Origin of the sequence: Deinococcus radiopugnans ATCC 19172, assembly GCF_006335125.1 — a bacterium.
GTDB lineage: Bacteria > Deinococcota > Deinococci > Deinococcales > Deinococcaceae > Deinococcus > Deinococcus radiopugnans.
This window is the reverse complement of record NZ_VDMO01000017.1, coordinates 1-53,304: the sequence shown is the minus strand read 5'-3', so window position 1 is coordinate 53,304 and position 53,304 is coordinate 1. Positions and strand designations below refer to the sequence as shown.

Sequence of the window (53,304 nt, the reverse complement as noted above, 5' to 3'; positions counted from 1 at the left end):
TACCGCGCCGCGCTGGAGGCCGCGAGTCCGGCGAAGCTGCTGGCCCCGCACCTGGGGGGCGAGAAGCCCGACTTCATCCTGGCGTTCGGCAAGGCGGCGCTGCCGATGGCCCGTGCGGCGCTGGAAGCCTTTCCTGGCGTGGAGACCCTGGTGATTGCGCCCAATGGCACCGAGAATCTGGAACTCCCGGCAGAGGCCACGCTGATGCTGTCCAGCCATCCGGTGCCCGACGCCTCCAGCGTGGCGGCGGCGGAAGCGGCGCTGGAACGGCTGGGCGCGTTGAACGAGGGGCAGCGGGCGCTGGTGCTGGTGTCGGGCGGCGGCAGCGCCCTGATGGCCGCCCCGGACGGCGTGACGCTGGAGCAGAAGGGGGCGCTGACCCGCGAATTGCTGCGCGCGGGGGCCGACATCGGCGAGATCAACACCGTCCGCAAGCACCTGTCGCGCACAAAGGGCGGACGGCTGGCGGCGGCCACGCGGGCGAAAGTCACGGCGCTGCTGATCTCGGATGTGGTGGGCGACGATCCCTCGGTGATTGCCAGCGGCCCCACCGTGCCAGACCCCACGACGTTCGCGGAGGCTCTGGCCGTGCTGGAGCGTTACGGCATCGCGGCCCCGGAAGCCCGCCAGCACCTTCAGGCCGGCGTGGACGGTCACGTGCCCGAAACGCCGAACCGCCTGCCGCACGTCACCAACACCGTGATCGGCTCCAACCGCCATCTGCTGGAAGCGGCACAGGCGTCCATCGAGGGCCAGGGGGTGCGGGCGGTCATTCTCTCGGACAGCTTCGAGGGCGAGGCCAGCGAACTGGCGCGGGCGCACGCGGCGATGGCGCGCAGCGTGGAGAAATACGGCGATCCGGTACAGGCCCCAGTGGTGCTGCTGTCGGGCGGAGAAGCCACCGTGACCCTGCGCGGCGACGGTGTGGGCGGGCGCAACCTGGAATTTGCGCTGGCGCTGCTGCTGGCGCTGGGCGAGGACGGCTTCTACGCCCTCTCGGCCGGTTCGGACGGCGTGGACGGCTCCAGCCCGGCGGCCGGAGCGTTCCTGACCCCCGACAGTCTGAAACGGGCGCGGGAAGCCGACCTGGATGGACGCGAGTCTCTGGAGCGCAACGATTCCGGCTCGTTCTTCGCGGCGCTGGGCGACACCCTGGTTACCGGCCCCAGCGGGCATAACCTCAACGACTTGCGGTTGATCGCGGTGGGCTTGCCGGAAGACTGACCTTTCTCGCCAAAACGACAAATAGCACCGAATCCAACAAACGGATTCGGTGTTTTTTCTTGCAATCCAATCCAGAATTTAATCGGCTCACAGACTGTACGGCGAGGTACGTCTCTTTTGAGAAGGGCCATTTAGGATGCGTCATCAAAGAGAGCGCAGGATATTCAATTGTGAATGGTTCTCTTCGACTGTTCCGGTCATTTTTTGAAAGTACGCCATCACACTTCAGGAGGAACAACCATGAAAAAGATGCTTCTTTGCACCACCCTGCTGTTCACCGGTGTCGCCTTTGCCGGCGGCGGTAGCTCCATGCCCTCAGGCAACACCATCGCTGCCATCGTGTCGAACGATCCCAACTTCAGCACCCTGCTGGCCGCCGTGAAGGCCGCCGGACTCGTGGAAACCCTGAGCAGCCCCGGCCCCTTCACGGTGTTCGCGCCCACCAACGCCGCCTTCGCCAAGATTCCGCAGGCGGATCTGAACGCCCTGCTGAATGACCCGGCTGCGCTGAAGTCCGTGCTGCTGTACCACGTGGTGCCCGGCAAGGTCACCGCCTCGCAGGTCACCGGATTGACCAGCGCCACCACCGTCAACGGCGCAGACCTCAACATCTCCACCAGCGGCGGCATGGTCATGATCAACGACGCCACCGTGACCAAGGCCGACATCATGGCCAGCAACGGCGTGATTCACGTCATCGATACCGTGTTGATGCCCTGAGCGAAAACAGTTGGAACACCATGGGGAGAGACGCTTACGGGCCTCTCCCCATTCACCGTTCGCACCGCACGAAAAGGGAACGCATCCTATGACCGCATTCAAAGTTCTGCTGATCTCCTCGGGCCTCGCGGGGCTGGGCGTTCTGCTGGCCGGCTGCGGCCCCGCCGAGGCCGTGACGCAGGCGCAGGCGGCGCCGGTTGTGGCTGCCGTTGCCCCGCCGCCTTCGGCACCCACGGCACCCCAGACGGTTGCGGCCTCCGCCCGCGCCGCGCCGGAGCCTGATCGCCCGCAGGCGATGGAGCTGCGCTGGACGGCGCCCGAGCCGCGTCTGGTGGGCAACCGGGTGGAACGTCCGCTGCTCAACAAGTCAGCCAGTCTTGGGTTGACGCCCGAACAGGCCGCGCAGATCCGGCAGAGCGGCACGCTGGAACCAGTTCGGCAGGCCCTGGACGGCATCTATGCGGGCATCGAAGCCCGGCAGCCCCGCGACATCCGCTTTCGCCAGATCGGCCAGGACTGGATCGGTGAGGCCCGCACCGGCTGGAAGGTAGACCGCGAGGCCAGCGAGGCGGCGCTGCTGGGGGCGATCCGGGACGGTCAGCCGCGCAGCGCTCTGAAGCTTGTGCTGGAGGCTCCGGCCCGCAGCGTGCGCTGGGCCGCCGAGAAGAAACTGGGCCATCTGGCCAGCGGCCAGTCGAGCTTCGCGGGCAGTCCCGACTTCCGGGTGCACAACATCCGCACGGGCGCGGGGCGGGTGCAGGGCGCGTGGGTGGCGCCGGGGCAGACCTTCAGCTTCAATGCGCTGATCGGGCCGATCACTTCGGCCACCGGCTTTCAGGGCGGCTACGTGATTGTGGGAGACACGCTGTCCACCGAGGACGGCGGCGGCATCTGTCAGGTCAGCACCACGGTGTTCCGGGCCGCCTTCAACGCCGGGTTGCCCATCACCGAGCGCCACGAACACTCGTATCTGGTGGGCTACTACGAGGAACCGGGCCTGGACGCCGCCGTCTACGCGCCGGGCAAGGATCTGCGCTGGACGAACGACACCGCCGCGCCGCTGCTGGTGCAGGCCGACTGGGATCTGAAGGCCGAGACACTGACGGTCAGCCTGTTCGGCGCAGATGACGGACGGACGATCCGCATTTCCGAGCCGGCCATCAGTGCCCGCAGGCCCGCACCCGATCCGACGTTCATGGTGGATCGCGCCTTGAAGAAGGGCGAGGCAAGACGAGTGGACATGCCCGCTGCCGGAATGAAAGCGGTGATCACGCGCACGGTGACACTACCTTCTGGTCAACAGAAGAAACAGGATTTTGTCAGCCGTTACCGGGCGTGGGGCGGCGTGTTCGCGGTGGCTCCGGGGGATGAGCGGCTCCGGTAGGGCCGGGCAGGCTGGACCTTTCGCGGCTGGCCGGCTCTCGGCCCTGTAGCCTGAGCAGCGTGAGCGCCCGCCTGCCCCTGCCCCATCTCCGTCTTCCCGACACGCCGCCCGCAGCGGACGAGCAGCCGCTGGGCCACTTGCCGCTGACCGTGGTGGTGGGCGTGACCGGGGTGGGCAAAAGCACAGCGCTGAGCGCGCTGCAGAACCTGGGGAGGCAGAAGGTCTTGCCCAACCGCCGCGAGGTGGCCGACGCCGTGATGATCTGGCCGCAGGCGGGCCGCGCCGTGACCGACCGTGAGGAACGCTTTGCCCTGACCGCGCAGTACCGCGCCGGGCACCCTGGCGGCATGGCCCAGGCGCTGGGCTCGCTGCTGGCCGACACCCGCCACTGGGGGGCGGCCCCGCTGTTCGACGGTCTGCGCGGGCTGGATGAGGTCCGTTACGCTGCCCAGCACTTTCCGGCGTGGCGTTTCGTGGCGCTGGGGGCTCCCGACACGGTGCGGGTGCGCCGCCTGCTGGGGCGGGCGGACGGCTTCGATCAGGTGACCGGAACCAGCGCGACGGACGGCAACCTGCGGAGCGAACTGGCCGCCCTGTCCGGCGGATCTGCGGTGTTCAGCCCCGAAGACCTGGACAGTCTGGCCGCGCTGGAAGGTCCGGCATGCCCCGCCGCCGAACTTCTCGCGAAGGTGCGGATCGTGCTGAGCGAGCGCCGCCAGTACGATCCCGCCGCCGCCGAGACCTACCTGCGGACCCTGCCGCCCCAGCGGGCGCTGATTCTGGACACCGTGGCGCTGTCTCCAGCGCAGGTGGCCCAGGCGGTGCAGGCATGGGCATGAGCACAGAACCCCCCCAGACCGGCGTCACGGTCCAGCGGATCGAGGCCATTCCCTACCGCCTGCCGCTGACCTCCGCGCTGGCGTGGGGGGCGCATTCGGCGATGAACGCTGCCGAACATGTGCTGGTGCGCGTGACCCTCTCTGACGGCACGGTGGGACAGGCCGAGGCCACGCCGCGCCCCACCATCTACGGCGAGACGCCCGCCAGCGTGGTGGCGATCCTGGCTTACCTCTCCCCCGCGCTGAACGGGCTGGACATCGCCGACGAGGCCGGACTGAACCGGGTGCGGAACAGCGTGGCAAACAACCACACCGCGCGTGGGGCGCTGGACATGGCGCTGCACGACGCCCGTGCCCGCGCGGCGGGGCAGACGCTGTTCAGCACGATGCTGGGGCCGAATCCACGCGTGCGCGTCAGCTTCATCCTGGGGCTGGGCACCCCCGCCGAGATGCTGGCCGAGGCGGAACGGGTGGTGGCGGCGGGCGTGCGCTGCCTGAAGGTCAAGGTGGGCCGGGACCACGCCCGCGACCTGACGGTCATCGCCGAGCTGCGCCGCACGTTCGGGACCGGGGTGCTGCTGTATGCCGACAGCAACGAGACCCTGACCCCGGATACTGCTCTGGCCGCCCTGAACGCCATGCGGGAGGCCGGGCTGCTGTACGTCGAGGAGCCGTTGCCGGTGCGCGAGGTGCGGGCACGGGCCGAGCTGCACGCTCAGACGCCGCTGCCCATCGTGGCCGACGACAGCTGCTTCACGCCCGCCGACCTGAGCCGTGAGCTGGACTTCGACACCTTCGACGTGCTGAACGTCAAGACCGCCCGCAACGGCTTTACTGGCGGCGCGTGGATGCTGCGCGAGGCCGCCCGGCACGGCAAGCGCGGCATGGTGGGATCGCAGGCCAGCAGCGGGCTGGGCACGTTGCACGCCGCCCTGCTGTCCACCCGCGCCGAGGTCACCGAGCCGTGCGAACTGAGCTTCGTGCTGAAGCTGCAAGACGACCTGCTGAACCTGCCGATCCGCTTTCAGGACGGCTGGCTGGACGTAAGCGGGCTGACGGATCACGCCGTGGACCCCCGCAAGCTGGAGCGCTACCGCCTGTAACCTCCGGCCCGTTCTCGGCCTCGCTGGCCGGCGCAGTCAGGAGAGGCAGCTTCGTGACATCGGCCACGTTTTTTGCCGTCCTGCAAGAATTCTATGCAGGTGACAGACCTGTCAGAAAACAGGCCGGATAATATGAGGCATGGATCAAGGAATACTGAATGCCCTCGTGCTGCCGCTGCTGTTCAGCATCTGCGGCGGGCTGTACCTGTACGTGCGTTTCCCCGAGCGTCGTCCGCGCGCCCTGCTGGTCATGACGCTGTTTCAACTGGTGGGGGCCTACGGCTACGCCACCTCCCCCGACGACGGTCTGTTTGGCCTGCTGGTCCTGCACGCGGCAGTGGTCTTTATCCTGCTGGTGCGTCATCTGCAAGCCCCCACGATGCTGCCGGGCAACACGAGCCAGTAACGGGCAGGCCAGAGGCCCGCAACAGTATTCCAAGAACGCGAATCCAGAACAGAGCGCGGCGATCCCAGCGGGCAGGGATCGCCGTTATTCCTGGCCCTGAAGCCGGCCCCCGAACCCCTTCAGGCCAGACCCCGGCACCTACGGCAGGGCGGCGCGCACGGCGGCGGCAGCGTCCAGCAGCGGCAGCCCGCCCGCCCGGTTGACGCTGCCCCGCAGCAGGGCGCGGGTCTGCGCCGCGCTGAGGCTGGGATTGGCGCCGCGCATCAGGGCCACCACGCCGCTGACCACCGGGGCCGAGAAGCTGGTGCCGGCCTCCAGCCTGTACTGCTTGCCGTCCCCGCCGGAGGCCAGTACAGGAAGGTCCAGTTCTGCCCTGAAGCCGGGGCATCCCCGGCCCACCCCGCCCGGCGCGACAATGTCCAGGGCGCGGGGGTGTTCGGCGTCGGGGCGGGCGCTGTAGCAGGCCAGCTCCGTGTCACGGCTGCCCACCGCCCCCACCGCGATCACGTCCGGGTGGCTGGCCGGGTAATACACTCCCTCGTCCGGAGTGTTGCCCGCCGCCGCCACCACCACCGCCACCTGCGTCGCCCTGGTCAGCGCGGCGTCCAGCACCGCGTCGCCCTGAATATCCGGGGCGCCCAGGCTGATGTTGATCACCCGCGCACCCTGCTGAACGGCGTAATTCAGGCCTGCGGCCAGATCTGCCGTGCTGCCCAGACCGTTGCGGTCCAGGACCTCGGCGCCCAGCAGCGGGCCGCTCCAGACCACGCCCGCCACGCCCGCCCCGTTGTTGGTGTTCGCCGCGATCACGCCCGTGACCTCGGTGCCGTGGTCGCTGGCGCTCAGCTCGTCCCCATCGGGATCCGGCAGCAGACACGACACGGCGGCGCTCAGCCGGCCCTGCAATTCGGTGTGATTGCGGTCAGCCGCCGAATCCAGCACGGCCACCGTGGCGCCCTGCGGCGCCTTGCCCGCCGCCTTCAGCGCGTCCCACGCCTCCGGGACCCGGCTGCGCGTCAGGTAGGTCTGGAAGGCGTTGACCGTGGCCGTGTTCACCTTGATTTTCAGGCCCGCATTTCCTGGAAAGGCCGGATCGTTCGGCAGCCCCAGCGCGCGGTAGACGTAGTTGGGCTGGACCCGCAGGCCCGCCGCGCGCAGGCGCTGCGCGAAGGCGCGGTCCGCCTCGCCCGCCGGGGTCCGGGCCAGCCGCACCCCCGGCCCCACCGCCTGCAGGTGAACGCCCGACAGGGCCGCGAGGGCCTGGGCGCTGAGCCCCTCCGCCGCCCTGTCGGCCAGAACCAGCACCTGCCCCGGCACACGCGCGGCGTTCCAGTCGGCGGTGAAGGGCGGCCAGCTCACGGGGGCCGTTTCCAGCGCGGCCACGCTCCGGGAACGGCAGGCCAGCGGCTCCACCGGGTCTGGCTCCGGCGCGGGACTCTGGCCCGGACAGGCCGTGAGCAGCAGCGGCAACAGCAGAACAGGCAACAGCACACGGCGCGGCATAGTCCAGGGTACAGGCCGCGAACCTGAGACGCGTGGGGGCCAGCCGAAGCCGCCCCCAGTCCTCATTCCGTTTCCTTGCCCCGCCCCCCGGACACCGCCCGCGCCGTCCAGCCGCTGACCACCCGTTCCACGTTGTGTAGCACAGGATCACGGCAGTCGAGCTCCAGATCGTAAGGGACAAAAGTATGCACCGTCTGCGCGTCCCGGCGGGCGTCGCCAGGCCGGCGATCCCCGCGCGCGGCCTCCCGCCGCTCCAGTTCCTCGACTGGGCAGTGCAGGCCCACCAGAGTCACGTCGTACGGAGCAAGCAGCTCCCGCAGCTGATCCCATTGCGCCGAGTTCTCAAGAATCAGGTCCACCACCAGGTTGTTGCCTGCGCCCAGCAACGCGGGCAGGCAGCGGTAAAAGCCGCCAAAGACCTGCGGGCGGATGCGGCTCCACTCGCGGATCCGGCCCTGGGGCGTGCGCGGCAGCACGTCGGCATCGAACATGAAGAAGTCCAGCGAGAAATGCAGGAACGGCCCCGCCAGGGTGTCCGGCAACGCGTCGCGCAGCGCGCGGCACAGCGTGGTCTTGCCGGCGCTGGACGCACCGTTGATCAGGATGATCTGGCCGGGTGGCGGGGGCATGGCCGCAGTCTCTCACACGCGGTAATGCCGCGGTAATGCTCTCAGAAGAGGCTGCGGTCCGGTCCGTCCGGTTCGCCCACCCCCTCACGCCAGCCCCCCAGACCTGCCAGGAGGTTTTGCCCATGTCTGATCAGAACGCGGCCCAGACCGCAGCCACCCCGTCCCCGTCCCCCGCGCCGCTGCGGGTGGCCGACGCCATGCACCCCCGCGCCGTGAGCATCGACGCCCACGAAACGCTGGCGGGGGCCGTGGTCGCCCTGCAGGAACTGAAGGTCAAGCGGCTGCCGGTGCTGCAAGGCGGCAAGGTCATCGGCATCCTGACCGACGGCGAGGTGCGGCGAAACCTGCCGCCTCTCAAGGAAGGCCTGACCCCCTGGGCGTTCGCGGCCCGCGTCGGACGGGTGCGGGTGCGCGAGATCATGCGCCAGCCCGCGCACACGGTCACGCCCGAAACCCCGCTGGCGACGGCCATCCACACCATGCTGGAGCGGCACATCGGCGGGTTGCCGGTGGTGGACGAGGGCGGCGCGCTGCAGGGCATGCTGACCCTGACCGACGTGCTGCGCGCCGAGGCGAAAACCCCGCGGCTGCGCTGGGGCGCGGTGGAGCAGCACATGACGGCGGGCGTGGTGACCACCCCTGCGGGCGCCCCGGCCCACGAGGCGGCGGCCAAACTGAAGATCTCGCGCCTGCGGGTGCTGCCGGTGCTGGAAGGCGACGTGCTGGTGGGCCTGCTGCACGAATCGGATCTGGCAGAGGCCCTGGACCGCGCCAGCGCCGACCACGGCGACACGGTGATGGGCGGCCAGTTCTTCTTGCAGGGCCAGGTGGCCCGTGACCTGATGCGCCCGCCCACCGGACACCTGCGCGGCGGCGCTCCCATGCGCGACGCCCTGAGCCAGATGCTGACGCTGGACGTCCACGGCCTGCCGGTGGTGGACGACGACGGCCAGCTGCTGGGCGTGGTGACCATCAGCGACGTGTTGAAGACCGTGCTAGGCCAGCAGCCGGGCTGACGCGGAGGCCGACTCAGCCCCCGCCGCGCCACCCCGTAACCTCTCCCCCCCTCCTGCGCCGCCGTCTGCTCCAGACTGGCGGCGTGTCGGTGCCCGCTCCCTTCCCCCATGCCTTCCGGGCATATTCGCCCGCCGATTTTCACTTTCCGCTGCCGGAGGGCCACCGTTTCCCGTACTACAAGTACGCCGGGGTGCGCGACGTGCTGCGCCCACACCTGCCCGTGCTGGACCCGCCCGCGCTGAGCTGGACCGACGCGGCGCGGGTGCATGACCCGCAGTGGTTGCGGCGCTGGCGGCGCGGCGAGGTGGACCGCGCCGAGGAACGCGCGCTGGGCCTGCCGTGGTCCCCGGACATGGTGGAGCGCTCGCGCCGCGCGGCGGGCGGTTCGCTGGCAGCCCTGCGCGACGCCGTGCAGACCGGCTGGGGCGCGAATCTGGCGGGCGGCACGCACCACTCGTTTGCGGACCGCGCCGAGGGCTTCTGCCTGCTCAACGACGCGGCGCTGCTGACACGGGTGGCGCTGGACGAGGGGCTGGCCTCGCGGGTGGCGGTCATCGATCTGGACGTGCACCAGGGCAACGGCACGGCGGCCATGCTGGGACCAGAGGCGCGGGCCTTTACCCTGAGCGTCCACGGCGAGCGCAATTACCCGTTCCGCAAGGAGCGCAGTTCGCTGGACCTCGGGCTGGGCGACGGCGTGACTGACCGCGAGTATCTGGACGTGCTGCGCCGACAGGCGCTGCCCGCGGTAGAAGCGTTCCGGCCTGATCTGCTGCTGTTTCTGGCGGGAGCCGACGTGCTGGCCGGGGACCGCTTCGGCCGCTTCGCCCTGAGTCTGGACGGCCTGCGCGAACGCAACCGCGCGGTGCTGGGCTGGGCGAAATCGGCGGCCATTCCCGTCGTCACCATGCTGGCCGGCGGCTACAACCGGGACCACGCTTTAACCATTCAGGCGCATGCCAGCGTGGTGCTGGACGGCCTGGACGTCTTGCGCTGACCCTGCCGCGCGACTCCTCAAAAGCGTTGACATTTGGGGTGTCTTCACACTGTGCGCTCCGAACGTTCCAGGTTTGTTCAAGGCTTGTACACTCTCTGTACGAAAGGCTGTTCAGAAGGAGGCGTCGGGTCCGGCGCTCAGGTTCGACTCGGGTGAGCGGAACTTCTTTTTTCTGAAATGCCCCTTGTCCCCACAGGAGCGATCATGACCTACGCAGCCCCGTCCGCCACCAGCCCCAGCGCCCACGCCGATCTCTCCGCCCGCCAGGTCCGGCGTGGCCAGACGCTGTACTACGCTGGCGACTCCTCGCCCAGCCTGTACCGCCTGGAAAGCGGCCTGATGCGAGCCGTGCGCCTGACCCCACAGGGCCGCAACCTGACGGTGCGCCACATCCATCCCGGCGACATCTTCGGCGAGGAAACGCTGCACGGGCAGTCCCGTGCCCATCAGGTGGTGGCGCTGACCGACGCCGCGCTGACCCCGATCCACCCCGAGCACCTGTCCGCCGCCGAGCTGTGGGACCTGACCCGCAGCCTCAGCGCCCAGCTGCAGCGCATGATGACCGATGGCGTGCATATTCAGGACGGCGACCTGCGCGAGCGCATCGCCCGCTACCTGCTGAACCTCGCCGACAGCACCCTGGGCGGCCAGCACGCCGACGGAGCGCGCTACGTCCGCGCCACACACGAGCTGATCGCCGAGGGCACCGGGGCCACCCGCGAGAGCGTGAGCAAGCTGATCGGCGAGATGCGTGACGACGGTCTGCTGCTGCCCGCCTACCGCTGCCTGACCCTGATCGACGAGGCCCGGTTGCGCGATCTGAGCGGCTACCACGGCTAAGGCCCACTGCTCCCCCCGACCTTTCCCGCAACGTGGAGAGGTTTTTTGTTTCATACGGATTCCGTTTGTTTCGTGGAGGAACCGGGAGAGCGCCGGTTCCTCCACTCCACGTCCGGAACCCGTTTTTCTCTTTCTCGCTCCGCTCGGATTTCCAGGTGTTTCCAACACCTTTCAATCGGAGTCCGTATCACCACCAGCCGCGCCGCTTGAAGTAGTACGCCAGCAGGCCGCCGATCACGAGGAAGCTGCCCCAGGCCATGACGTAACCCAGCGGCCACTCCAGCTCCGGCATGGCCCGGAAGTTCATGCCCCAGACCCCGGCCAGGAAGGTCAGCGGCAGGAAGATCACGCTGACGGCGGTCAGGGTACGCATCACCTCGTTCATGCGCTGGTTTTGCAGGTTCAGGTGCAGGTCCAGCAGGCTGGTCAGGAAATCGCGCAGGCCGTCCAGGCGACTGCCCGCGCGGCCAAAGCTGTCCTGGGCGTCGCGGTAGCGCACCAGATCGGCGGGTGTGTCGCCCGCGTGGCGGCCCAGCGTCGCGGCGGCCTCGCGGGCGTCCCCGGCCAGGCGGCGGCCCTGCGACAGCAGGTGCTTGACCTCGAAGATGTCGGGCACCGGGTTGTCGCGCAGGTTCCGGAACACCCGTTCCTCCAGCGCGTCGGTGCGCGTTTCCAGGGCGTCGGCCAGCGTGAAGAAGGTGTCGGCAGTATGATCCAGCAGCTCGTAGGTGACCTCCGCCGGAAGGTTGACATTCTCGCGCCCCACCAGTGCCCAGACCTCCCGCAGCGCCAGCGTGCCGTTCGTGCTCAGGGTCAGCGCCGCGTCCGGGAAGCCGAAGATGCTGACCCGCTCGGTGAACTCGTCCTCCTGGGCCGGGTGCGCGAAGGAGCGCACGGTGATGAAGGTGTGTTCGGGGTACTGCTCGGCGCGGCTCCAGTGGCCGTGTTCCAGCGCGTCCTCCAGCGCGAAGTCGTTGAGGGGAAAGGCGGCCTGGAGGCGCCGCAACTCGTCCGGGGAAATGTCCTGGGCATCCACCCAGACGCCCGTGGTTTGCCCGGCCCAGTCGAAGGACTCCCCGGTGGCGAGATACTTGGCGCGGATCATGCGGCTGATGCTACGCGGCGCGGGCGCACAAAGCGTCGCCCCGTCCACGCTCTATCCTGGGCCGCATGACGCCGGCACTGTGGTTCTCGTTGATGCTGGGCGGCGCGCTGGGCGCGGCCTGCCGCCAGGGAGCGGTGCTGGCCCTGGCCCCGCTGGTGGCGCGCACGGGCTTTCCATACAGCGTCTTCATGATCAACGTGCTGGGCTCGTTCCTGCTGGGGCTGACGCTGGCCCTAGCCGGGCGCGGCGCGGTCTCGGAAGGGGTGCGGGTGGCCTTCGGCACCGGCGTGCTGGGCGCGTTCACCACCTTTTCCACCTTCAGCACCGAGCTGGACGCGCTGCTGCTGCGCGGGCAGGCCGTATCGGCGCTGCTGTACGCGCTGGGCAGCGTGGGGCTGGGCCTGACGGCGGCCATATTCGGACGGCTGCTGGGGGCGCGGCTGTGACCCGCAAACGCAAGAAGGCCGAGCCGACGCGCCCGCCCGAGCAGTTTCTGGAACTCTCCGAGGTGCTGGCGTACATCGGGCAGGTGATCGCGCGGGGCATGCCGGGGGCGGTGTGGGTGCGCGCCGAACTGGCCTCGGTGACGGATCGCCGCCATCTGTACCTGGATCTGGTGCAACTGGGCGAGGGGGGCGAGATCGCCAAGTGCCGCGCCACCGTCTGGGCGCGCGAACGCTTCTCGCTGGAGGGCAAGTTCCGGCAGGCGACGGGCGGCACCCTGACGGCAGGATTAAAAGTGCTGCTCTTCTGCCAGCCGGAGTTTCACCCGCAGTACGGCTTCTCGTTGAACGTGCTGGACGTGTCGCCGGAATATACGCTGGGCGACGCGGCGCTGCGCCTGGACACGCTGCGGCAGACGCTGGTGGAAGAGGGTGTGTACGGCCTGAACCGTCTGCTGCCGCCCCCCAGCGACTTCGCGCGGGTGGCGGTGATCGCTCCCAGCGGGGCGGCAGGGCTGGGCGACTTCCGCCGCGAGACGGACGCGCTGGAGGCGGCCGGAGTGGTCGACTTCACGTATCTGGAGGCCACCTTTCAAGGCCGTGAGGCGTCCGCCAGCCTGCTGCGGGCAGCGGAGGCGGCGCGGGAACTGCATGAACAGACCCCGCTGGACGCGCTGGTGGTGATTCGCGGCGGCGGGGCCGTGACCGATCTGGCGTGGCTCAACGATCTGGCCTTCGCCCGCGCCCTGGCGACGTTTCCCGCCCCGGTGATTACAGGTCTGGGCCACGCCCGCGACGACACCCTGCCCGACGAGGTGGCCCAGACCCGCACCGACACGCCCAGCAAGGCCGCCGCGCTGATCGTCCGCACGGTGGCCGGGGCCGCCGCCCAGGCCCAGGAGGACGCCCGCACGGTGCGCGCCGCCGCCGCGTCGGTGCTGGTGGAGGCCCAGGCGGGAGCGCTGTGGGCGCGTGACCGCGTGCTGAACGCCGCCGCCCGCCAGAGCGACGCGGCCCGCGCCGACGTGGACGCCCTGATGCGCCAGGCGCTGGGCCTGACCCCCGAACGCACCCTGGCCCGTGGCTACGCGCTGGTGCGGGATGAAAACGGCCAGCCGGTGACCCGCGCCGCAACGGTAACGGCGGGGCAGCGGCTGACGCTGGAATGGCAGGACGGACGGGTGGGGGCGGTGGCCGGGGACGCCTCCCCTACCTCAGCACCCTGAGCATCGCGATCTCATTGCAATTCTCGAAGAAGGCGCAGCGCTGGCACTCGCTCCAGACCTTGGGGTGCAGGTTGGTCTTGTCGATGCGGACGTAACCGCACTTCTCGAAAAAAACCTGCTGGTACGTCCACGCGAACAGCGCGGGCAAGTCGATCTCGCGCGCCTCCCGCTCGCAGGCCGCCACGAGTTGTTTGCCCAGCCCACGCCCCTGCATGTGGGGATGGATGGCGAGGCCGCGCACCTCGGCCAGATCGGGAGCCAGCAGGTGCAACCCGCAGACGCCCGCCAATCCGCCAGGGTGGCCCTCGTGTTCGGCGGCGAAGATCAGGTGAAAATCGCAGATGGTCTCGGCCAGCAGGGCGCGCGAGCGCACCAGCATCTGCCCGCGCGCCGCCCAGTAGCCGATCAGCTCGTGAATCGCCTCGATGTCCGACAGCCGCGCCTTGCGCCCACTCAGCGGGGCCTGTGGGTGGATATCGGGAATGGCGATGGAGTCGAGGGACAGGGTCATGCGCAGAACCTGGGAGCAGGACGCAGGACGCAGTGCGCGGTGAACGTTTTTTCTGCGTACCGCGCGCTGCGCACCGCCTCCGTGCTTACGCCTTGCCGGCCCCCACGCTCAGATCGCGCATCCAGGTGGTCTCGCCGGGACGTCCGCCGCCGGAGCGGTAGGCCTTGACCTGCGGGGCGTCCGGCACGTCGCCCATGACCAGCGCCATCGGCACCTGGGTAAAGCCGAAGGTGCTCCAGTCGCCGCCCTTGCTGAACATGTAGACCGCCCGGTCTCCCCGGCCCTGGGCGTATTCGATGGCGCTCATGATCAGCCGCCGCCCCAGGCCGCCGCCGCGTGCGTCCGGCATCACGGCCGCCCCGCGCAGCAGCGAGGCCCCGTCGCCGTGTTCCAGGCCAATGGCGCCCACCGGCTGGCCGCCGCGTTCCATCACCCAGTAGGTGGTGCCCGGCGCCATCGCCTCGTCGGTGTCCAGTCCGGCGTCGTGAAACACGCGCACCACGGTGTCCTTGTCGCCCTGCTGGGCCAGCCTGATCTGCACGTTCTGATCGGTCATGGAAAGTTCCTCCGGAAAAGTAAGGGGAGAGAATACGGGCGTCACCGGGCGATCCCGGCGCACTTGAATTGAGAACGTCGGAAGAATAGCGCACGTCCCGCGCCCGCAGACGGCCTTCCGCGTTCATGCCCGCGCCCCCGTGTTCAACTCGCGCTTCCAGGCCTGCTCGCCGTGAATCCAACCCCTGAGCACCCCGCTCCTGACCTGCGGCGTGTCGGGCAGCGCGGCGCTGATCTCCTCGGCATCCACCGGGGAAAAGCCGAAGCGCGCCCAGTAGTCGCCGGCCTCCTGGCTGAACAGGTACACGGCCCGGTCACCGCGCAGGCTGGCATGCGTCAGCGCCGACATGACCAGCGCGCGGCCCAGCCCCTGCGAACGCGCCTGGGGCAACACCGCCGTCGAGCGGATCAGCGACACGCCGTCGCCGTGTTCCAGGCCGATGCAGCCGCCCGGCACACCGTTCAGGTCGGCGATCCAGTACGTGCTGCCTTCTGAGGTGACGCTGGAGGTGTGCAGCCCGCAGCCCTCCAGCAACGCCAGGACAATGGGAAAGTCATGCGGCGCGGCCTGGCGCAGCTTGACGTGCATTTCGGACAGGTTGGACTGGGGGGTGGACATCATGGCAGAACCTCTGGGGTGGGGACGGCGGGAGGAGCGGCGGCCTCGGTTTCCTGTCGTCGCTCGGTGGCCTGCGCCGCCGCCTTCAGGAAAGAGCGCAGCCCCGCCCCCGCCGAGGCGTCGGTGTTCCAGCGCGGAATGACGTGCAGGTGAACGTGCGGAATGTGCGCCCCACCCGCCGGGGAGACGTTCCAGCCCACCGTGTAGCCGTCGGGCTGAACGGTGGCGTCCAGATGGGCGCGGACGTCGGCCAACAGCGCGTGGACGGCGGCAGCTTCAGCCGGAGTCAGATCAAAGACTGTGTCGCAGGGACGTTTGGTGACGATCAGACCGGAATGGGGCAATCCCTCGAAATAGCGGGAGTCCTGGGTATACACGCACAACTCGTTCTCAAGCACCACTTCCCCACCCGCAAACTCTGCCCGCGTGGACAGCGGATTCTCTTCTGGGTGCGCCAGCCAGTGCGCCCATTCCTGCTTCCGCTTTGCCAGTAGGGTTCCGTCCAGCGTGACCGTCACGTCCATTTGCCTACTCCTCCACACCCAGGCCCAACCTGGCCTTCGCCGCGTCCACCGCCTCTCGCACCCGCCTGGGCGCGGTGCCTCCGTAGCTCAGGCGGCTTTTCACGCTCTCCTCCACGGTCAAAGAGGCCGCAACTTCGGCGTTCAGCAGCGGATGGGCGGCCTGCAATTCCTCGTCGGTCAATTCCCATAGTTGCCGCCCCGATCGCGAGGCCACGCCCACCAGCCCGCCCACCACCTCATGCGCCTCGCGGAAGGGGACACCCTGCCGGGCCAGGAAGTCGGCGACGTCGGTGGCGGTGCTGTAGCCGCGCGCCGCCGCCTCGCGGGTTTTCTCGGCGTGCCACTCGCATTTGGGCAGCATGTCGGCGTACAGGCGCAGCACGATAGACAGGGTGTCGTAGCTGTCGAACACCCCCTCCTTGTCCTCCTGCAAGTCCTTGTTGTAGGCCAGCGGCGTCCCTTTGACCACCGTCAGCAGGCCCATCAGGTTGCCGAACACGCGCCCCGCCTTGCCGCGCGCCAGCTCGGACACGTCGGGGTTTTTCTTCTGCGGCATGATCGAGGAGCCGGTGGTGTGCGAATCGGGCAGCGTCAGGAACCCGAACTCGAAGGTGCTGTACAGAATCAGTTCTTCGCTCAGGCGCGACAGGTGGGCAGACAGGATCGCGCAGGCGCTCAGGAATTCCAGCGCGAAGTCGCGGCTGCCCACGCCGTCCAGCGAGTTGGCGGTGGGGCGGGCAAAGCCCAGCGCGACGGCCACCGTATGGCGGTCAATCGGCCACGGCGTCCCGGCCAGCGCCGAGCTGCCCAGCGGCGACTCGTCCATGCGGGCAGCGGCGTCCAGAAACCGCCCCTCGTCTCGCTCCAGCATGGCGGCGTAGGCCATGAACCAGTGCGCCAGCAGGATGGGCTGGGCCACCTGAAGGTGCGTGTAGCCGGGCAGAATGACGCCCGCCTCCAGCGCCCGCTCGGCCTCCGAGACCATGAAGGCGCGCAGGGCGCGGGTCTGGGCGGCCAGATCCAGGGCAGCTTCCTTCGTGAACAGGCGGAAATCGAGGGCCACCTGATCGTTGCGGCTGCGCGCGGTGTGCAGCTTGCCCGCCACCGGGCCGATGCGGTCACGCAGCGCGGCCTCGATGTTCATGTGGACGTCCTCGCGATCCAGACGCCACTCGAAGTTTCCGGCGCGGATGTCGTCCAGCACGGCGTTCAGGCCGTCGGTGATCGCAGTGACTTCCTCGGCGCTCAGGATGTCCACCCGGCCCAGCATGGCGACGTGCGCCAGCGAGCCGCGAATGTCCTGCTCGTACAGGCGCTGATCGAAGGACACGGAAGCGTTGAACAGTTCCACGAGGCTGTCTGTCGCTTCGGCAAAGCGGCCGCCCCAGAGTTTCTTGTCTTTGGTGTTATGGGTCATGGTGTTCCTTTTTTTGCGCTCTGGGTGTGCGGTGCGCAGGGCGCGGGAAAAGCGGTGCTTTCACGGCTTCACTGACTTGAGATTTCCGCAGTTCCCCCGTCCTGCGTCCCGCCTCCCGCGAACCGCGCACCATCTTGACCAGCACCACAGGCACCGGACTCCCCGGACTTGCAAACGCATACCCCTCATTGGCCTGCGCGTAGCCCAGCCGCCCGTAAAACGAAACGACTTCCAGATTGAATTGCGAGACGGCCAGCAGCACCCGCCCGAATCCACGTTCAGCAGCCCGCCTCTCCACCGCCCGCACCAGTGCCGCGCCAATGCCCTGGCCGCGATGCTGGGGCAGAACGGCCAGCCTGTTCAGCGTCAGCGTGTCTGCCCCGTCCGGGCGAAAGCCGACGCAGCCAATGACCTCTCCCCCATTCACGGCCACGAAGCCGCCGGCAGCGGGCGCGAACAGCGACGCTTCCAGACCCTCCAGCGAGGTGCGGTTCCAGCTGGAGCGGGCGTCCATGCCCGCCGCCATCATCACGGTATGGAAGGCGGGAAGGTCTGCGCGGGTGGCGGGACGAATCACGACGGTTCCAGCGTCAGGCGCATCTCGTTGGTGGGCAAGAAACCCAGCCGCTCGTAGGTGGGGCGCCCCGCGTCGGAGGCGTGCAGGCTGACCTGCTCCACCCCACGTGTGCGGCACTCGGCCAGCAGAATCCCCATCAGATAGCGGGCCAGCCCCTGCCCCCGCCCCTCCGGGGCCACGTAGACATTCTGGATGTAGGCCCGCAGCGGGGTGATGGTGCTGGGGCTGGGCGGCAACACCTGCCAGGACACGCCTGCTCCGGCCACCACCTGTGCCCCTGTCTCGATCAGCAGGCCGGAGTACGAGCCGCCGGCCAGCGCAGCGCGCAGCCATGCCAGACTGGGGGCCGAACTCGCCCGCACCCGCGCCACGTCACTGCCCATCTCGGTGAACATGGCGTCGCGCTGGGCCTGGATGGTCTCGGCGTCGGCCACGGTGGCGGGGCGCAGGGTCAGGCCGGGGGGCAGGGTCACGCTCAGACCTGGGCCGTTTCCTTCGCTTCGGCCCGCGCCGCGACACGCGCCTGCACGCGCATCCGCAGGGCGTTCAGTTTGATAAACGCCCCGGCGTCGTGCTGGTTGTAGTCGCCGCCGGCCTCGAAGGACACCAGATCCTTGTCGTACAGGCTACGGGGCGCCTTGCGGCCCACCACGTCGCAGTTGCTCTTGTACAGCTTCAGGCGGGCGGTGCCGGTCACGCTCTGCGCGACGTGATCGATGTAGACCTGCAACGCCTCGCGCTCGGGGGCGAACCAGAAACCGTTGTAGACCAGTTCGGCATACTTGACGCCCAGGGCGTCGCGCTGATGCAGCACTTCCCGGTCCAACGTCAGGCTTTCCACGGCGCGGCGGGCGTGGTACAGCAGCGTGCCGCCGGGCGTCTCGTACACGCCGCGCGACTTCATGCCCACGAAGCGGTTCTCCACCAGATCGATGCGCCCGATGCCGTGCTGGCCGCCGATCTCGTTGGCCTTCTGCAACAGGTCAGCGGGCGAGAGCTTTTCGCCGTCGATGCTCACCGGATCGCCGTTCAGGAACTCGACTTCCACGTACTGCGCCTCGTTGGGGGCGTCTTCGGGGGAAACCGTCAGCTTGAACATGTGCGCGGGCGGCTCGGTCCAGGGGTCTTCCAGAATGCCGCCCTCGTAGCTGATGTGCAGCATGTTGGCGTCGGTGCTCCAGGGGTCTTTCTTGGTGGTGGGGACGGGGATGTTGTGTTCATGCGCGAAGGCTTCCAGATCGGCGCGGCCCTGGAAGTCCCAGTCGCGCCACGGGGCCACGGTCACGATGTCGGGGTTTAGGGCGTAGGCGGTCATCTCGAAACGCACCTGATCGTTGCCCTTGCCCGTCGCGCCGTGCGACACCGCCACCGCACCCTCCTTGGCGGCAATCTCCACCATCTTCTTGGCGATCAGCGGGCGCGCGATGCTGGTGCCCAGCAGGTAATAGCCCTCGTACAGCGCCGAGGATCGGAACATCGGGAACACGTAGTCGCGCACGAATTCCTCGCGCAAGTCCAGCGCGTAGGCCGCCACTGCCCCCGTGTTCAGCGCCTTGACGCGGGCCTCTTCCACCTCGTCACCCTGGCCCAGATCGGCGGTGAAGCACACCACGTCGTAGTTGCGCTCGGTCTGCAGCCACTTGAGGATGATGCTGGTGTCCAGCCCCCCGCTGTAGGCGAGGACGATTTTTTCGCGGCCAGTGCTGGTGTTGGGGTTGGTCATGGGGTGATTGTCTCCTAGAAAGGGTGAGCAACGCAAAATCCCGGCGCAGGCCAACGCCACCTCTCCCCAGATTTCGGGTCAGGCGGTGGGTTTAGCGTCGGGAAAGTGGGTTTGTCATTGAGTGTATTGTTATGCGATTTTTACGCATAGCTATACACAATCTAGCAGGTGTGCCGGAGGGGATCAAGTGGCTTGTGGCACCGACGCGCACTGCCAGAATGTCGGGCTGCGCCTCCACTCCCGAGAATACAATCTGTGAGTCCACCACAGCATAGCGAGACTTTGGACCATTCCACCGTGCCCGGCCACATGGGATGGTCCGCTCTCCGGAGATGTTTTTTAATGCAGTGCGCGCAGGCTTTGATCCACGGTGCGCGTCCGGAGCCAGGATTTGACGCCGCTGGCTGCCGGGGTGTCGTGCACCACAGCCGTTACGACACCTGAGCCGAAGGGGCACACCACCAGCACGCGGTCCCCGAATTCGATCTGCACCGCCTGCATGGGCAGGGCGCCGCCCAAGTGCGTGCTGAGAGACGCCGAGGTGCTGGACAGAAACCCCAGATAGGCGCCGAGTTGCGCGGGCAGTTGCGCCGAACCCGCGATCAGCTCGCCCTGTTCGCCGAACACACACGACGACAGCACGCCGGGCAGCAGGTTGATGCCGCTCACGCAGGTCTGCGCCGCCTGAAAGGTCAGTTCCGGGGCCTGCAGCACCGGGGTGCTGGGCAACACGTCGTCCGGGCCGTCCTCGTCGCCAGCCGACAGGTCCTCCAGTTCCCCACCCAGCCAGCCCCGCAACGACGACAGCAGCACCTCGGAGCGCAGCGGCTTGCGCAGCACCTCCAGCACCCCCAGTTCGTGGGCCTGACGGCGCAAGCTGTCCTCCACGACGCCGCTCATCAGAACCACCGCCAGTTCAGGGCGGCCCTGGCGGAGTTGCCGGGCCAGTTCCAGCCCATCCATGCCCGGCATCTGCACGTCGCTCAGCACCAGCGCGGTCTCGGGGGTCAGCACTTCCAGCGCGGCGCGGGCGCTGCTCGCCATCTGCACGCTGACATGTGGGGAAAGCAGGCGGTGCATGGACAGCAGAACGCCGGGGCTGTCGTCCACGACCAGGACCGAGGGGTGGAGCGAGGAGGCCGTCATAGTGACCAGAGCGTAGGCAGGCGGCTGTGTCGCGCCCCTTACGGCGGTTGCCTCTAAAGATGAGAATTTCACAAGACTTTCTTAAGATGGCGACTACTTCATGCAAACAGGACCGATGGGGGCAGGCGGATCAGGAGTGCCTTCCGGTCAGGGCCGGGCGTCCGGGTCCGGGTGGGCACTGCCGGTGTCCTGCCCCTCGGCGAGCGGAGGGACCGGGCAGGGACGGCCCTCGTCGTCCACGGAGACGAAGACGAACATTCCGGTGGTGGCCAGTTCCTGCTCGCCAGTGGTCATGGTCTCGCGGTACACGTCCACCCGCACGGTCATGCTGGTGCGGCCCACACGCACCACCTGCGCGTCCAGGGCCACCGCGTCCCCCACCCGGATCGGCACGCGGAAGTCCACGCCGTCCATGCGGGCGGTGACCACGTTGCCGCCGCCGTGGCGCACTGCCGCGACGCTGGCGGCCTTGTCCATCAGGGACAGCACCCAGCCCCCGAATGCCGTGCCCAGGTAATTGGTGTCCTTGGGAAACACCAGTTCCAGCATGCGGGCTCGGCTGCGCGGGGCGGGCGTGACAACGGGCGGGACAGCAGGAGGATCACTCATCGGCCCGCAGTGTAGTGCGTGCCCGGCTCCGCCCCGCACCTTTCACCCGCGAACTTCATCAATTGGGGGCCGGGCATTTGACACCCCCGCCCGCCCATGACAGCATGTGTCCCACGCACAACTTGTACTGCGTTCAGCGCGTTTGAGGCACGGCACAGACCCGGCCCACGCGACTGGATCACGGAGGTTCACCCATGAAGACCAGACTGCTGTTCCCTGCCCTCGTTCTGGCCCTCGCCGGGTCTGCGTACGCCGACAAGGTGGTCAACATCGGCTACTCCGGCCCCCTGTCGGGCGGCGCCGCCTTCTACGGCAAGGATGTCCAGAGCGGGATTGAAATGGGCATCGCCGACATCAACAAGGCGGGCGGCGTCACCGTGAACGGCGAGAAGGTCACCTTCAAGCTGGTCAGCCTGGATGACCGTTACCTGCCCAACGAGACGGCCACCAACGTCAAGCGGCTGACCTCGCAGGGCATCGACGTGATCTTCGTGCCGCACGCCGGGGGCATCCTGACCGTGCAGCCGCTGACCACCCGTGACCCGGAATTCCTGCTGGTGGCGTACTCCAGCGAGCCCAAGATCCTGGAGGCCAAGAACCCGCTGACCTTCATGCTGCCGCCGCGCTACGACAACTACCTGCAGCCCTTCGTGAGCACCCAGATCAAGGCCTTCGGCAAGCGGCTGGGCATGGTGGGCACCACCAGCGCCTACGGCAAGCAGTGGGCAGAGGCCGTGACCGACGAGTGGAAGAAGCAGGGCGGCACCGTGGGCGCGAACAACGGCGTGGACTACGGCACCACCGTGGACTACAGCGCCGCCGTCACCAAGGCCCTTTCCGAGAAGCCCGACGTGCTGTTCATCGGCGGCCCCAGCCAGCCCACCGCACTGGTGGTCAAGGCCGCCCGCGAGCAGGGCTTCAAGGGCGGCTTCATCGTGATGGATCAGGCCAAGTTCGAGCAGATGGATCAGGTGGTGCCGGTGTCGTACCTGAACGGCTCGGTGGGGGTCTTGCCCACCAAGGAGTTCGCCGGCACGCAGCTATTCGTCACCCAGTACCAGCGCCTCTACAAGAAGATTCCCACCAGTGAAGCGGCCCTGAACTACATGGGCATCAACGTGATCGCCAAGGCAATGGAACTGGCCGGCACCACCGACGATCCCGCCAAGATCAAGGCCAAGCTGGACGCCGCCGCCAAGGCGCTGCCCCAGAGCAAGACGGTCTTCAAGATGCTGGGGGTGACCCCGGACGGCCACGCCGACGCCGAATTCCTGATTGCCAGTGTCAAGGACGGCAAGTACACCAAGCTGCGCGTCAACAAGGTCTTCAAGTAAGGCGGGTGGGACGGCGCCCAGGTTCTGCCTGGATGCCCCGTCCCGCTGCCCGCGCCCCGACGAGTTGTTGCGGGGCGCGTTTTGATTGCCTGAACCGGCCTGCTGGGGCGGCCTGCACCGGAACAGTGCCTTCCCTTGCCCCCTTTCTCTGGAGGATTCCCGCTTGACCACTTTCTTTCAACAACTGTTCAATGCCATGGCGCTGGGCGGGGTCTACGCCCTGGTGGCGCTGGGCCTCACGCTGGTGTACGGCGTGATGCGCGTGCCGAACTTCGCGCACGGCGGGCTATACATGCTGGGCGCGTACCTGACCTACGCCTCGCTGACCGGACTGGGCATCGGCTACGTGCCGTCGCTGCTGCTGGCCGCCGTGGGGGTGGCGCTGCTGGCCGCGCTGATGGAGCGGGTGATCTTCTACCCGCTGCGCAACGCGCCGCACGTCTCGCCCATGATCGCCGCGATTGGCGTGCTGTTCTTTCTGGAGGCCGCCGTGCAACTGATCTGGGGGCCGGACTTCAAGCAGATTCCCGCGCCCATCAACGGCATCGTGGACATCGGCGGCGTGATCGTGACCTGGCAGCGCCTGATCATCATCGCCGCGAGCGTGGTGGTGGTGGTGGCCCTTAACTACTTCCTGAAGCGCACGCTGACCGGGGCCACCATCGAGGCCATGTCGCAAAACCGCGAGGGCGCGCGGCTGGTGGGCATCAACACCAACCGGGTGGGCGCGCTGACCTTCGCCATTTCCGGCCTGCTGGCGGCGGCGGCGGCGGCCCTGATCGCCCCCACGCTGCTGGTCAGCCCCAGCATGGGCGAGGTCATGAACCTCAAGGTGTTTGCCATCATCATCCTGGGCGGCATGGGCAGCGTGCCGGGGGCGATTGTGGGCGCGTTCCTGCTGGCCTTCGCGGAAACCTTCGGCGGCGCGTACATCAGCCTGGATTTTGCCGACGTGATCGGCTTCGCCATGCTGGTGGTGGTGCTGGCGATCCGGCCCCAGGGCCTGTTCAAGAGGGGCACATGAAAGGCTGGCTGCAACGTGGAGTCTGGGGATGGGTGGCGGTGTTTGTCCTGGCCGCCCTGGTGCCGCTGTTCGGGCCGTCCGGCTACGTACTGGACATCGGCGTGAACATCATGATCTACGCGATTCTGACCTACGGCCTGAACGTGCTGCTGGGCTACACCGGGCAGCTGCCGCTGGCGCACGCCGGGTTCTTCGGCATCGGCGCGTATACAGTCGGGATTCTGACCCTCAAGGTGGGCTGGAGCTTCTGGCTGGCGTGGCCGGTGGCCGTGGCGATCACCGCGCTGGCCGGGCTGCTGCTGGGGTTGGTGGCCTTCCGCACCAAGGGCGATACGTTTGCCATCTTCACCCTGGCCGTGGGCGTGATCATCATGCTGGTGATCAACAAATGGGACGCGCTGACCGGAGGCAACGACGGCCTGAACGGCATTCAGCCTCCCGCCGGACTGGAAGCCCTGGCGAACAGCGTGGGCCTGAAGCTGTCGGGCGGCTTTTACTACCTGGCGCTGATCTCGCTGGCGCTGACGGTAGTCGCCGTGGCGCGGGCGCGGGGCAGCGTGTTCGGGCGCTCGCTGATCGCCATTCGCGGCGGCGACGATCTGGCGCGCAGCGCGGGCATTGACGTGTACTCGCACAAGCTGCGGGCCATGATGCTGTCCACCGCCATCGCAGGCTTCGCGGGCGGACTGTACGCCACGTACCTGGGGTTCCTGGGTTCGGCGGCCACCGGGCCGATCCAGACCTTCACCATCCTGCTGTACCTGCTGGTGGGCGGGCTGGGCACGCTGGCCGGGCCATTGATCGGGCCGGCGCTGATGTACACGCTGGCGCAGAACCTCAAGGGGTTGCAGGATTACCAGTACATCGTGTTCGGGCCGCTGCTGGTGCTGCTGGTCATGTTCGCGCCGCAGGGCCTGGCCGGACTGTGGACGCGCCTGACCGCGCGGCGCACCCCGCCGCCCACCACGCCACCGGGAAAGGAGGTTTCCAGTGCTGGACGTTAAGGGGCTGGGCATCCGTTTCGGCGGCAACCACGCCGTTCAGAACGTGACCGCCAGCATCGAGGCCGGAAAAATTACGGCCATCATCGGGCCGAACGGGGCGGGCAAGAGCACCTTTTTCAACCTGATCTCGGGCTTCTACCAGCCGACTTCGGGGAGCATCGAGTTTCTGGGGCAGGACATCACGCGCCTGCCCACGCATGACGTGGTGGGGCGCGGGATTGCCCGCACCTTCCAGACCACCACCATCTACAAGGAACTCAGCGTGCTGGACAACGCCATGATTGGCCACCGCGTCCGCACGCGCGCCGGGCTGTGGGACGCGCTGCTGCGCACCGGGCGCGAGCGCCGCGACGAGCAGGAAAGCCGCGCCGGAGGCATGGCCGCGCTGGAACGGGTGGGGCTGGCCGCGCAGGCGCACCTCCCCGCCGGGGCGCTGACCCAGGAGGGCCAGAAGCGCGTCGGGATTGCCATGGCCCTGTCCAGCGATCCCAAACTGCTGCTGCTGGACGAACCCGCCGCCGGGATGAACCCCGAAGAGACGGTCAACCTGATGGCCCTGATCCGCGAACTGGTGACCGGGGGGCTGACCGTGGCGCTGGTGGAACACAAGATGAGCCTGGTGATGGGTCTGGCAGACGAGATTCTGGTGATGCACCACGGCCAGAAAATCGCCGAGGGCACGCCCGCGCAGGTCAGCCGCGATCCCGCCGTGATCGAGGCGTACCTGGGCAGCCACGCGCACGGCGGCCAGATGGGCCAGAGCGGCAATGCTGACGCTCCAGAACCTGCCGCCGTTCAAGGGAACAGGGGGGCTGGAGCCGACTCCGTGATTGTCGCGTCAATCCAGGACAACGCCCCTGATCCGGCCACCGTCCCACTGACCAAGGATTCTGACCATGCTTGAAGTCCGCGATCTGAGCGTCAACTACGGCCACTTCACGGCCCTGCACAGCGTTTCGCTGACCGTCGATCCCGGCGAGATCGTGGTGATGCTGGGGGCCAACGGCGCGGGCAAGAGCACGCTGTTCCGCACGCTGTCGGGATTGCAACGCGCCAGCGGCGGCACGGCCAAGTGGAACGGCACGCCGCTGACTGGCGGCAAGCCCGAGTACAACGTGGCGCGCGGCGTCGCGCAGTGCCCCGAGGGCCGTCTGCTGTTTCCCGAACTGAGCGTGGAGAAGAACCTGCGGCTGGGCGCCTTTGTCCACCGCAAGGATGCGGCGGGCACCGCCCGCGAACTGGAGCGCGTCTACACGCTGTTTCCCGACCTGGTGGGCAAGAGACACGCCCCCGCCGGCAGCCTGTCGGGCGGGCAGCAGCAGATGGTGGCGATTGCCCGCTCCTTGATGGCCCGCCCGCAACTGCTGCTGCTGGACGAGCCCAGCCTGGGTCTCGCGCCGCTGGTGGTGGAACAGGTCTTTGCCGCCGTGCAGCGCGTCAACGAGGCCGGGGTTAGCGTGCTGCTGGCCGAGCAGAACGCCTTCGCCGCCCTGAACATCGCGCACCGGGGCTACGTGATGGAAAGCGGCGTGCTGACCCTGCAGGGCACCCAGCAGGAACTGATGACCGATGACCGGGTGCGGAGCGCGTACCTGGGGGTCTAGAGAGCCTGAGATCACAGGGAGGGGGCGGCGCTGGAGGCCGCCCCTTTTCTTTGCACTCTCCAATACTCTGGGCGCGGAAGAGCCGAATCATACGGACTGCCGTTTGTAACGCGACAGAAATCGGGACAGCGCCGATGTCCACACTCCACGTCCGAAGGGCTGTTTTTCTCCTGCTCGCTGTCGTCATGGACAGACGCCCACAAGGACGCTCTTCCTCTGCTAGCGCAGCTCTGCGAGTCTCGCTCGGATTGCCAGGTGTTTTCAACACCTTTCAATCGGAGTCCGAATCAGGTCTGGGCAGGCATGGTCACCGGCTTACCGTCTTTATCCACCAGAACGGTCAGGCCACCGCCTGTCCCGATCCACTGGTACAGATAACAGACACCCGTTTCCTGGTCACAGATGATCCGTGTGACTTCCGTCAGGCTTTTCTCTTCGTGCACCACCCTGAAACGCTTTTCTTTCGCCATCCTGTCAGCATACGCGGTCTCCAATTCTGTCCCGTCGCCTCTTCAGTTTTGCCGTCACGTGTTGACCGGCCTCGGCGGCCCCACTTCAACCCGCTTTGACCTTGTCTTCTTGCTGGCCAGGATGAAGGCCCCATGCAGCGGGCGCACGCGGGCGATCAGCACCACCCTCAGCGTCTCGCCGGTCGCCAGTGGCCCGGACAGCTGGCCCGCACCCTGCGGCGAGACGCTGGACGGGGCAAACATCGAGACGCTGGGGTAGCCACCCCCAGGCCCAGCGCGGATATGGACAGCAGGAGACGCCTCGCCGCCCGGCAGACTGGCACGGTAGACATCCCCCCGCCCGCTACAATGCCCCGGTTATGTCGCGCGTCTTTTCAGGAATTCAGCCCACCGGCGAACCCCACATCGGCAACTACTTCGGGGCGATGCGCAATTACGTCACGCTGGGCGAGCAGTACGGCAAGGACAGCATCTACTGCGTGGTGGACCTGCACGCGCTGACCAACCCGGCGGCCTTTGATCCCAGGCTGCTGGCCCGGCGCACCTATGAGATGGCGCTGGCGAATTTCGCGGTGGGCCTGGACCCCAGCCGGGTGGTCTTTTTCGCGCAGTCGCATGTCCCTGAACACCAGGAACTCAGCTGGATCTTCACCAATCTGACCCCGGTGGGCGAACTGGAGCGCATGACCCAGTACAAGGACAAGGCGGGCCAGCTGGAAAGCGTGCCGGCGGGGCTGCTGATGTACCCGGTCCTGATGGCCGCCGACATCCTGCTGTACAAGGCCGACACCGTGCCGGTGGGCGAGGACCAGACCCAGCACATTGAGCTGACGCGCGAGATCGCCCGGCGGTTCAACCACACCTTCGGTGAGACCTTCCCGGAACCCAAAGCGGTGTACAACAAGGACGCCCTGCGGATTCCCGGCGTGGACGGCCACGGCAAGATGAGCAAGAGCAAGGGCGAGAACAGCACCCTGGGCCTGCTGGAAGACCTGGGCAGCATCTGGCAGAAACTCCGGGTGGCCCCCACCGACCCGGCCCGCGTGCGCCGCACCGATCCCGGCAACCCCGACGTCTGCCTGATCTTCGATTACCACAAGCTGTTCTCGGATCTGCCCACCATCGAGATGGTGAACGTGGAGTGCCGCCGCGCCGGGATCGGCTGCGTGGACTGCAAGAAGCGGTTGATGGAAGGCGTGACCGCCGCCCTCTCCCCCATTCAGGAGAGGGCGGCGGAGTTGGCCCGCAATCCGGACGACATCCGCGACGCGCTGGCGCAGGGCGCGAAGGAGGCGCGCGCCATCGCCGCACCCGTGATGGAAGAGGTGCGCGAGAAGGTGGGCTTCCTGAAGTTGTGAGGCAGAACCTGTGAGGAGACCGGGGCCATGACCGTCGCCGTCACCGCGCCCGCCAGCGGGTTCGTGGTGGAGTTGCCCGGCTTCAGCGGCACGCTGGCCGAACTCGCCTCCGCCCTGCGGACCGGGCGCATTCCGCCGCAGGCGGTGGGCCTGCTGACCCTGACGCGCGGCGTGCTGGCCTGGGTGCAGCGGCTGACGGGCGGCAGCTTCGCCGAGGCGCACCCCGATCTGTTGCCCACCCTGGCCACCGTGATCGCCCTGAAAGCCCGGTTGCTGCTGCCCCAGCCGGAGCCGGAAGCGTGGCCCGAGGACGCCCCCGACGACCTGCTGGAGGAGCTGCTGGAAGGCGTGGAGGCGCTGGCCGAACTGGACGCGCTGGTGGGCTTTCTCATGGCCCGCCGCCGCGAGCGCGAGGGCCTGATTCCGGCGCGGCCCGTGACGCTGGACCTGCCGCGCCGCGAGCGTCCGCGCAACCCGGCGGGCAGCCTGGCGAAACTGGTCCGCGCCGCGCAGAACGCCGTGCGGCAGGTGGACACGCCGCTGCTGTCGCGCGACCGCCTGACCCTGGCCGACGCCCTGCACGCCCTGCGCGCCTTCGGCACCCGCCTGCGCACCTTCACCTTCCGGGGCCTGCCCGCGCAGAACTGGCCGGAGCGGACCACCTACTTCGCCGCCCTGCTGGAGGGCGTCAAGGAAGGTGAGTTCAGCGTGGAGCAGGCCGAGGCCTACGGCGACATCGCCGTGCAGTCGCATCTGACTGAAGGCTGAGGGCCCTCCTGGTTCAGCTCAGAGTTCCGTCGTTTCCCCCGGCTGCAGGATGCGGACGTCCACACCCTGGGCCTCGCCGTCCCGCTTGAAGACCTGCGGATCGCCGGTCAGCGGGGGAAAGGTGCCGAAATGCATGGGAATGGCGACCCGTGGGCGCAGCAGCTCCAGCGTGCGGGCGGCCTCCTGCGGCCCCATGGTGAAGTGATCGCCCACCGGCAGGATGGCGGCGTCCAGGCCACGGTCCCCGATCAGGCGCATGTCGGAAAACAGGCAGGTGTCCCCGGCAAAGTAGACGCGCTGGCCGCCCAGTTCGATCACCAGTCCGGTGGGCATGCCGCCGTAGGTGCCGTCCGGAAACGAGCTGCTGTGCCACGCGGGGGTCAGTGTGACCTTGCCCCAGTCGGCCGCGTAGGTGCCGCCGATGTTCATGGCGACCGCGTTGGCCGCGCCGTGTTTCTGGGCGTAGCCCCCCACCTCGGCGGTGGCGATGATGGGTGTGCCGGCCTGCCCGAACGCCAGCGCGTCGCCCCAGTGGTCGCCGTGCGCGTGGCTGATCAGGACCGCGCTCAGCTTCCAGGTCAGCGCCTCGTCCAGCGTGACCGGCGAGGTGGGGTTGCCGGAGATAAAGGGGTCGATCAGCAGGCGGTGTTCGCCGCTCTGGAGCAAAAAGGTGCTGTGGCCGAGAAATCGGATGTTCATGGGAGGTCCTCCGGGAAGGGATTCAGGGGCGGAATGTGCGGACAGACCGTATAGTAAGCGCGCAACCCTCCGGCTTGACCGTCTTCTTGCCCGCACTTTTTCTTAAGGAGTCTTCCGTTCCTCTGATGACCACCCCGTTCGGCCAGATTGGTGTCCAGGATGTGCTGGACATCGCCGTGGTGGCGTTCCTGATCTATCAGGCCTACCTGCTGGTGGTGGGGACGCGGGCCGTGAACGTGGTGCGCGGGATTCTGGTGTTCGCGGGCGTGTGGGTGGCGGCGCAGTTGCTGGGCCTGACCACCCTGAGCTTCCTGCTGGGCCGGGCCGGGACCGTGGGCATCTTCGCGCTGCTGGTGCTGTTCCAGCCGGAATTGCGCGCCGCCCTGGAGCGGGTGGGCCGCCCGCGGGGGCGCGACGCCAGCGCCAGCGGGGCCGCGCTGCAGGACCTGGCCCGCGCCATGGAGCGGCTGGCCGAGCGCAAGACCGGCGCGCTGATCGCCATCGAGCGCCGCACGCCGCTGGGCGAGTACGCCGAGACCGGCGTGAACATCGACGCGCTGGTCAGCGTGCCGTTTCTGGAGGCGCTGTTCGCCCGCAACGCCCCGCTGCACGACGGCGGCATCATCTTGCAGGGGGCGCGCGTGATCGCGGCAGGCTGCCTGTTTCCGCTGCAGGCCGCCGACGGCACCTACCGCCGCTACGGCACCCGCCACCGCGCCGCGATTGGCCTGTCGGAACTGACCGACGCGGTGGTGCTGGTGGTGAGCGAGGAGCGCGGCAGCATGCGTATCGCGCTGGCCGGACGGCTGGGCCCGGACCTGAACGGCACCGAGCTGCGCGAGCAGCTGCGTGAACTGGTTTACGACTACCCGGTGGGCCGCCCCGCCGCGCCTGTCAAGGCCGCGCCGCCGGAACCGGCAGACGCGGCGGAGCCCGAGGACGGCGGCCCGAACGGTCAGGCCGCCCCGGAAGCCCGCGCCGAACGGCGGCCCGAGCCGCGCAAGGAGCAGACGTGAGCGGCGACTCCGGCTCGCCGCTGCAGGAGCCGCCCGCGTGGCGGCGCTGGCTCGAACCGCGCTACGCGTGGGGGCGCAGCATTCATAACCTGGGCCCCAAGCTGCTGGCGGTGGCCGTGGCGGTGACGCTGTGGTTCGTGGCCACGTCGGACCGCCGCGCCAACGTAGAGCAGGGCTACGACGTGCCCGTCACGGTGCGCGACACCACCGGCGGACGCGGCGAGGGCACCCGCGCCACCAGTGACCTGAACCCGTCCACCGTGCGCGTGACCCTGTCGGGGCGGCCCGAACGGCTGCGCGAGTTGCGCGCCGGGAACATCGAGGCCATCGTGGACGTGACTGGCGCGCCGGAAGGCAGCTTTACCCGGCCCGTGACCGTGGCCGCGCCGAACGGCACCACGGTCAGCCGCAAGTCGCCGGACACCGTGCAGGGCTTCGTGGACACCCAGCTGACCCGCACGCTGCCGGTGGTCCTCAGCGTGGTCACGCCGCCGGAAGCCAGCCTGCCGCGCTACACGGTGATGCCCGCCGAGGCCCGCGTGACTGGACCCGGCCGGGTGATCGTGCAGGTGTCGAAGCTGGTGACCAGCCCCGAAAGCCTGGGCGCGGCCACGGAGCGGGAGGTGCCGCTGATCGCGCTGGACCAGGACGGGCAACCGGTCGAGGGCGTGCAGACCAACCCGGCCACGGTCACGGTGCGCCGACTGGACACCGGGGAGCTGCCGATCAAGACCCTGCCGGTGACGCTGAATGCTCCGCCCGACACCCTGAAGGTCACGGCCCGCAGCATCCAGCCCAGCACGGTTCGGGTGGTGGCGGCCCCCGATCTGCTGTCGCGCCTGCGCGAGATCAGCGGCACGGTGGTCTACCGCCCCGGCAGCTACAGCACTCCTGTGCGGTTGCAGCTGCCGGCAGGCGCGCAGGCGCTGGAGAACGTGACGGTCAGCCTGAGCGTCGAGGCCGTGACTCCTGAAGCCAACCCCTGATCCGGCGCCCGCACAGGATCAGACCTCAGCGTCAGGCGGCCCGGAACAGCCGGCCAGACTCAGAATCTTCAACAAAAGCTGCACGTTGATGAGAGTAAAGTGTGTCTGGAACTGATTCCAACTGTTGCCCAGGTCAACTCACCGTCAGCCTGGCAGCGTATAGTGACCCAATGATGTGGAGGATCGGCCACATGGCCCGGTGATCGCCCTGTGATTGCCCACGTTCTGAAATTGCACGCCCAACCGACGGCCTGGACCGGCTGGGAGGAGCGCGTGCGGCTGATGGTCCGGCCCCGGCGCTTCGAGCACGTGGTGCGGGTGGCCGAGCTGGCGGCCCAGATTGCGGCCGCCAACGGGCTGGACACGGCCCGCGCTTACGCAGCAGGCATCTTGCATGACATTGCCCGCGACCTGCCGGATACCGAACTGCTGCGCCTCGCGCCGCCGGAATGCGAGATCGACGGACTGCACCCACTGGCGCTGCATGGCCGGGCCGCCCGCACGCTGCTGGAACGCTGGGGCTATGAGGACCCGGTGGTGCTTGAAGCGGTTGAGGACCACACCACCGGGCCACGCGGCGGCAATCCTGTGGCGCAGGCGGTGTACATCGCGGACGTGTCCGAGCCTGGACGCGGCGTCAACGCCGATATCCGCGAACTGGCGCTGCAGGACCTGAACGCGGCGCTGGAACGGGCCATCATCTCCAAGGTCACTTACCTGCAGGGCAAGGGCATCACGGTGCATCCGCGCACGCTGCGTGCCTACCACGCGCTGCCGTGCTGCGCCCAGTTGCCCGCGTCCAGAACGCCGGCTCTACCCGCCTCCTCCGCGTTTCAGTGACGGCTCCCAAGACACCACGCGCGCCAGTGCGGTCCCTGGCGCGGCTGCGTGCCCTGCAGACCTTCGGCCTCAGCCTGGCGGCGCTGACGCTGGGCGGGCTGGCCCTGCTGCAGGGCGCGGGCGGCGCGTCCCGGCTGGCCCTGAGCGCCGGCACCGCGCCGCAGTTCACGGTGCTGCTGGCCGGACGCGACATCGTGTACTGCTATTACCACCAGCCGTGCAAGGACCAGGACAATCCCAAGGGCGCGCTGGAGCCGCCCAACACCGACACGCTGATGCTGGTCAAGGTGGACGGCTCGCGCGTGCGGGTGCTGAATATTCCGCGTGATACCAACGTCGGTCCTTTCGATCCCAACGAGCGGCCCAGCCTGCAGAAGATCAACAGCCGCTACGGTTCCGGCGGCCCCGAGGCGCTGACCCACGCGGTGGAGACGGTGGTGGGCGAGCGGGTGGACTCCTACGTGGTGGTCCGCACCGACTACGCCGAGCGGGTGATCGACGCGCTAGGCGGGCTGGACGTGACCGTGCCGGAGGGCGGCATCGAGTGGGTGGACAACGCCGCCGGGGTCAACCTGAAGCTGGACGCGGGGCCGCACCACCTGGACGGCAAGGAGGCCGTGCTGTACCTGCGCGTCCGCAAGGGCTTCGGGGACGATTACGGACGCATCGACCACCAGAAGCAGGCGCTGGCGCAGCTGGCCGCCAAACTGCGCAGCCCGCGTGGTCTGGCCGCGCTGCCCACCATTCTGGGCGGCATCGGCAACGGGGTGGAGACCAACGCCGATCCCGAACTGCTCACGGCGCTGCGCCCGTACCTGTCCAACCTCAAGCTCAGCTTCGCCACGCTGCCCACCGACACCATTCGCGGCAGCTTCAATCTGGCGGTCAACCGCGAACAGTTGGACCGGCTGTGGGGCGATCAGCCCCTGCCCGCCTCGCCCACCCCGAACGTGAAGGTCAGTGTGGTGGACGCCAGCGGCGCGGGACTGGGGGCGGCGACGCAGCGCGCCCTGAACACCCTGGGGTACGGGCGGGTGACGGTCCGCCAGGTGCCCGAGAGCCGTGAGGCCAGTCAGGTCTTCACCGATCAGGACGTGGCCGACGCCAACGCGCTGGCCGAACTGCTGGGCCTGCCGCGCCTGCAGGGTGAGCGTTTCCCGGTTGAGGTGGGCGAGGTTGGTATCCTGCTGGGTGTAGACGCCCGCGAACATCTCGCGGCCCTTTTTCCCTATGCCGGGTTGCCGGCACCGCCACCCGTCACGCCCGGTACTTTCCCGGCGCCCAGCTCCTCAGCGCCTCGTGCCCCGGCGCCCAGCGCCCCACCCCCCACGGAGACCCCATGACCCTGAACACCAAGCCCAACGCCCCCGCCAACCCCTCCACTCGCGACACCGATCAGCGCCAGTTGCGCGCCATCGTGGACGCCGCCCGTGAACGCCGCGCCGAGGACGTGCGTGTGCTGGACCTCTCGGACGTGAGCAGCACGCTGGAATACTTCGTGATTTGCACCGCCACCGCCGGGCTGCAGCTCAACGCCGTGCAGGAAAACATCCGCACCAAGGCCATGGAGGCCGGGCTGCCGCGCCCCAGCGTCGAAGGCCCCAGCGAGCGCTGGCTGCTGCTGTCCTTCGGCAGCATCGTGGTCCACATCATGACCAAGGAGGCCCGCGAGTACTACGACCTCGAGGGGCTGTGGAGCGACGCCCGCACAATGGAATTCCCCGAGGAATAACGTTCCATTCAGACCAACAGGAAAGGGGAGCCGATTGGCCTGTCCCCTTTTTTTGATGCTTGGAACAGGGGATTCAGCCTGCTTCCAGTGCCTCACGCAGGCCCTCGGGCAACTCCTGCGTCACCCGGTCCAGCGTGCGGCCAGCGGCGGCCCGCACCATCTTCTCGAAGGCCGCGCCGCCCCAGCCCTGGGCATCGGGGGTGGCGAGGTGGGCACGGAACAGGAAGTTGAAGGCGACCTCCACCACCGTTTCGCCGCTGCGGGCCGCCTGCGCGCCCTCCAGCACCTGGGCCTGCCCGGTGACCTCCACCCAGGCGCGTTCGCCCTCGATGGGCCGGGGCGTGAGCGTCGCGCCGTCGGGCGTGTGGGCCAGCACGCACACGAAGGGCAGATCGGCCTCACCCAGTACGGGCAGCGGCACCAGCAGCTCGCCGCGCACCTCATGGCCCTCGACATTCAGGCCACGCAGGAAATGCAGGCGCGACAGGGCGCGGGCCGGGTCACGCACGAAGGCCAGGGTAGCGGCCGCCGAACCGGGAGCCTGCAGGGTAAAGTGTCGCCCCGCCTCGATGATCACCGTGTCACCAACATCACCGGGTCACCGGGCCGACGGACGGATTTCAGTCCACCCACTCGATCACCACGCGCCCGCCCTCCATGGCCGAGAGCAGATCGGCGTCGTTGGCGCTGCGCAACCGGGGCAGATGGGCAAAACGTGGCGTGGCCGAGGCGTAGCCCAGCCGCACGATCACGTCGTCGCTCACCTCGTCCTTGCCGATGCGCCAGACCAGCTGCCCGCCCAGGACCTCCAGCTCCTGCGGCAGAAGGCCGGCGGGCAGCTCCTCCGGGGAACCTGGGGGCAGCGGATCGCTCATGCGGCCATTGTACCTGCCGGGCCGGGCGGGGTAGAACGGAAGGCGAGATGACTGCCGATGCCCCTGCTCCTGCGCTGTCCTGGCGCGAACTGGAAACCCGCGTGGGTCTGGACGCCCTGCCCGCCTTTCACCGCCACTTCCTGACGTGGCGCGGCGTGGAGAACGCAGACGAGATGCCCCTGCGCCGGGTATCCCAGCGCGTGGACGCCGAACTGAACCGGCTGGTGCAGGCCGGCCAGGCCCAGAAGCAGGACGACGACTGGCGGCTGGAGCCGGGAGTGCTGGACGGCTTTGGGGCCTACGAGGCCCTGACGCCATGAGCTGCGCGGCGGGGAAACGGCCTTGAGCCTGCGGATCTTGGGCGGCAGCGCGAAGGGCCGCCCCCTGAAGGTGCCCGACAGCGCCCGGCCCAGCGGCGCCCGCATTCGCAAGAGCCTGTTCGATCTGCTGGCCGCCCGCGCGCCCACGGGCACCTTTGTGGACCTGCACGGCGGCAGCGGCGCCATCGGGCTGGAGGCGGCCAGCCGGGGCTACACGGTCACGCTGGTCGAGCAGGACGCCCGCGCGGTGGGGGCACTGGAAGCGAACGCCCGCGCGCTGGAGTTGCGGGTGCGGATCATTCGCGGTCAGTCGCAGAAACTGCTGCCCCGGCTGGGAGGTTTCGACATCGTGTTCAGCGACCCCCCGTATGAGGCCGACATCCCCGCCCTCACGGCGCAACTGCTGGGCAGCGACGTGGTGGCGGCGGGCGGCTTGTTGATCTGCCAGCATCCAGACCGCCTGACCCTGCCGGAGCATCCCGGCTTCGCACGTCAGGTCCGCGAGTACGGCAGCAACAGCCTGACCCTCTATCAGCGAATGGCGGCGGCAGATACAGTAGAGGACGCATGAAAGCCGTCTTTCCCGGATCGTTCGACCCCATCACCAGCGGGCACATGGACGTGCTGACCCGCGCCAGCCGCATCTTCGACACGGTGACCGTGACGGTCATGCACAACGCCCGCAAGCAGGGACGGCACCTGTTTACGCTGGACGAACGGCTGGAGATCCTGCGCAAGGCCACCGGCCATCTGGAGAACGTCGGCGTGGATTCCTTCGGCGGGCTGCTGGTGGACTACATGGCGCAGGAGCAAAAAGGGATCATCCTGCGCGGCCTGCGGGCGGTCAGCGACTACGAGTACGAATTGCAGATCGCGCACCTGAACCGCCAGATCGGCGAGGTGGAAACGGTGTTTATCATGGCGGCCACCCGCTGGAGCTTCGTGTCCAGCAGCATGGTGCGCGAGATCGCCAGCTACGGCGGCGACATCCGAGAGATGGTCCCGCGCGCCAGCGCCGACGCCCTGCGGCTGAAGTACGCGGACGTGTACGACGAGCGGGAACGGACGATGACCCCGGCCAGCCCGGATTGACGACAACAAGTGCGCCAGCCCTGATCCGGCTGGCGCATCTCTACGGTCTGGTGGAGGCTCAGGCTGGGCCAGCCGGCTCCGCCCGGACCTCGCCGCGTTCGCGCATGGCGGCGGCCAACTTCGCAGGCTCCAGCAGGCTGGCCTCCGGCCCGAAGCGGACTTTCACCGCGCGCTGCACGAACCAGATGGCGGCGAACACCCCCACCAGACTGATCACCAGCCCCGGCACCCGCATCACGGCGTTGACGGCGGCAATCTGGGCGTTGAAATCATCGGTGCCGAATTTGGCCGTCACGCGGGCGTAATTCACAATGCTGTTGACCACGCCGCCGATCAGGTCCACCACCGCGAAGACCACGGTGCCCAGCACCAGCCCCCGGTGGACCCCCGGATCACGCATGGCCTGCTGCGTGGCGGCGCGGTCCTCGGGCTTCTCGCCGATGCTGGCGGCGTCCAGAAACACGCGGAACAGCGGCACGCTGGTGGCCGCGCTGATTAAAAAGAGAATGCCGGTCAGGTACGCCCGCGCGCTGTCCTTGATGGCGTACCAGAAACCGTCCACGTACCAGAAGGCCAGCGCCCCCGAGAAAATGGCTCCTGCCCCGCCGATTAAAGCCACCGGGCTGACATTGCGATTGACCCCCAGATCCCACAGCACGTAGGCCACCGGAATCAGCGCGGCCAGCAGGTAGGCCCGCACGTTGCCGCCGGTCCCGCCCCCGAACACCTGATCGGCAATGCTGATGCCGCTGCCCAGAATATTGGGGCTGAGAATCAGGATCGGAATCAGCAGCGTGAAGACCAGATCCCACACGGTCTTGGGCACGCGGGCGCGGGCCTTTTTGGGGGGAAGGGCGGCGGAATTGGGTTCGGAGGCCGGATCGCTCATACGGGCCGCATTGTCTCACCCCCGCGTGAGGGCAATGGCGCGGCCCGCACGAAGCGCTCCCGTCCAGTCAGGTCCGGGTGCAACGCGGCGGCCCAGCCCTGAGCGCGCAGTTCGGCGGCGAAGGCGGGGGCGTTGCGCGGGTCCAGTTCCAGCCACAGCGCCCCGCCCTCAGCCAATGCGGCGCGGGCCTGCGGGATCAGGCGGCGGGCCAGGGTCAGACCGTCCGGGCCGGAGTACAGGGCCAGTTCGGGGTCGTGTCGCACCTCCGGCTCGGCGTGGGCGCGGTCCCCTTCGGGCAGATACGGCAGGTTGGCGAGGATCAGGTCGAATGGACCGGGAATGCTGTTCAGCAGATCGCTTTTGACGAACGCCACGTCCAGACTGTTCAACAGGGCATTCTCGCGTGCCAGAGCCAGCGCCTCGGGGCTGAGGTCCACCGCCAGTACTGCCGCATCCGGACGGGCCATCTTGACGCCCAGCGCCAGCGCCCCCGTCCCCGTGCCGACATCCACCACGCGCGGCAGACCCACCCCTTTCAGATCAGCCAGCGCCAGTTGCAGAAACCATTCCGTTTCTGGTCTGGGAATCAACGCCCGCCCGTCCACACTGAGCTGCAAGCCACCCCACTCCACCGTTCCCAGCAGATGTTGGAGGGGCACACGCGCGGCCCGTTGCTGGATCAATTGGCTCAGACGTTCAGCGCCAGCACCATCTACTTCTTCCAAACCTCGCAGCAAAAATGCCGTGGGCGGGAGATCCAGCGCGTGCAGGGTCAGCGCCCGGGCGTCCACCTCCGGCGAGGACACGCCCGCCGCGCGCAGGGTCCGCACAGCCTCGGCGAGATGATCACGGAGATTCAAAAACTTCCCCATGCCCTCACGGCGCGGCCAGCCGCTCCACACGCGCGCCCAGTCCCGTCAGCACCTCATACTCGTTGGTGCTGCCCCACCCGGCCACGTCACCCACGGTGATGCCGTCCGGTCCCCAGAAGCGCACCGCGTCGCCCACCTGAACATCCAGCCCGGTCACGTCCACCATGCACTGGTCCATGCAGATGCGGCCCACCACCGGGCGGCGCTCGCCGGCCACGGTCACCTGGGCCTGTCCGGTGGCGTTGCGCGGGTAGCCGTCGGCGTAGCCCAGGCCCACCGTCGCCAGCAGCGTGTCGCGCAGGGCGTGCCACAGCCCGCCGTAGCTCACGCTCTCGCCCGCACGGGCGGTATGCAGGTGCGTGATCTCGGCCTCCAGGGTCATGACTGGGGTCAGCGGCAGCACACCGCTCAGATGCGGGGGCGCGAAGCCGTAGGAGGCCAGACCGGGCCGCGCCAGCCGCATGCCCGGCAACTGGCCCAGGCTCAGGATGCCGCCGCCGTTGGAGGCGTGGGCCAGCAGGGGCGGCAGCTCGGCCAGCACGCCCTGAAAGCGCCGGAACTGCTCCCAGGCGAACGCCAGGTCCGGCTCGTCGGCGGTGGCGAAGTGGGTGTAAGCGCCCTCCAGCACGCCGCGCTCGGCCAGCCGCTGCCCGACGCGCACGGCGTCCTCGGGGCGGGCGCCCAGGCGGTTCATGCCGGTGTCCACCTTGAGGTGCGCGCGGGCGTGGGGCGGCAGGGCCTCGGCCTCCGCCAGCGAGGCGACGGGCAGGCGCACGCCCAGGTCGGCCAGCACCGGAACCTCGCCCGCTCGCGGCGGCGTGAGCAGCACGACCGGCTTGCCGGGGTTCAGGGCCGCCAGCATTCCGGCCTCCTGCGGCGTCGCCACCGCCAGGCCCCACACGTCGGGGTGCCGGGCGGCGACGCGCGCCACGATCTCCAGGCCGTGGCCGTAGGCGTCGGCCTTGACCGGCAGCAGCAGCGGCACCCCGGCGCGGCGGGACAGCGCGCGCAGGTTGCCTTCCAGGGCGGCGGCGGACGTGCGGGCGTGGGCGCGGGCACACAGCGTGTTCAGGGGCATCTCAGCGCCGATGCTAGCGCGGGCCATGCGGCGGCAGGAGGGGGCCGTGTATCCTTTTCACAGTCATGCCCAACGTCTTCCCCCGCCGGTTTCCCTTTCGCCTGCCCGTGCACCTGAGCGTCCTGACCGCCCTGCTGCTCTCACCCGCAGCCCTGGCCCAGACCGAGGGCACTCCGGTGGGGGGCCTGCTGCCGCTGGTGTCGGTGGGCGAGAAATGGATTCAGGACGTGGAGAGCTACACCATCGTGGTCTCGCCGCAGGACGCCGGGAAACCGCTGGGGCTGGAACTCTACTCGCCCACCTTCAACCTGGCCGATTACGTGGATGGGCGGCGCGCGGCGGGTTACTTCGGCGACGAGCTGTACAAGAAGAACGAACCATTCGACACCACCTTCACCCTGGTGGGGCCTGGCGGCACGGTGGCCGAGCGCCGTTACGGCCAGAACCGCGAACACACCTGGGACAGCCTGTTCGCGGGCGGCCTGGGGGCCGGAACCTACACGCTGCGGGTGAACAGCCGGGGCGACGGCAAGAACTCCTACGCGCTGCGGGTGGCCTCGCCGTTTGCGCTGGAGACCAGCGACTTCACCGTCAACGCCCGCAGCAACACGCCGGAGCCGCTGCTGGCCGCCCGGCTGAACGTGCTGCCCGACTGGGTGGGCAAGACCGTGAGCATCCTGAACTACGACATCGACGGCCCCAAGGAAGCCGAGACCTTCGTGATCCAGCCGGGGAACAAACGCGCGGACCTGACCCCCAGCGACAACGGCAAGACCGCCGTGGACCGCTTTACCATCACGCCGGAAATGGTGGGCGAGTGGCAGATCTTTATCCGGGTGCTGCCCACCACCAAGCAGTACAGCAACTCGGTGCGCTACTCGTTCCGGCTGGGCGATCAGCCGGTCACGGCGCGGGTGGGGGGCTTCAATCCACCCGCCGGAGCGAAGGTCGACAACCAGCTGCTGGTGGACGTGGTGGACCCGCAGGGCCAGCCGATTCCGGGCGCGTCGTACGCGCTGGTCGGCACCAGCGGGGTGCGGCCTCAGCTGCCGCCCGGCTACGTGCCGGTCAGTTCCAGCATCGTGCAGGGCACCGGCAACATCATCTCGCCCACCGAGGTGCGCTACCAGCCGGGCTTCACCAAGATCCGCTTCGTGGCCCGGCCCCCGGAAGGACAGCTGGCGGTGGACGCCGTGGCACTCTACGGCGATCAGCGCATTCCCCTGACCGGCGTGCCCTTCGAGGTCGCCGGACGCACCCTGAACACCCCCGCCACGGTGCCGCTCTCGCCCGGCGACTACCCGGTCAAGCCTACCCCGATTCCCGGCAGCACCTTCACGCCGCCGCTGCCGGGCCGCGTCGCCGACGGCACGGCGGGCAAGGTGACCATCGAGTACCGGGTGCTGACCGACGTGACCCTGATCACCGCCCCCGACATCCTGAACGCCTGCGACGTGACCCAGCTGACCGCCAGCGCCCGCACCGACTTTCCGTACCGCCTGCCGGGCCGCCTGGCCCTGAACCTGCCCACCGGCTGGACCAGCGATTACCCGCTGGAACTGTCCGGGGAATTCAGCGGGGGCCAGCCGCTGCGGCTGAAGGTGCCGGTGCGCGTGTGCCGCAGCGACACGGCGGAGGCGGTCCTGAACCCGATTGGCCTGCGGACCACCGGCGCGGCGCGGGTCCGCAACCCCGGCGGCGCCAACGTGACCCGCACGGTTCAGAGCGGCGCGCGGGCCAGCCTGAACAAGAGCGTGGAGGCCGCCGCGCAGAACTACCAGGTCACGCTGGTCCTGACCGTGGACAGCACGCTGGAAAATGTCCGGCTGATCGATCCGCTGCCTACCGGCGGCAGCCAGCCCGCCGTGCGCGGCCCGCTGCAACTGCAGGGGCCGAGCCTGGCCAACGTGCAGCCGCGCGTGGACGGCGACGCCATCCTGCTGAGCCGGGTGATTCCCGGCACCTACACCCTGACCTACACCCTGTTCAGTGACCTGCCCGCCGACCGCGTGGTGACCGCCCCGGACCTGGGCTGGTAAGGAGGGGCTGGTGAGGCACGCGGCTGAAAATGAGGCGTTTGCCCCAGCCCGTGAGCGTGTTCCCGGTTAAGATGGAGGCATGAAACTCAGCCGGGTGCTGTGGTGCGGTCTGACGCTGGGCAGCGTGGGCCTGGTGGGCTGCGGTTCGCTGGGCAGCGCCCCCGCGCCGATGGCGGGGGACCTGCTGTCCGCCCCGGCCACCCTGAATCTGGGCGGACAGGTGCTGCGGCTCACAGCGGCTCCACAGGTGCGGCGGGAACTGGACCGCCTGAGCGTGCGGGTGACCGTCGAGGCCAGCGCCCCGGCCGCCCGCAGACTCGCGCTGCCCGCCCTGAAAGTCATGGGCGTTTACGTGGTTACGGCCTCGGGCCTGTGGCAGTCGCCCCGACTGAATGACGTCTCCACGGCCCGCAACTGTCTGGCCAGCGTATGCGCGTGGGGCAGCGGCGACGCGGGCGATCTCACGGCGGGCGACGACGTGCGCGTGATTGCCCAGCTCCGGGACGCCAGCGGCCGGACCTACTGGCTGCGCGACGCCCGCAGCCGCAGCATCGTGGCCCAGCCGCTGATTCGCTGAGCAGGCCAGCCGGCCTTTTCAAGCTGGGACGGCTTCAGATTCCGTTCCCCACGTCTACAGGACTTTTGTGCCTCTTCCACGAGACGCGGCGAGTCCGGTGCGAGGTTCACCGCCCTTTTAGAGCATTTGTCCGAATTGCTGCATCAGAAAAAAGACTTCTGATGCCTCCATCCTCCCAAATGCTCGGCAAAATTCACTCACTCCGTTCGGTCAAAAGCAGACAGCACTTTTGACAAATGCTCTAACCCTGGTCAGCTGAGTTCCCCGTGCCCCGATTACTCCTGATCGTCGTAGTGATGCAGCAATTCAGCGTCCGGGTCACCAGCCGGGCGGTGGTGACGGGCCACCAACTCGGTCACCCGCACTCTGGCCCCGGCGTGGGCCAGCAGGGCCGCGCCCAGTTCCGGGTGCTGCGCGCGAATGCCCAGCGCCCCCAGCGGCGGCAGCAATCGCGCCAGCCGGGTGGGCACCAGCCCCACCAGCACGCGCTCGGCCACCCGGTACGGGCGCACGCTCTTGCCGCAGTCGTGCAGCAGGGCGGCAGCCACCAGTTCGGGGTCGGCTGCCGGGTGTTCGCGCAGCAGGTGCAGGGTTACGCGGCAGGCATGTTCGCGGTCGCGGGGGTCCATACCCTGGTACACCCGCGCCTCGCCGGGCGTGAGCAGGGTCACGGCCCAGGTGTCGTCCGGGTGGGCGTCCCCGGCACGCACGCTGCGGGCCAGCCGCCGCACCTTGGCCGCGTAGCCCAGCGCCTTGCGGCCTATGCGGTCAGACAGACGCAGGGCAGTCATGACGGTCAGGATAGAGGAAGAACGGGGACGCCGCCGCGCACAAAGAAAAGTGGGAGACCCGCGTCCTCCGCTGTCTCCCACTCCGTTCGTCCTCTGAGCTTCAGTCTGCCGCCGTCTCTTCCCCGGCCACTTCCAGCGCGGCCAGCGCACGTTCGGCGCTCATGGCCGCGCGGGTGCCCGCGCCGACGCTGGTGCCCAGCTGGCGGTAGATGTAGTCGCTGACGTCGCCCGCCGCGAACAGCAGCGGCACGCTGGTGTAGATCTCGTCGGTCACGTCCACGTAGCCGTCCTCGCGCAGCTTCAGGGTGTCCTTGACGAATTCGGTGTTGGGCACATGGCCGATGAAGATGAACACGCCGTCGGTAGTCATGTCCTGCGTTTCGCCGGTCTTGAGGTTCTTGAGGCGCACACCGCTGACCGCCTCCGCACCCTGGATTTCTTCCACGGCGGTGTCCCAGATGAATTTCATCTTGGGGTTGGCAAAGGCGCGGGCCTGGGCCACCTTGTTGGCGCGCAGACTGTCGCGGCGGTGGATCAGCGTGACCTCATCGGCGAACTTGGTCAGGAACAGCCCTTCCTCGACGGCGGCGTCTCCCCCACCGATCACCACGACTTTCTTGCCCCGGTAGAAGAAGCCGTCACAGGTGGCGCAGGTGCTGACGCCCCGGCCCCAGAACTCCTCCTCGCCAGGGACGTTCAGGCGCTTGGGGTTGGCACCCGTTGCCAGAATCACACTCTTGGCACGGTAATTGCCGCTGTAGCCCTTGACCACAAAGGGATAGTGGTGATCGCCGGTCTGCTCGATGGCTTCCACCTCATCCATCTCGATCTTGCCGCCGAACTTCTCGGCCTGCTGCTGCATCCTGGCGGCGAGTTCCATGCCGCTGATGGGTTCGGGAAAGCCGGGGTAGTTCTCGACTTCCTCGGTCTGGGCGATCTGGCCGCCGGGCAGTCCCTTTTCCAGAATCAGGGTGCTGAGGCTGGCGCGGCCGGTGTAGATGGCCGCCGTCAGGCCAGCGGGGCCGCCGCCGACGATGACGACGTCATAGTCCTGGGTTTGCGGGAGGGTACGGGTCATATGAGAAGCGTACCACCGCCCCTCCCCCTTATTGGTTAAGCACGCACAGTTTACTTTTTAAAGCATCAATGCGGGCGCTGGCGGTCAGCGGGCGGTCACGGGCACGTTCAGGGTGACCCTCTTGCCGTCCGGCAGCGCCACATCCGCGCTGCGGTACAGCACCTTGCCGCCTTTATCCGCAATCATGGCGCGGACAGCGTACTTGTGCGCGGCGTTCAGGCGCACGGGGTTGTAGACCATCTGGTAGGGCGTGGACAGCCGGGTGGTGCCGAACTCGATGTCCACCAGCGACTTGGCCGCCGTCAGGTCGACCAGACTGACCATGATCCGGCTGCCCGCCGGCAGGCGCAGGCCCTCGCTGGGGCCGGTGACGCGGCCCCTGACCTCGCGGTAGCCCTTGGGAATGGACTCGGCGCTGTAATCGTCCTGGGTGCTGGCGGCTGCACGGCTGGTGGCTGGAGCAGTGGCTGCGGGCTTGATCGGGGTCAGGGTGACGCCACCGATCTGGGTCTGCGCCAGGGCAGCAGAGGCCAGCAACGCACCGGCAAGAGTGGCAGCAAGGGGGGCGGAAACAAAACGATTCATCCCTGTATGGTGGGGGATGGAGCTGATGGTTTTGTGACCGGAGGTGCATTGAGTCTTGGGGGAGGCCTCAACCCATGCTGGAAAATACGCTTGAATGCTGGCGTGCCCACCTCCGTTCCGCTGCTGCACCACGCCGACGCCACGGCCCACCTGTCGGGCGACGCCACCCTGCGGGAACTGATCGCCCGCAACGGCGAGTTGCCGGTGCTGACGCCCACGCCCGATCCCTTCGGCACGCTGATCCGCAGCGTGAATGGCCAGCAACTCAGCGTGAAGGCCGCCGCCAGCATCCACGCCCGGCTGCTGGAGCGACTGGGCACGCTGGACGCCGCGACCCTGCTGCAAACCCCTGGTGAGGAGTTGCGCGCGGCGGGCCTGTCATGGGCCAAGGTGCGGACGGTGAGGGCCATCGCCGAGGCCGAGCAGACCGGTGCGGTGGATTTTGCCCACCTCGCCACGCTGCCCGACGAGGCTGTGATCGCCGCCCTGATTCCCCTGCCCGGCATCGGGCGCTGGACGGCGGAGATGTTCCTGATGTTCGCCCTGGCCCGCCCCGACGTGTTCAGCCTCGGAGATCTGGCGCTGCGGCAGGGGCTGGCGCGGCTGTACCCAGACCAGTCCACCGATGAGGTACTGGCCGGGTGGACGCCGTACCGCACGCTGGCCGCCCGCTACCTGTGGGCCGACAACCACCGGGTCAAGGCAGGCGGGGAGCCGATTGGGTGAGCGGGGGTCTAAGGGTCAAGAGTCAAAGGGTCTGAGGAAAACTTGACCTCTCTCCCTGTGTGTGGCTTGCAAAGCTGCCAGGCCGAAGGGGTCAGCGGGCAAACCTCAGGCTCTACACGTTGCCTGGGCTGTTTCCATCACCTGTCAACCATCAACCATCACCCTTCCCGCTCCACCCACTCCGCATACGTCATGCGCGCGATCTCGAAGCCGTCGCGCGTGTGGGTGTAGCCGCCGCGCCCGCCCATGCGCCCGATCAAGTCCAGCGCCGCCGTGTCCACGTAGTGCTTTTCCTCGTCCAGCACGGCGTCGGCGCGCAGGCTCAGGCCGATCACCTGCCCCAGAATGATGCGGGTCTTGCCGATCTGCAACGTCTGCACCTCCACGCATTCCAGCGTGGCGGGGCTGGCCCGCACGCGCGGCACGGCGATACGGCTGCCCGGCTCCAGTTCGATGCCCAGCTTCGCCGCCTCGGCCATGCCGTGCGGGAAATCGGTGGCGCTGTCACTCATGACCTGCGCCAGCGCCGCGCTCACCAGATTGACGCTGAACTCGCCGCCCGGCGCGATGTTCAGCGCCGTGTCCTTGGGCGTGCCGTCGGCGCGGTCACCGGGGGCGAAGGCCACGATGGGCGGATCGGACCCCATCAGGCCGAAGAAGCTGTAGGGGGCCAGATTGGGCACGCCGCCGTCGCCCAGCGTGCAGACCCAGGCAATCGGACGCGGCACGACGGTGGCGGTCAGCAGCTTGTAGCGGGCGGCGTTGGGCAGGGCGGTCAGATCGAAGTGCCTGAACTCGGTGGGCGGCGTTCGGGGGGACGGGGCCATTGTGGCAGCCTAGCGGGCGCTAGCATGGGGGGCCATGAGTGCCGATACATCCCCCACCTACCGCGACGCCTACGCGCGGCTGTCGCGCATCGCCGCCGAGCTGGAAACGGGCGAGGCTGACCTGGACCGCGTGCTGCCGCTGCTGGAAGAGGCCCGCGAGGCCTACGCGCAGTGCCGGGAGCGCATCGAGGCCGTGCGCGCCGTGCTGGCCGGAGACTGGGCGGACGGCGTGGAGGCGGACGGGGACGAAGAGGAGTAGGCGGACAGCGGTGCGCTGTCCGCAGTGAAGGGCTTGCCCGCCTGCCGCCTCCCGCGCACCGCGCACTTTTCCTCCACCCAAACACGTCTAAACTAGGCCCCGATGCTGCCCGCCCGCTCCCCCTTCGCCCGCCTGGAGGGGTTTTTGCGCGACACCCTGGGCGGCGCGACGCGGCTGCACGAGGAAGACGCCGCCCCCGCACGCACGGTGGGCGTGACTGAACTGGGCTGGTCTCCAGCGGTGGCGCGCGGCTTCGGCTTCCCTCAGGTGTACGCCCACCAGGCCGAGACATACAAACTGATGCGCGACGGCAAACACGTCATCGTCACCACGCCGACGGCCAGCGGCAAGACCGGGGCCTTCTTCCCCGCCGTCTTTGACCGGCTGGAGCGCGATCCGAACGCCACCGCCCTCTTCGTTTACCCGCTGGTGGCGCTGGGGCAGGATCAGCGCGACAAGCTGCTGACCTTTAAAGAAAGGGGCGGTTTCGGCTGGGACATCGGCGCGTTCCAGAGCAGCGCTCAGGCCGCCGACGCCTTCGCGGACGGCGTGCGGATGGTCACGGCCACCCCGGACAAGCTGCACTGGTCTCTGACGCAGCCCCGCGTGCGCGAGTTTCTGAAGAACCTGTCCTTTATCGTGCTGGACGAGGCCCACACCTACCGGGGCGGCTTCGGCTCGGAGGTGGCCGGGATGCTGCGCCGCCTGCTGGAACTGTCGCACGCCTTGGGCGCAAACCCGCAGGTGGTGCTGAGTACCGCCACCATCGGCAACCCCGCCGAATTTGCCCGTGAGCTGATCGGCGTGGACGCGGTGGAGGTCAGCGAATCCGGGGCCGCCAGACCCGGCAAGCGCTTCTACCTGGCCGATCACCGGGGGCAACCGCGCCGCTTCTGGAACGCTGTGATGGAAGCGTCTCAGCGCTATGACCTGAAGGTGCTGGCCTTTTTCCGGGGCCGCAGCCGGGCCGCGCGGCTGTACGGCACTTACCGCGCCCAGCCCGCCTACGCCCGGCACGCCCACCTGTACATGGCCGGCACCAGTGACCGCGAGGGCCGCCTGACCGAGTTCCGCCGCGCGGGCAGCGGCGTGATGTTCGCCACCAACGCGCTGGAGGCCGGGGTGGACATCGGGGACTTGGAGGTGGTGATCATTGACGGCTATCCGGGGTCGCGCATGGCCTTCCGGCAGATGGCGGGCCGCGCCGGGCGGGTGGCGCCGGGGCTGGTGCTGTACCTGCCCGCGCTGAACGAGCAGGGGGTGCCGCAGCCGGCCGACGCCTTTTACAGCAACTCCGGCAACTTCCTGGAACTGCTGACCGGCCCGATCGAGAAGGCGGTGGTGGAGGCGGCCAACCCCTACCTCTCGCCCCGGCACCGCGCCCGCCAGAACGACGAATACGGCGCGGCGGGCCTGCGCGGGCCGCACCCCGCCGCCGTGGAGGCGCAGAAATACTGGAACCTGCGCGGCGAGGGCAGCCTGAAATACGCGGTGGTGGAGGCCGCCGACTGGGACAGACTGGGCGCGAAGGCGCTGGACACCCCGCTGGAATCGCCCAGCCAGCACTACGCCCTGACCGAGAAGCACGAGGGCGCGGTGTTCACCCTGGACGGCCAGGGCTACAAGGTGCTGCGCTGGGAAAAGCACCCCGCCGGCACCGCAATCATCGTGGAAAAATTCAGCGCCGAGAACCTGTTCACGCGCGGGCTGTACAGCATCGAGGTCACGCCGGGCCAGATGACCCCGTGGCAGCGGCGCGGCCCCCTGGCCTACCGCCACGGCGAGGTCAGCATTCGCCGCCGCTACACCGGCTATCAGATGCTGAGGCAGGTCTTCGAGCGCGTGTGCGTGGGCTGTGACCGCGATCCCGGCCCCGCCGAACGCACCTGCGCCCGCTGCGGGGGCCGCATTCAGGACAGGATGCAGGACCACAAGCTGTCCGAACACCTGTACGACGCGCCCACCGAGTTGCAACCCTTCCGCACCGCCGCGCTGGAAATCGGCCTTGATCCCCGCGCCACCGAGCGGCCCAGCGCGGTGGCCCATACCCTCAAGCACCTGCTGCAAAAGGTCACGCCGGAGCGGGTGGCCTGCGACGACAACGATCTGGCGGGGGCCTTCCGGGGCGGCCACGACGCGTATTTCTTCCTGTACGACGACTGGCTGGGCGGCCTGGGCGTGTCGCGCCGCGCCTACGAGCAACTGGATGACCTGCTGGCCCGTGCGCTGGCGCTGTGTTCCAAAACGTGCTGCAAGAACGCGGAGGGCTGTTACGAGTGCATCGCCGTGTCGCGCTGCTCCTCGCCGTACCTGCCGAGTGGGGAGCGCCGCCCCACCGACAAGCACGCCACCCGGCTGTTTCTGGAAGGGGTGCTGGGCGTGCAGGCCGCGCCGGAAGCGGAAACCGCCGCCCCCGAACCCGTCCCCGATCTGGCCCCGTCGTGGCCCCTCCAGGCGCGCGAATTGCTGGACCTGCACGGCCTCTCGCTGCCCGAGGTCAGCGCCCGCCTGGGCATTCCCAGCCGTGAGCTGCAACGGGCGGTCAGCAGCACCCAGCCTCTGCGGCTGCACCACGCCAAATTCGGCGACGGCGTCTTTATGGGCGGCTTTCATCAGGGCGACAAGCGCGAGGTGCTGGTCTACTTCCCCGGCGTGGGCCAGAAGCGCCTGCTGCTGAAATTCGCGGGCCTGAGCGTGATCGAGCGCGGGCCGGGTGTCGCGGCAGGCTAGGGGTCTGCCTTACGGTGCGTTGCGGACGGTTTCCCCCACCCCAATCCCGGCCAGCCGCCGCGCCGCCTCCACCAGTACCTCGGGCGGCTGCACCAGGGCGAAGCGCACGAAACCTTCCCCGCGTTCCCCGAAGGCCCGTCCGGGGCTGACCACCACGCCGCAGTCCTCGGCGGCGCGCACCGCAAACGCTACGCTGTCGGTGAGGCCCGGCACCCGCGCCCAGGCGTACATGCTGGCCTGGGGCCACTGCACTTCCCAGCCCAGGGCGCGCAGGGCGGGCACCAGAGCGTCGCGGCGGGCCTGGAACACGGCGGCTCCAGCACGTCCCACCTCGTCCGGCAGACCCAATGCCAGTGTGGCGGCCCGCTGGATGCCCAGGTACGCGTGGAAGTCCACCGCGCCTTTCACACGGGCCAGGGCGGCGATGGCCCCGGCGTCCCCGGCGGCGAAGCCCACCCGGAAGCCGCCCATGTGGTGGGTCTTGCTCAGCGAGTGCAGTTCCACCACGCCGTCCAGTCCCGCTTCCAGGGCGCTGGGGGCGCGGTAGTCGTCACACGTCAGTTCGGCGTAGGGATGATCGTGAATCAGAAGGGTGCCGCGCGCCTGACACCACTCCACCACCTGTGCGAAAAAGGCCGCATCAGCCACCGCCGACGTGGGGTTGTTGGGGTAATTCAGCAGCAGCGCGCGGGGCTGGACATCGCCTGGAACCGCGTCCAAGTCCGGCAGAAAGCCGCGTTCAGGCCGCAGCGGCAGCGGGACGGTCCTGAGCCCGGCCACCGCCGCCGCGCCCAGGTACGGCGGATAGCCGGGATCGGGCAGCAGCAGCGTGTCGCCGGGATCGGTGACGGCCAGCAGCAGGTGGGCCAGCCCTTCCTGAGCGCCGATCAGCGGCAGCACCTCGGTTTCGGGATTCACCCCCACCCCGAAGCGGCGCCGCAGGTAGTCGGCAGCGGCTTCCCGCAGCGGCGCGGTGTCGCTGAACAGCGGGTAACGGTACGTCAGCGGATCGCGGGTGGCCTCGCGCAGGGCTTCCAGCACGGCCTCCGGCGGCGCCTGATCGCTGCTGCCGATGCTCAGGTCAATAATGGCCCGCCCACGCGCCCGTGCCCGACTCTTGGCCGCGTCCATCAGCGCGAAGACGCTGCCCGGCACGTTGGCGGCCCGTGATGACATCCACATGTCCGGCAGAGTAGAGCATCCTGCCGTGCTGACCTCCCATTTAGCCCTGCGGCCCGCGTCTAAAGAACCTCCCGCCGCGTCCTCACGCCGGCCCGCCCACACCCCGCTAGCGTGGGGCATGGAAATCAGCCGCACGATGAGCCTGGACCCCATCCTGGACCGCATGGGCCGCGAAGCCACCAGCCTGCGCGAGGCCGAGGCCATGCGTGAGGTGCTCTCCGAACGCTACGCGGGTCAGGACATGGCCGCGATCGGTGAACACGACTGGCTGGAGGCGCTAGGCCGCATGGAGCAGATCAAGCAGACTGGCAATGAGGGGATGAAATAACGATCTAGTTTTCTCGCTCGATCAGCGTGCCCTGCGTGTCAATCGGAAAGTCCATGACCCGCCCCCCCAGGCCGTTCTTCTTCATCACGCCGTTCAGGTAGGCGTGCAGCGGCGCGGTGCCCTCGCGGGTGTCGTGAAAGCACAGCACCGTCGGCCCCGCGCCCGACAGCGCCGCGCCCAGGGCGCCGTGCCGCCAGGCGTCTTCCAGAATGTCACTCAGGCCCGGCACCAGAGGCGCCCGCCAGATCTGGTGGATGTAGTCCTGCATGGCGTGCCGCAGCAGGTCCAGGCGCCCCTGCGACAGCGCGGCGGCCAGCAGCGCGGCGTGGGACAGCGCGTGTACGGCGTCGGCGCGGCTGTACTCGCGCGGCAGCACGGCGCGGGCCTTGCTGGTGCTGAGTTCGAAGTCGGGAATCAGCACGGTCACGCCCAGATTTGCAGGTGGGTCCAGCCGCACGTAGTGGGTGCCTAGCTTGTCCAGCGTCGCCACCACGATGCCGCCGAACAGCGCCGGGGCCACGTTGTCCGGGTGGCCCTCCTCGCGGGCGGCCACGTCCAGGAGCGCGGCGTCATCCAGCGGGCGGCCCAGCAGTTCGTTGGCCGCCACAATGCCGGCCACCAGGGCGGCGGCGCTGCTGCCCAGGCCGCGGGCCAGCGGCACCTCGCTGCTGATCTCTATGCGGGCCGGTGGCAGGCTCAGCCCGGTGCGCCGGGCCACCAGCAGCATCGCCTGATACACGTAGTTGCTCTCGTCGGCGGGGGTGCCCTGCAGGCCCGGTCCCAGGGGAAGCACCTGGGTCACGGCGCCCGGCGTGACGCGCAGCGTGGTGTGCAGCGGCACGCTCAGGCCCAGGCTGTCGAAGCCCGGCCCCAGGTTGGCGCTGCTGGCCGGGGCGCGCACGGTAAAAGCGCTCACGGCGCCCAGGGTGACCGGCATAGGGCGGTGGAATCCAGGCCGGAGTTCAGGCGAGTGGAATCAGGGTGGCGCGGGCCAGACAGCAACATCCGCCCATGCTAGTCGCCGCCGCGCGGCGGGGTCCGGCGGAGGTAAGACAAATGCCTTTCCCTGATCTGCATGTCCTGAGCGAGGCGGTGCCGGACTGCCCCCACTGCTTTTCCCCCACAACGTCAAGGCAAAGTCAGATATGAGGAACCAGACCGGGCTTTCTGAGAAGATTGGGACGGCGAAATTGAAGGGTTCACTACATGCTCTTTGCGGGGTCTTCAGAAAGTATGTTTATCCGCAATTGACCTCTCTGTGGGGTTTCATGCTTCAGCCACAACGAGCGTTTCACGTTGGAACTCTAACGATTCAAACAGGAGGTCACGAACATGGGTTGGATCATTACTATTCTGGTGGGTGCGCTTTGTGGTTGGCTGGCAAGCATGATCATGAACACCAACGCACAGCAGGGTGCCATTGCCAATATCCTGATCGGTATTGTCGGCGCGTTGCTGGCACAGTGGATCTTCGCGGGTCTGCTGAACATCGGCGGCGCGACGGCGGCGGGCGACGGCTTCAGCTTCTGGAGCATCATCTGGGGCGTGGTGGGCAGCGTCATTCTGATTGCCATCCTCAAGGCTCTGAAAGTTCTGCGCTAAGTCTTCTCTTCCTATGGCCGGGCATCCTTTGGGGTGTCCGGTCTTTTTCTGCCTTTGTTCCCGGTGTCTCAATACAATTCCGGCCCCGCAAAAACTACGGATTGGATGAGTGGGACACCTGCCTTCCTTAAAAGTGTCAGGATGGCTACGGAAGGGGGACACCGTCATGCCTCAAGAACACACCGGGACTGCCCAACATCCTGCCCTGCCGCCGCCGCGTTACCTGCTGCGTTCGCTGGGCAATGCGGACGTGATCGTGAACGGCGCGAGTGTGGTCTGGCCCGCCCGCAGCGCTGAGGAACTGCTGTGGTACCTGCACGCCCACCCACAGGGCCGCTACCGTCACGACATCCTGGCCCAGTTGTGGGACCTGGAAGACACGCCCGCCGCCGCCAACCGCTTCCGCGTCGCACTGCACCGCCTGCGCTCCACGCTGGGGCGGCCTGACGCCGTGGTGGAAGAGCGGGGCCGCTATACCCTGCATGCCGACCTTCAGGCGGCCAGCGACACCTACGCCCTGCACCGGGCGCTGGACGCCTCGCGGAACATGACCGAGCCGCGCCAGCAGGAGGAATTGCTGCGGCAGGCGCTGGCCAGCGCGGACGGCGAGTACCTGCCGCACCTGCAGGGCGAGTGGGTGGAGGCGGCCCGCAGCCAGCACCGCTCCGCCGTGGTCGAGGGCCACCTGGCCCTGTCGCTGTTGCACTGCGCGGCCCGTGAGTGCCCGCTGGCCGCGCTGTCGCTGGTGCGCGCCGCCGAGACGGACCCGCTGATCGGCGAGGACCACCACCAGCGCCTGATGGTCTGCCTGACCATGACCCGCGACAAGTACGCCGCCATCGAGCATTACCGCCGTTACCGCCACTTTCTGGCCGAGGAGGTCGGCGACACCCCCATGCAGGACACGGTGGACCTGGCCGAGCGCCTGAAGGCCGACGCCCGCCCCTGCGAACACGGCCCGTACATGCTGACCGGAAGCCCCCTGAACGGGAAATAGAGCGCTGCAAGACGGCGCTGCACTGTACACTCGCGGCCAGATGTCAGGCACACCGCAGCGGATCAGGGAGGCAGTGGAAGCCATTCAGGGCTGGCTGGTCAGTAGTCCCAATCCCGGCGAGGCCATCGTCCGTCAGGCGATTGTGCTGAGACTGCTGCACGCCGCCGGATTCGACATCTGGAACCCGGCAGAGGTGGTGCCGGAAGAAACCAACGGCAGCGGCAACCGTTCCGATTTTCTGATTCGTGTCGGCAAGGGGAAGTTTGCGCTGGAGCTGAAAGGCGCAGGAATTGCCCTGAAGGGCAAACCCTATGAGCAGGTGGTCACCTATGCCGCTAGCGAGGGAACCCGCTGGGCGATGCTGACCAACGGAAGGATCTAAGTACAACGCATTTAAGAAGTAGAATTAGGCATGGCCCGCCCTGCTCGACGTATTGCGATTTCTGGGGAAGAGGACGACCAGCTCCGTGCGCTGGAAACCAGTCCACACACGCACCCGAAGGCC

Annotated in this window: 62 protein-coding genes (1 of these 62 only partly in view); 36 read left to right on the top strand and 26 right to left on the bottom strand. The window is 68.4% G+C overall.

Going from position 1 to position 53,304, the window contains the following annotated elements:
* From FHR04_RS15005 to FHR04_RS14980, 6 genes are all read left to right on the top strand, one after another.
* Positions 1 to 1,224 carry the 3' portion of a glycerate kinase type-2 family protein gene (locus FHR04_RS15005; RefSeq protein WP_139404127.1) on the top strand. It extends 30 nt beyond the left edge of the window, so the window shows 1,224 of its 1,254 coding nt (coding positions 31-1,254); its start codon lies off the left edge, out of view; the stop codon is at positions 1,222 to 1,224.
* 240 nt (positions 1,225 to 1,464) lie between these two features.
* On the top strand, positions 1,465 to 1,944 hold the full coding sequence (locus tag FHR04_RS15000; RefSeq protein WP_139404126.1) for a fasciclin domain-containing protein: 480 nt from the start codon (positions 1,465 to 1,467) through the stop codon (positions 1,942 to 1,944).
* An 88-nt stretch (positions 1,945 to 2,032) separates the two neighbouring features.
* Positions 2,033 to 3,328 (top strand): VanW family protein, encoded by a 1,296-nt coding sequence (locus tag FHR04_RS14995; protein WP_249039150.1) that lies wholly within the window; start codon positions 2,033 to 2,035, stop codon positions 3,326 to 3,328.
* A 59-nt stretch (positions 3,329 to 3,387) separates the two neighbouring features.
* Entirely contained in the window at positions 3,388 to 4,167 is a 780-nt protein-coding gene (locus FHR04_RS14990; protein ID WP_139404125.1) for a nucleoside/nucleotide kinase family protein, read from the top strand.
* Positions 4,164 to 5,270, top strand: coding sequence for an enolase C-terminal domain-like protein (locus FHR04_RS14985; protein WP_170213975.1), 1,107 nt, complete (start codon positions 4,164 to 4,166; stop codon positions 5,268 to 5,270). Before FHR04_RS14990 ends, FHR04_RS14985 begins: the two co-directional genes overlap by 4 nt.
* Before the next feature lie 139 nt (positions 5,271 to 5,409).
* Positions 5,410 to 5,676, top strand: coding sequence for a hypothetical protein (locus FHR04_RS14980; RefSeq protein ID WP_039685912.1), 267 nt, complete (start codon positions 5,410 to 5,412; stop codon positions 5,674 to 5,676).
* Positions 5,677 to 5,814: 138 nt separating this feature from the next.
* On the opposite strand, the gene FHR04_RS14975 is transcribed toward FHR04_RS14980, so the two are convergent.
* Together FHR04_RS14975 and FHR04_RS14970 are read right to left on the bottom strand one after the other, a co-directional pair.
* Positions 5,815 to 7,179: a S8 family peptidase gene (locus tag FHR04_RS14975; protein WP_139404123.1), complete on the bottom strand. Its 1,365-nt coding sequence runs from the start codon at positions 7,177 to 7,179 to the stop codon at positions 5,815 to 5,817.
* 62 nt (positions 7,180 to 7,241) lie between these two features.
* Positions 7,242 to 7,808, bottom strand: a complete 567-nt coding sequence (locus FHR04_RS14970) for a chloramphenicol phosphotransferase CPT family protein (protein ID WP_139404122.1) — start codon at positions 7,806 to 7,808, stop codon at positions 7,242 to 7,244.
* A gap of 122 nt (positions 7,809 to 7,930) precedes the next feature.
* On the opposite strand from FHR04_RS14970, the gene FHR04_RS14965 reads away from it, so the two are divergent.
* The 3 genes from FHR04_RS14965 to FHR04_RS14955 all read left to right on the top strand — a co-directional run bounded on the left by FHR04_RS14965 (position 7,931) and on the right by FHR04_RS14955 (position 10,662).
* Entirely contained in the window at positions 7,931 to 8,824 is an 894-nt protein-coding gene (locus FHR04_RS14965; RefSeq protein ID WP_170213974.1) for a CBS domain-containing protein, read from the top strand.
* A gap of 83 nt (positions 8,825 to 8,907) precedes the next feature.
* Positions 8,908 to 9,822 carry a histone deacetylase family protein gene (locus tag FHR04_RS14960; protein ID WP_139404120.1) on the top strand — a complete coding sequence of 305 codons (915 nt, stop codon included), beginning with the start codon at positions 8,908 to 8,910 and terminating at the stop codon, positions 9,820 to 9,822.
* Between the two features lie 204 nt (positions 9,823 to 10,026).
* Positions 10,027 to 10,662, top strand: a complete 636-nt coding sequence (locus tag FHR04_RS14955; protein ID WP_039685920.1) for a cyclic nucleotide-binding domain-containing protein — start codon at positions 10,027 to 10,029, stop codon at positions 10,660 to 10,662.
* 187 nt (positions 10,663 to 10,849) lie between these two features.
* On the opposite strand, the gene FHR04_RS14950 is transcribed toward FHR04_RS14955, so the two are convergent.
* Positions 10,850 to 11,767, bottom strand: a complete 918-nt coding sequence (locus tag FHR04_RS14950; RefSeq protein ID WP_139404119.1) for a magnesium transporter CorA family protein — start codon at positions 11,765 to 11,767, stop codon at positions 10,850 to 10,852.
* Positions 11,768 to 11,832: 65 nt separating this feature from the next.
* On the opposite strand from FHR04_RS14950, the gene crcB reads away from it, so the two are divergent.
* Positions 11,833 to 12,213, top strand: a complete 381-nt coding sequence (crcB, locus tag FHR04_RS14945; protein WP_039685925.1) for a fluoride efflux transporter CrcB — start codon at positions 11,833 to 11,835, stop codon at positions 12,211 to 12,213.
* Positions 12,210 to 13,436, top strand: coding sequence for an exodeoxyribonuclease VII large subunit (gene xseA / locus FHR04_RS14940; protein WP_139404118.1), 1,227 nt, complete (start codon positions 12,210 to 12,212; stop codon positions 13,434 to 13,436). The genes crcB and xseA overlap by 4 nt, the downstream gene beginning before the upstream one ends.
* Here xseA and FHR04_RS14935 read toward each other — a convergent pair.
* The 10 genes from FHR04_RS14935 to FHR04_RS14895 all read right to left on the bottom strand — a co-directional run bounded on the left by FHR04_RS14935 (position 13,420) and on the right by FHR04_RS14895 (position 21,117).
* Complete coding sequence (locus FHR04_RS14935) at positions 13,420 to 13,947, bottom strand: N-acetyltransferase (protein ID WP_139404117.1); 528 nt, start codon at positions 13,945 to 13,947, stop codon at positions 13,420 to 13,422. The genes xseA and FHR04_RS14935 overlap by 17 nt on opposite strands.
* A gap of 85 nt (positions 13,948 to 14,032) precedes the next feature.
* On the bottom strand, positions 14,033 to 14,503 hold the full coding sequence (locus tag FHR04_RS14930; protein WP_139404116.1) for a GNAT family N-acetyltransferase: 471 nt from the start codon (positions 14,501 to 14,503) through the stop codon (positions 14,033 to 14,035).
* Between the two features lie 123 nt (positions 14,504 to 14,626).
* On the bottom strand, positions 14,627 to 15,124 hold the full coding sequence (locus tag FHR04_RS14925) for a GNAT family N-acetyltransferase (RefSeq protein WP_139404115.1): 498 nt from the start codon (positions 15,122 to 15,124) through the stop codon (positions 14,627 to 14,629).
* The gene (locus FHR04_RS14920; protein WP_139404114.1) at positions 15,121 to 15,645 is read right to left on the bottom strand and encodes an HIT family protein; all 525 of its coding nucleotides are present in this window, start codon (positions 15,643 to 15,645) and stop codon (positions 15,121 to 15,123) included. The genes FHR04_RS14925 and FHR04_RS14920 overlap by 4 nt, the downstream gene beginning before the upstream one ends.
* Before the next feature lie 4 nt (positions 15,646 to 15,649).
* Positions 15,650 to 17,062 (bottom strand): argininosuccinate lyase, encoded by a 1,413-nt coding sequence (argH, locus tag FHR04_RS14915; protein WP_139404113.1) that lies wholly within the window; start codon positions 17,060 to 17,062, stop codon positions 15,650 to 15,652.
* Entirely contained in the window at positions 17,052 to 17,639 is a 588-nt protein-coding gene (locus tag FHR04_RS21440; protein WP_249039149.1) for a GNAT family N-acetyltransferase, read from the bottom strand. The genes argH and FHR04_RS21440 overlap by 11 nt, the downstream gene beginning before the upstream one ends.
* Positions 17,636 to 18,112, bottom strand: coding sequence for a GNAT family N-acetyltransferase (locus FHR04_RS21435; RefSeq protein ID WP_249039148.1), 477 nt, complete (start codon positions 18,110 to 18,112; stop codon positions 17,636 to 17,638). Before FHR04_RS21435 ends, FHR04_RS21440 begins: the two co-directional genes overlap by 4 nt.
* Before the next feature lie 2 nt (positions 18,113 to 18,114).
* A complete protein-coding gene (locus FHR04_RS14905) occupies positions 18,115 to 19,362 on the bottom strand; it encodes an argininosuccinate synthase (protein WP_139404111.1) in 1,248 nt (415 codons plus the stop codon).
* 339 nt (positions 19,363 to 19,701) lie between these two features.
* Positions 19,702 to 20,508, bottom strand: coding sequence for a response regulator (locus FHR04_RS14900; protein ID WP_139404110.1), 807 nt, complete (start codon positions 20,506 to 20,508; stop codon positions 19,702 to 19,704).
* 147 nt (positions 20,509 to 20,655) lie between these two features.
* Entirely contained in the window at positions 20,656 to 21,117 is a 462-nt protein-coding gene (locus tag FHR04_RS14895) for an acyl-CoA thioesterase (RefSeq protein ID WP_139404109.1), read from the bottom strand.
* 194 nt (positions 21,118 to 21,311) lie between these two features.
* On the opposite strand from FHR04_RS14895, the gene FHR04_RS14890 reads away from it, so the two are divergent.
* From FHR04_RS14890 to FHR04_RS14870, 5 genes are all read left to right on the top strand, one after another.
* Positions 21,312 to 22,451, top strand: a complete 1,140-nt coding sequence (locus FHR04_RS14890) for an ABC transporter substrate-binding protein (protein ID WP_139404108.1) — start codon at positions 21,312 to 21,314, stop codon at positions 22,449 to 22,451.
* 163 nt (positions 22,452 to 22,614) lie between these two features.
* A complete protein-coding gene (locus FHR04_RS14885; RefSeq protein ID WP_039685949.1) occupies positions 22,615 to 23,475 on the top strand; it encodes a branched-chain amino acid ABC transporter permease in 861 nt (286 codons plus the stop codon).
* Entirely contained in the window at positions 23,472 to 24,479 is a 1,008-nt protein-coding gene (locus tag FHR04_RS14880) for a branched-chain amino acid ABC transporter permease (protein ID WP_139404107.1), read from the top strand. Before FHR04_RS14885 ends, FHR04_RS14880 begins: the two co-directional genes overlap by 4 nt.
* Positions 24,466 to 25,383 (top strand): ABC transporter ATP-binding protein, encoded by a 918-nt coding sequence (locus tag FHR04_RS14875; protein ID WP_139404106.1) that lies wholly within the window; start codon positions 24,466 to 24,468, stop codon positions 25,381 to 25,383. The genes FHR04_RS14880 and FHR04_RS14875 overlap by 14 nt, the downstream gene beginning before the upstream one ends.
* Positions 25,376 to 26,083, top strand: a complete 708-nt coding sequence (locus FHR04_RS14870; protein WP_039685954.1) for an ABC transporter ATP-binding protein — start codon at positions 25,376 to 25,378, stop codon at positions 26,081 to 26,083. Before FHR04_RS14875 ends, FHR04_RS14870 begins: the two co-directional genes overlap by 8 nt.
* A gap of 287 nt (positions 26,084 to 26,370) precedes the next feature.
* On the opposite strand, the gene FHR04_RS14865 is transcribed toward FHR04_RS14870, so the two are convergent.
* A complete protein-coding gene (locus tag FHR04_RS14865) occupies positions 26,371 to 26,553 on the bottom strand; it encodes a DUF6440 family protein (protein WP_039685956.1) in 183 nt (60 codons plus the stop codon).
* Positions 26,554 to 26,674: 121 nt separating this feature from the next.
* On the opposite strand from FHR04_RS14865, the gene FHR04_RS21020 reads away from it, so the two are divergent.
* The 3 genes from FHR04_RS21020 to FHR04_RS14855 all read left to right on the top strand — a co-directional run bounded on the left by FHR04_RS21020 (position 26,675) and on the right by FHR04_RS14855 (position 28,679).
* Positions 26,675 to 26,812 (top strand): hypothetical protein, encoded by a 138-nt coding sequence (locus FHR04_RS21020; protein ID WP_170213973.1) that lies wholly within the window; start codon positions 26,675 to 26,677, stop codon positions 26,810 to 26,812.
* Positions 26,813 to 26,912: 100 nt separating this feature from the next.
* On the top strand, positions 26,913 to 27,911 hold the full coding sequence (gene trpS / locus FHR04_RS14860) for a tryptophan--tRNA ligase (RefSeq protein ID WP_139404105.1): 999 nt from the start codon (positions 26,913 to 26,915) through the stop codon (positions 27,909 to 27,911).
* A gap of 27 nt (positions 27,912 to 27,938) precedes the next feature.
* The gene (locus tag FHR04_RS14855) at positions 27,939 to 28,679 is read left to right on the top strand and encodes a segregation and condensation protein A (protein WP_039685960.1); all 741 of its coding nucleotides are present in this window, start codon (positions 27,939 to 27,941) and stop codon (positions 28,677 to 28,679) included.
* An 18-nt stretch (positions 28,680 to 28,697) separates the two neighbouring features.
* Here the strand turns inward: FHR04_RS14855 and FHR04_RS14850 are convergent, their stop codons facing one another.
* The gene (locus FHR04_RS14850) at positions 28,698 to 29,378 is read right to left on the bottom strand and encodes a metal-dependent hydrolase (protein WP_139404104.1); all 681 of its coding nucleotides are present in this window, start codon (positions 29,376 to 29,378) and stop codon (positions 28,698 to 28,700) included.
* Between the two features lie 125 nt (positions 29,379 to 29,503).
* Between FHR04_RS14850 and cdaA the strand changes: the two genes are divergently transcribed.
* From cdaA to rsfS, 5 genes are all read left to right on the top strand, one after another.
* The gene (gene cdaA, locus FHR04_RS14845; protein ID WP_249039147.1) at positions 29,504 to 30,394 is read left to right on the top strand and encodes a diadenylate cyclase CdaA; all 891 of its coding nucleotides are present in this window, start codon (positions 29,504 to 29,506) and stop codon (positions 30,392 to 30,394) included.
* Entirely contained in the window at positions 30,391 to 31,380 is a 990-nt protein-coding gene (locus FHR04_RS14840) for a CdaR family protein (RefSeq protein WP_170213972.1), read from the top strand. The genes cdaA and FHR04_RS14840 overlap by 4 nt, the downstream gene beginning before the upstream one ends.
* Positions 31,381 to 31,662: 282 nt before the next feature.
* Positions 31,663 to 32,220 (top strand): bis(5'-nucleosyl)-tetraphosphatase (symmetrical) YqeK, encoded by a 558-nt coding sequence (yqeK, locus tag FHR04_RS14835; RefSeq protein WP_170213976.1) that lies wholly within the window; start codon positions 31,663 to 31,665, stop codon positions 32,218 to 32,220.
* Between the two features lie 26 nt (positions 32,221 to 32,246).
* A complete protein-coding gene (locus FHR04_RS14830) occupies positions 32,247 to 33,563 on the top strand; it encodes an LCP family protein (protein ID WP_249039146.1) in 1,317 nt (438 codons plus the stop codon).
* On the top strand, positions 33,560 to 33,952 hold the full coding sequence (gene rsfS, locus FHR04_RS14825; RefSeq protein WP_221265548.1) for a ribosome silencing factor: 393 nt from the start codon (positions 33,560 to 33,562) through the stop codon (positions 33,950 to 33,952). The genes FHR04_RS14830 and rsfS overlap by 4 nt, the downstream gene beginning before the upstream one ends.
* A 73-nt stretch (positions 33,953 to 34,025) precedes the next feature.
* Here the strand turns inward: rsfS and FHR04_RS14820 are convergent, their stop codons facing one another.
* Both FHR04_RS14820 and FHR04_RS14815 read right to left on the bottom strand, forming a co-directional pair.
* On the bottom strand, positions 34,026 to 34,529 hold the full coding sequence (locus FHR04_RS14820) for a DUF3809 domain-containing protein (RefSeq protein ID WP_139404102.1): 504 nt from the start codon (positions 34,527 to 34,529) through the stop codon (positions 34,026 to 34,028).
* Between the two features lie 43 nt (positions 34,530 to 34,572).
* The gene (locus FHR04_RS14815; RefSeq protein ID WP_139404101.1) at positions 34,573 to 34,827 is read right to left on the bottom strand and encodes a DUF3248 domain-containing protein; all 255 of its coding nucleotides are present in this window, start codon (positions 34,825 to 34,827) and stop codon (positions 34,573 to 34,575) included.
* A gap of 47 nt (positions 34,828 to 34,874) precedes the next feature.
* On the opposite strand from FHR04_RS14815, the gene FHR04_RS14810 reads away from it, so the two are divergent.
* Genes FHR04_RS14810 through coaD form a run of 3 tightly spaced genes read left to right on the top strand, consistent with a single transcriptional unit; the run spans position 34,875 to position 36,239 of the window.
* Entirely contained in the window at positions 34,875 to 35,147 is a 273-nt protein-coding gene (locus FHR04_RS14810) for a hypothetical protein (protein WP_139404100.1), read from the top strand.
* 22 nt (positions 35,148 to 35,169) lie between these two features.
* Positions 35,170 to 35,718, top strand: a complete 549-nt coding sequence (locus FHR04_RS14805; protein ID WP_139404099.1) for an RsmD family RNA methyltransferase — start codon at positions 35,170 to 35,172, stop codon at positions 35,716 to 35,718.
* Positions 35,715 to 36,239 carry a pantetheine-phosphate adenylyltransferase gene (coaD, locus tag FHR04_RS14800; protein ID WP_139404098.1) on the top strand — a complete coding sequence of 175 codons (525 nt, stop codon included), beginning with the start codon at positions 35,715 to 35,717 and terminating at the stop codon, positions 36,237 to 36,239. Before FHR04_RS14805 ends, coaD begins: the two co-directional genes overlap by 4 nt.
* 58 nt (positions 36,240 to 36,297) lie before the next feature.
* Here coaD and FHR04_RS14795 read toward each other — a convergent pair whose 3' ends face one another.
* The 3 genes from FHR04_RS14795 to alr are packed head-to-tail and all read right to left on the bottom strand — an operon-like array spanning position 36,298 to position 39,078.
* Complete coding sequence (locus FHR04_RS14795) at positions 36,298 to 37,128, bottom strand: VC0807 family protein (RefSeq protein WP_139404097.1); 831 nt, start codon at positions 37,126 to 37,128, stop codon at positions 36,298 to 36,300.
* Positions 37,125 to 37,988: a peptide chain release factor N(5)-glutamine methyltransferase gene (gene prmC / locus FHR04_RS14790; RefSeq protein ID WP_249039145.1), complete on the bottom strand. Its 864-nt coding sequence runs from the start codon at positions 37,986 to 37,988 to the stop codon at positions 37,125 to 37,127. The genes FHR04_RS14795 and prmC overlap by 4 nt, the downstream gene beginning before the upstream one ends.
* 16 nt (positions 37,989 to 38,004) lie before the next feature.
* Positions 38,005 to 39,078, bottom strand: coding sequence for an alanine racemase (gene alr / locus FHR04_RS14785; protein WP_139404095.1), 1,074 nt, complete (start codon positions 39,076 to 39,078; stop codon positions 38,005 to 38,007).
* 65 nt (positions 39,079 to 39,143) lie between these two features.
* Here alr and FHR04_RS14780 point away from each other — a divergent pair, with 65 nt between their 5' ends.
* Both FHR04_RS14780 and FHR04_RS14775 read left to right on the top strand, forming a co-directional pair.
* Positions 39,144 to 41,117 carry a hypothetical protein gene (locus FHR04_RS14780; RefSeq protein WP_139404094.1) on the top strand — a complete coding sequence of 658 codons (1,974 nt, stop codon included), beginning with the start codon at positions 39,144 to 39,146 and terminating at the stop codon, positions 41,115 to 41,117.
* 79 nt (positions 41,118 to 41,196) lie between these two features.
* Positions 41,197 to 41,694, top strand: a complete 498-nt coding sequence (locus tag FHR04_RS14775) for a hypothetical protein (protein ID WP_139404093.1) — start codon at positions 41,197 to 41,199, stop codon at positions 41,692 to 41,694.
* Positions 41,695 to 41,969: 275 nt separating this feature from the next.
* Here FHR04_RS14775 and FHR04_RS14770 read toward each other — a convergent pair whose 3' ends face one another.
* From FHR04_RS14770 to FHR04_RS14760, 3 genes are all read right to left on the bottom strand, one after another.
* Complete coding sequence (locus FHR04_RS14770) at positions 41,970 to 42,485, bottom strand: HD domain-containing protein (RefSeq protein WP_139404092.1); 516 nt, start codon at positions 42,483 to 42,485, stop codon at positions 41,970 to 41,972.
* Between the two features lie 100 nt (positions 42,486 to 42,585).
* Positions 42,586 to 43,563, bottom strand: coding sequence for a thioredoxin-disulfide reductase (trxB, locus tag FHR04_RS14765; protein WP_139404091.1), 978 nt, complete (start codon positions 43,561 to 43,563; stop codon positions 42,586 to 42,588).
* An 84-nt stretch (positions 43,564 to 43,647) separates the two neighbouring features.
* Positions 43,648 to 44,148, bottom strand: coding sequence for a YbaY family lipoprotein (locus FHR04_RS14760; protein WP_039685983.1), 501 nt, complete (start codon positions 44,146 to 44,148; stop codon positions 43,648 to 43,650).
* A 102-nt stretch (positions 44,149 to 44,250) separates the two neighbouring features.
* Here FHR04_RS14760 and FHR04_RS14755 point away from each other — a divergent pair, with 102 nt between their 5' ends.
* Positions 44,251 to 44,874, top strand: coding sequence for a DNA-3-methyladenine glycosylase family protein (locus tag FHR04_RS14755; RefSeq protein ID WP_276341398.1), 624 nt, complete (start codon positions 44,251 to 44,253; stop codon positions 44,872 to 44,874).
* Positions 44,875 to 45,032: 158 nt separating this feature from the next.
* On the opposite strand, the gene FHR04_RS14750 is transcribed toward FHR04_RS14755, so the two are convergent.
* On the bottom strand, positions 45,033 to 45,701 hold the full coding sequence (locus tag FHR04_RS14750) for a flavin reductase family protein (RefSeq protein ID WP_139404089.1): 669 nt from the start codon (positions 45,699 to 45,701) through the stop codon (positions 45,033 to 45,035).
* A gap of 34 nt (positions 45,702 to 45,735) precedes the next feature.
* Here FHR04_RS14750 and xseB point away from each other — a divergent pair, with 34 nt between their 5' ends.
* On the top strand, positions 45,736 to 45,960 hold the full coding sequence (gene xseB, locus FHR04_RS14745; RefSeq protein WP_039685985.1) for an exodeoxyribonuclease VII small subunit: 225 nt from the start codon (positions 45,736 to 45,738) through the stop codon (positions 45,958 to 45,960).
* 102 nt (positions 45,961 to 46,062) lie between these two features.
* On the top strand, positions 46,063 to 48,690 hold the full coding sequence (locus FHR04_RS14740; RefSeq protein ID WP_139404088.1) for a DEAD/DEAH box helicase: 2,628 nt from the start codon (positions 46,063 to 46,065) through the stop codon (positions 48,688 to 48,690).
* A 9-nt stretch (positions 48,691 to 48,699) separates the two neighbouring features.
* Here the strand turns inward: FHR04_RS14740 and FHR04_RS14735 are convergent, their stop codons facing one another.
* Positions 48,700 to 49,872, bottom strand: coding sequence for an aminotransferase class I/II-fold pyridoxal phosphate-dependent enzyme (locus FHR04_RS14735; protein ID WP_139404087.1), 1,173 nt, complete (start codon positions 49,870 to 49,872; stop codon positions 48,700 to 48,702).
* Between the two features lie 118 nt (positions 49,873 to 49,990).
* Here FHR04_RS14735 and FHR04_RS14730 point away from each other — a divergent pair, with 118 nt between their 5' ends.
* Positions 49,991 to 50,200, top strand: coding sequence for a hypothetical protein (locus FHR04_RS14730; RefSeq protein ID WP_039685992.1), 210 nt, complete (start codon positions 49,991 to 49,993; stop codon positions 50,198 to 50,200).
* 4 nt (positions 50,201 to 50,204) lie between these two features.
* Here the strand turns inward: FHR04_RS14730 and thrB are convergent, their stop codons facing one another.
* The gene (thrB, locus tag FHR04_RS14725) at positions 50,205 to 51,137 is read right to left on the bottom strand and encodes a homoserine kinase (protein ID WP_039685994.1); all 933 of its coding nucleotides are present in this window, start codon (positions 51,135 to 51,137) and stop codon (positions 50,205 to 50,207) included.
* Between the two features lie 395 nt (positions 51,138 to 51,532).
* Between thrB and FHR04_RS14720 the strand changes: the two genes are divergently transcribed.
* From FHR04_RS14720 to FHR04_RS14710, 3 genes are all read left to right on the top strand, one after another.
* On the top strand, positions 51,533 to 51,802 hold the full coding sequence (locus FHR04_RS14720) for a GlsB/YeaQ/YmgE family stress response membrane protein (protein ID WP_039685996.1): 270 nt from the start codon (positions 51,533 to 51,535) through the stop codon (positions 51,800 to 51,802).
* Between the two features lie 166 nt (positions 51,803 to 51,968).
* Complete coding sequence (locus tag FHR04_RS14715; protein WP_081995281.1) at positions 51,969 to 52,799, top strand: AfsR/SARP family transcriptional regulator; 831 nt, start codon at positions 51,969 to 51,971, stop codon at positions 52,797 to 52,799.
* A 40-nt stretch (positions 52,800 to 52,839) separates the two neighbouring features.
* Positions 52,840 to 53,181, top strand: a complete 342-nt coding sequence (locus FHR04_RS14710) for a type I restriction enzyme HsdR N-terminal domain-containing protein (protein ID WP_139404086.1) — start codon at positions 52,840 to 52,842, stop codon at positions 53,179 to 53,181.
* Positions 53,182 to 53,304: the final 123 nt, after the last annotated feature.

What these genes read in the sequence shown, in the direction of transcription:
- FHR04_RS15000 (WP_139404126.1), top strand. Translation starts at nt 1,465, where the DNA reads ATGAAAAAGATGCTTCTTTGCACCACCCTGCTGTTCACCGGTGTCGCC.
- FHR04_RS14995 (WP_249039150.1), top strand. Translation starts at nt 2,033, where the DNA reads ATGACCGCATTCAAAGTTCTGCTGATCTCCTCGGGCCTCGCGGGGCTG.
- FHR04_RS14985 (WP_170213975.1), top strand. Translation starts at nt 4,164, where the DNA reads ATGAGCACAGAACCCCCCCAGACCGGCGTCACGGTCCAGCGGATCGAG.
- FHR04_RS14980 (WP_039685912.1), top strand. Translation starts at nt 5,410, where the DNA reads ATGGATCAAGGAATACTGAATGCCCTCGTGCTGCCGCTGCTGTTCAGC.
- FHR04_RS14975 (WP_139404123.1), bottom strand. Translation starts at nt 7,179, where the DNA reads ATGCCGCGCCGTGTGCTGTTGCCTGTTCTGCTGTTGCCGCTGCTGCTC.
- FHR04_RS14970 (WP_139404122.1), bottom strand. Translation starts at nt 7,808, where the DNA reads ATGCCCCCGCCACCCGGCCAGATCATCCTGATCAACGGTGCGTCCAGC.
- FHR04_RS14965 (WP_170213974.1), top strand. Translation starts at nt 7,931, where the DNA reads ATGTCTGATCAGAACGCGGCCCAGACCGCAGCCACCCCGTCCCCGTCC.
- FHR04_RS14955 (WP_039685920.1), top strand. Translation starts at nt 10,027, where the DNA reads ATGACCTACGCAGCCCCGTCCGCCACCAGCCCCAGCGCCCACGCCGAT.
- FHR04_RS14950 (WP_139404119.1), bottom strand. Translation starts at nt 11,767, where the DNA reads ATGATCCGCGCCAAGTATCTCGCCACCGGGGAGTCCTTCGACTGGGCC.
- crcB (WP_039685925.1), top strand. Translation starts at nt 11,833, where the DNA reads ATGACGCCGGCACTGTGGTTCTCGTTGATGCTGGGCGGCGCGCTGGGC.
- FHR04_RS14935 (WP_139404117.1), bottom strand. Translation starts at nt 13,947, where the DNA reads ATGACCCTGTCCCTCGACTCCATCGCCATTCCCGATATCCACCCACAG.
- FHR04_RS14930 (WP_139404116.1), bottom strand. Translation starts at nt 14,503, where the DNA reads ATGACCGATCAGAACGTGCAGATCAGGCTGGCCCAGCAGGGCGACAAG.
- FHR04_RS14925 (WP_139404115.1), bottom strand. Translation starts at nt 15,124, where the DNA reads ATGATGTCCACCCCCCAGTCCAACCTGTCCGAAATGCACGTCAAGCTG.
- FHR04_RS14920 (WP_139404114.1), bottom strand. Translation starts at nt 15,645, where the DNA reads ATGGACGTGACGGTCACGCTGGACGGAACCCTACTGGCAAAGCGGAAG.
- argH (WP_139404113.1), bottom strand. Translation starts at nt 17,062, where the DNA reads ATGACCCATAACACCAAAGACAAGAAACTCTGGGGCGGCCGCTTTGCC.
- FHR04_RS14905 (WP_139404111.1), bottom strand. Translation starts at nt 19,362, where the DNA reads ATGACCAACCCCAACACCAGCACTGGCCGCGAAAAAATCGTCCTCGCC.
- FHR04_RS14900 (WP_139404110.1), bottom strand. Translation starts at nt 20,508, where the DNA reads ATGACGGCCTCCTCGCTCCACCCCTCGGTCCTGGTCGTGGACGACAGC.
- FHR04_RS14895 (WP_139404109.1), bottom strand. Translation starts at nt 21,117, where the DNA reads ATGAGTGATCCTCCTGCTGTCCCGCCCGTTGTCACGCCCGCCCCGCGC.
- FHR04_RS14890 (WP_139404108.1), top strand. Translation starts at nt 21,312, where the DNA reads ATGAAGACCAGACTGCTGTTCCCTGCCCTCGTTCTGGCCCTCGCCGGG.
- FHR04_RS14880 (WP_139404107.1), top strand. Translation starts at nt 23,472, where the DNA reads ATGAAAGGCTGGCTGCAACGTGGAGTCTGGGGATGGGTGGCGGTGTTT.
- FHR04_RS14870 (WP_039685954.1), top strand. Translation starts at nt 25,376, where the DNA reads ATGCTTGAAGTCCGCGATCTGAGCGTCAACTACGGCCACTTCACGGCC.
- FHR04_RS14865 (WP_039685956.1), bottom strand. Translation starts at nt 26,553, where the DNA reads ATGGCGAAAGAAAAGCGTTTCAGGGTGGTGCACGAAGAGAAAAGCCTG.
- FHR04_RS21020 (WP_170213973.1), top strand. Translation starts at nt 26,675, where the DNA reads ATGAAGGCCCCATGCAGCGGGCGCACGCGGGCGATCAGCACCACCCTC.
- trpS (WP_139404105.1), top strand. Translation starts at nt 26,913, where the DNA reads ATGTCGCGCGTCTTTTCAGGAATTCAGCCCACCGGCGAACCCCACATC.
- FHR04_RS14855 (WP_039685960.1), top strand. Translation starts at nt 27,939, where the DNA reads ATGACCGTCGCCGTCACCGCGCCCGCCAGCGGGTTCGTGGTGGAGTTG.
- FHR04_RS14850 (WP_139404104.1), bottom strand. Translation starts at nt 29,378, where the DNA reads ATGAACATCCGATTTCTCGGCCACAGCACCTTTTTGCTCCAGAGCGGC.
- cdaA (WP_249039147.1), top strand. Translation starts at nt 29,504, where the DNA reads ATGACCACCCCGTTCGGCCAGATTGGTGTCCAGGATGTGCTGGACATC.
- yqeK (WP_170213976.1), top strand. Translation starts at nt 31,663, where the DNA reads ATGGTCCGGCCCCGGCGCTTCGAGCACGTGGTGCGGGTGGCCGAGCTG.
- rsfS (WP_221265548.1), top strand. Translation starts at nt 33,560, where the DNA reads ATGACCCTGAACACCAAGCCCAACGCCCCCGCCAACCCCTCCACTCGC.
- FHR04_RS14815 (WP_139404101.1), bottom strand. Translation starts at nt 34,827, where the DNA reads ATGAGCGATCCGCTGCCCCCAGGTTCCCCGGAGGAGCTGCCCGCCGGC.
- FHR04_RS14810 (WP_139404100.1), top strand. Translation starts at nt 34,875, where the DNA reads ATGACTGCCGATGCCCCTGCTCCTGCGCTGTCCTGGCGCGAACTGGAA.
- coaD (WP_139404098.1), top strand. Translation starts at nt 35,715, where the DNA reads ATGAAAGCCGTCTTTCCCGGATCGTTCGACCCCATCACCAGCGGGCAC.
- FHR04_RS14795 (WP_139404097.1), bottom strand. Translation starts at nt 37,128, where the DNA reads ATGAGCGATCCGGCCTCCGAACCCAATTCCGCCGCCCTTCCCCCCAAA.
- alr (WP_139404095.1), bottom strand. Translation starts at nt 39,078, where the DNA reads ATGCCCCTGAACACGCTGTGTGCCCGCGCCCACGCCCGCACGTCCGCC.
- FHR04_RS14780 (WP_139404094.1), top strand. Translation starts at nt 39,144, where the DNA reads ATGCCCAACGTCTTCCCCCGCCGGTTTCCCTTTCGCCTGCCCGTGCAC.
- FHR04_RS14775 (WP_139404093.1), top strand. Translation starts at nt 41,197, where the DNA reads ATGAAACTCAGCCGGGTGCTGTGGTGCGGTCTGACGCTGGGCAGCGTG.
- FHR04_RS14770 (WP_139404092.1), bottom strand. Translation starts at nt 42,485, where the DNA reads ATGACTGCCCTGCGTCTGTCTGACCGCATAGGCCGCAAGGCGCTGGGC.
- trxB (WP_139404091.1), bottom strand. Translation starts at nt 43,563, where the DNA reads ATGACCCGTACCCTCCCGCAAACCCAGGACTATGACGTCGTCATCGTC.
- FHR04_RS14760 (WP_039685983.1), bottom strand. Translation starts at nt 44,148, where the DNA reads ATGAATCGTTTTGTTTCCGCCCCCCTTGCTGCCACTCTTGCCGGTGCG.
- FHR04_RS14750 (WP_139404089.1), bottom strand. Translation starts at nt 45,701, where the DNA reads ATGGCCCCGTCCCCCCGAACGCCGCCCACCGAGTTCAGGCACTTCGAT.
- xseB (WP_039685985.1), top strand. Translation starts at nt 45,736, where the DNA reads ATGAGTGCCGATACATCCCCCACCTACCGCGACGCCTACGCGCGGCTG.
- FHR04_RS14740 (WP_139404088.1), top strand. Translation starts at nt 46,063, where the DNA reads ATGCTGCCCGCCCGCTCCCCCTTCGCCCGCCTGGAGGGGTTTTTGCGC.
- FHR04_RS14735 (WP_139404087.1), bottom strand. Translation starts at nt 49,872, where the DNA reads ATGTGGATGTCATCACGGGCCGCCAACGTGCCGGGCAGCGTCTTCGCG.
- FHR04_RS14730 (WP_039685992.1), top strand. Translation starts at nt 49,991, where the DNA reads ATGGAAATCAGCCGCACGATGAGCCTGGACCCCATCCTGGACCGCATG.
- thrB (WP_039685994.1), bottom strand. Translation starts at nt 51,137, where the DNA reads ATGCCGGTCACCCTGGGCGCCGTGAGCGCTTTTACCGTGCGCGCCCCG.
- FHR04_RS14720 (WP_039685996.1), top strand. Translation starts at nt 51,533, where the DNA reads ATGGGTTGGATCATTACTATTCTGGTGGGTGCGCTTTGTGGTTGGCTG.
- FHR04_RS14715 (WP_081995281.1), top strand. Translation starts at nt 51,969, where the DNA reads ATGCCTCAAGAACACACCGGGACTGCCCAACATCCTGCCCTGCCGCCG.
- FHR04_RS14710 (WP_139404086.1), top strand. Translation starts at nt 52,840, where the DNA reads ATGTCAGGCACACCGCAGCGGATCAGGGAGGCAGTGGAAGCCATTCAG.